The sequence below is a fragment of the Lentimonas sp. CC4 genome, from assembly GCF_902728235.1.
Taxonomy (GTDB): domain Bacteria; phylum Verrucomicrobiota; class Verrucomicrobiia; order Opitutales; family Coraliomargaritaceae; genus Lentimonas.
Window position 1 is genome coordinate 1,439,430 of record NZ_CACVBO010000001.1, and the last position, 57,671, is coordinate 1,497,100.

General features: G+C 52.8%; 47 protein-coding genes and 1 tRNA gene (2 of these 48 cut by a window edge). 19 read left to right on the plus strand and 29 right to left on the minus strand.

Annotation, left to right across the window (positions count from 1 at the left end):
- Positions 1–1,061: the 5' portion of an FIST N-terminal domain-containing protein gene (locus tag GZZ87_RS06325; protein ID WP_162025682.1), read on the minus strand. 133 nt of this gene lie to the left of the window's left edge; the window shows 1,061 of its 1,194 coding nt (coding positions 1–1,061); it begins with the start codon at positions 1,059–1,061; its stop codon lies beyond the left edge, outside the window.
- An 84-nt stretch (positions 1,062–1,145) separates the two neighbouring features.
- Between GZZ87_RS06325 and GZZ87_RS06330 the strand changes: the two genes are divergently transcribed.
- The 3 genes from GZZ87_RS06330 to GZZ87_RS06340 all read left to right on the plus strand — a co-directional run bounded on the left by GZZ87_RS06330 (position 1,146) and on the right by GZZ87_RS06340 (position 8,350).
- The gene (locus tag GZZ87_RS06330; RefSeq protein ID WP_162025683.1) at positions 1,146–2,708 is read left to right on the plus strand and encodes an ATP-binding protein; all 1,563 of its coding nucleotides are present in this window, start codon (positions 1,146–1,148) and stop codon (positions 2,706–2,708) included.
- Between the two features lie 45 nt (positions 2,709–2,753).
- Complete coding sequence (locus GZZ87_RS06335) at positions 2,754–5,021, plus strand: response regulator (RefSeq protein ID WP_162025684.1); 2,268 nt, start codon at positions 2,754–2,756, stop codon at positions 5,019–5,021.
- A 299-nt stretch (positions 5,022–5,320) separates the two neighbouring features.
- Complete coding sequence (locus GZZ87_RS06340; protein WP_162025685.1) at positions 5,321–8,350, plus strand: thiamine pyrophosphate-dependent enzyme; 3,030 nt, start codon at positions 5,321–5,323, stop codon at positions 8,348–8,350.
- A 7-nt stretch (positions 8,351–8,357) separates the two neighbouring features.
- On the opposite strand, the gene GZZ87_RS06345 is transcribed toward GZZ87_RS06340, so the two are convergent.
- The gene (locus GZZ87_RS06345; RefSeq protein ID WP_162025686.1) at positions 8,358–8,804 is read right to left on the minus strand and encodes a BLUF domain-containing protein; all 447 of its coding nucleotides are present in this window, start codon (positions 8,802–8,804) and stop codon (positions 8,358–8,360) included.
- Between the two features lie 192 nt (positions 8,805–8,996).
- Here GZZ87_RS06345 and GZZ87_RS06350 point away from each other — a divergent pair, with 192 nt between their 5' ends.
- Positions 8,997–9,614 carry a hypothetical protein gene (locus tag GZZ87_RS06350; protein ID WP_162025687.1) on the plus strand — a complete coding sequence of 206 codons (618 nt, stop codon included), beginning with the start codon at positions 8,997–8,999 and terminating at the stop codon, positions 9,612–9,614.
- 15 nt (positions 9,615–9,629) lie between these two features.
- Positions 9,630–12,080: a DUF4838 domain-containing protein gene (locus tag GZZ87_RS06355; RefSeq protein ID WP_162025688.1), complete on the plus strand. Its 2,451-nt coding sequence runs from the start codon at positions 9,630–9,632 to the stop codon at positions 12,078–12,080.
- A 16-nt stretch (positions 12,081–12,096) separates the two neighbouring features.
- On the opposite strand, the gene GZZ87_RS06360 is transcribed toward GZZ87_RS06355, so the two are convergent.
- Together GZZ87_RS06360 and GZZ87_RS06365 are read right to left on the minus strand one after the other, a co-directional pair.
- Positions 12,097–12,663 carry a class I SAM-dependent methyltransferase gene (locus GZZ87_RS06360; RefSeq protein WP_162025689.1) on the minus strand — a complete coding sequence of 189 codons (567 nt, stop codon included), beginning with the start codon at positions 12,661–12,663 and terminating at the stop codon, positions 12,097–12,099.
- Positions 12,650–13,741: an FAD-dependent oxidoreductase gene (locus GZZ87_RS06365; protein WP_162025690.1), complete on the minus strand. Its 1,092-nt coding sequence runs from the start codon at positions 13,739–13,741 to the stop codon at positions 12,650–12,652. The genes GZZ87_RS06360 and GZZ87_RS06365 overlap by 14 nt, the downstream gene beginning before the upstream one ends.
- Positions 13,742–13,806: 65 nt before the next feature.
- On the opposite strand from GZZ87_RS06365, the gene GZZ87_RS06370 reads away from it, so the two are divergent.
- Genes GZZ87_RS06370 through GZZ87_RS06380 form a run of 3 tightly spaced genes read left to right on the plus strand, consistent with a single transcriptional unit; the run spans position 13,807 to position 16,900 of the window.
- The gene (locus GZZ87_RS06370) at positions 13,807–14,316 is read left to right on the plus strand and encodes a YraN family protein (RefSeq protein WP_244648044.1); all 510 of its coding nucleotides are present in this window, start codon (positions 13,807–13,809) and stop codon (positions 14,314–14,316) included.
- Positions 14,313–15,866, plus strand: a complete 1,554-nt coding sequence (zwf, locus tag GZZ87_RS06375) for a glucose-6-phosphate dehydrogenase (RefSeq protein ID WP_162025691.1) — start codon at positions 14,313–14,315, stop codon at positions 15,864–15,866. The genes GZZ87_RS06370 and zwf overlap by 4 nt, the downstream gene beginning before the upstream one ends.
- A 47-nt stretch (positions 15,867–15,913) precedes the next feature.
- Positions 15,914–16,900 carry a glucose-6-phosphate dehydrogenase assembly protein OpcA gene (locus GZZ87_RS06380; RefSeq protein ID WP_162025692.1) on the plus strand — a complete coding sequence of 329 codons (987 nt, stop codon included), beginning with the start codon at positions 15,914–15,916 and terminating at the stop codon, positions 16,898–16,900.
- Here the strand turns inward: GZZ87_RS06380 and GZZ87_RS06385 are convergent.
- From GZZ87_RS06385 to GZZ87_RS06420, 8 genes are all read right to left on the minus strand, one after another.
- The gene (locus tag GZZ87_RS06385) at positions 16,897–17,406 is read right to left on the minus strand and encodes a peroxiredoxin (RefSeq protein ID WP_244648043.1); all 510 of its coding nucleotides are present in this window, start codon (positions 17,404–17,406) and stop codon (positions 16,897–16,899) included. The two genes, GZZ87_RS06380 and GZZ87_RS06385, sit on opposite strands and share 4 nt — an antisense overlap.
- A gap of 353 nt (positions 17,407–17,759) precedes the next feature.
- Complete coding sequence (locus GZZ87_RS06390) at positions 17,760–19,196, minus strand: efflux transporter outer membrane subunit (protein WP_162025694.1); 1,437 nt, start codon at positions 19,194–19,196, stop codon at positions 17,760–17,762.
- 29 nt (positions 19,197–19,225) lie between these two features.
- Positions 19,226–22,384, minus strand: a complete 3,159-nt coding sequence (locus GZZ87_RS06395) for a multidrug efflux RND transporter permease subunit (RefSeq protein ID WP_162025695.1) — start codon at positions 22,382–22,384, stop codon at positions 19,226–19,228.
- 31 nt (positions 22,385–22,415) lie between these two features.
- The gene (locus GZZ87_RS06400) at positions 22,416–23,612 is read right to left on the minus strand and encodes an efflux RND transporter periplasmic adaptor subunit (protein WP_162025696.1); all 1,197 of its coding nucleotides are present in this window, start codon (positions 23,610–23,612) and stop codon (positions 22,416–22,418) included.
- A gap of 212 nt (positions 23,613–23,824) precedes the next feature.
- Positions 23,825–24,208: a cyclic nucleotide-binding domain-containing protein gene (locus tag GZZ87_RS06405; RefSeq protein ID WP_162025697.1), complete on the minus strand. Its 384-nt coding sequence runs from the start codon at positions 24,206–24,208 to the stop codon at positions 23,825–23,827.
- A 64-nt stretch (positions 24,209–24,272) separates the two neighbouring features.
- Positions 24,273–24,773, minus strand: a complete 501-nt coding sequence (locus tag GZZ87_RS06410; protein WP_162025698.1) for a hypothetical protein — start codon at positions 24,771–24,773, stop codon at positions 24,273–24,275.
- Between the two features lie 27 nt (positions 24,774–24,800).
- A complete protein-coding gene (gene pyk, locus GZZ87_RS06415; protein WP_162025699.1) occupies positions 24,801–26,231 on the minus strand; it encodes a pyruvate kinase in 1,431 nt (476 codons plus the stop codon).
- A 51-nt stretch (positions 26,232–26,282) separates the two neighbouring features.
- Positions 26,283–27,065, minus strand: coding sequence for an MBL fold metallo-hydrolase (locus GZZ87_RS06420; RefSeq protein ID WP_162025700.1), 783 nt, complete (start codon positions 27,063–27,065; stop codon positions 26,283–26,285).
- A 184-nt stretch (positions 27,066–27,249) separates the two neighbouring features.
- Here GZZ87_RS06420 and folE2 point away from each other — a divergent pair, with 184 nt between their 5' ends.
- Both folE2 and GZZ87_RS06430 read left to right on the plus strand, forming a co-directional pair.
- Entirely contained in the window at positions 27,250–28,230 is a 981-nt protein-coding gene (folE2, locus tag GZZ87_RS06425) for a GTP cyclohydrolase FolE2 (protein ID WP_162025701.1), read from the plus strand.
- Between the two features lie 146 nt (positions 28,231–28,376).
- On the plus strand, positions 28,377–28,889 hold the full coding sequence (locus GZZ87_RS06430) for an NUDIX domain-containing protein (RefSeq protein WP_244648042.1): 513 nt from the start codon (positions 28,377–28,379) through the stop codon (positions 28,887–28,889).
- A 14-nt stretch (positions 28,890–28,903) separates the two neighbouring features.
- On the opposite strand, the gene GZZ87_RS06435 is transcribed toward GZZ87_RS06430, so the two are convergent.
- Together GZZ87_RS06435 and GZZ87_RS06440 are read right to left on the minus strand one after the other, a co-directional pair.
- On the minus strand, positions 28,904–29,611 hold the full coding sequence (locus tag GZZ87_RS06435) for a hypothetical protein (RefSeq protein WP_162051277.1): 708 nt from the start codon (positions 29,609–29,611) through the stop codon (positions 28,904–28,906).
- Positions 29,612–29,631: 20 nt separating this feature from the next.
- The gene (locus GZZ87_RS06440) at positions 29,632–32,721 is read right to left on the minus strand and encodes a hypothetical protein (RefSeq protein WP_162025703.1); all 3,090 of its coding nucleotides are present in this window, start codon (positions 32,719–32,721) and stop codon (positions 29,632–29,634) included.
- A 204-nt stretch (positions 32,722–32,925) separates the two neighbouring features.
- Here GZZ87_RS06440 and GZZ87_RS06445 point away from each other — a divergent pair, with 204 nt between their 5' ends.
- Positions 32,926–34,455 carry a sigma-54 dependent transcriptional regulator gene (locus tag GZZ87_RS06445; RefSeq protein WP_162025704.1) on the plus strand — a complete coding sequence of 510 codons (1,530 nt, stop codon included), beginning with the start codon at positions 32,926–32,928 and terminating at the stop codon, positions 34,453–34,455.
- A 98-nt stretch (positions 34,456–34,553) separates the two neighbouring features.
- Here the strand turns inward: GZZ87_RS06445 and GZZ87_RS06450 are convergent, their stop codons facing one another.
- The 6 genes from GZZ87_RS06450 to GZZ87_RS06475 all read right to left on the minus strand — a co-directional run bounded on the left by GZZ87_RS06450 (position 34,554) and on the right by GZZ87_RS06475 (position 38,493).
- The gene (locus GZZ87_RS06450; protein WP_162025705.1) at positions 34,554–35,231 is read right to left on the minus strand and encodes a DUF1573 domain-containing protein; all 678 of its coding nucleotides are present in this window, start codon (positions 35,229–35,231) and stop codon (positions 34,554–34,556) included.
- 101 nt (positions 35,232–35,332) lie between these two features.
- Entirely contained in the window at positions 35,333–36,010 is a 678-nt protein-coding gene (locus GZZ87_RS06455) for a DUF1573 domain-containing protein (protein WP_162051186.1), read from the minus strand.
- 132 nt (positions 36,011–36,142) lie between these two features.
- Positions 36,143–36,574, minus strand: coding sequence for a MauE/DoxX family redox-associated membrane protein (locus GZZ87_RS06460; RefSeq protein ID WP_162025707.1), 432 nt, complete (start codon positions 36,572–36,574; stop codon positions 36,143–36,145).
- Positions 36,562–36,975: a rhodanese-like domain-containing protein gene (locus tag GZZ87_RS06465; protein WP_162025708.1), complete on the minus strand. Its 414-nt coding sequence runs from the start codon at positions 36,973–36,975 to the stop codon at positions 36,562–36,564. The genes GZZ87_RS06460 and GZZ87_RS06465 overlap by 13 nt, the downstream gene beginning before the upstream one ends.
- Before the next feature lie 244 nt (positions 36,976–37,219).
- The gene (locus tag GZZ87_RS06470; protein ID WP_162025709.1) at positions 37,220–37,819 is read right to left on the minus strand and encodes a hypothetical protein; all 600 of its coding nucleotides are present in this window, start codon (positions 37,817–37,819) and stop codon (positions 37,220–37,222) included.
- Between the two features lie 89 nt (positions 37,820–37,908).
- The gene (locus tag GZZ87_RS06475) at positions 37,909–38,493 is read right to left on the minus strand and encodes a YdeI/OmpD-associated family protein (protein WP_162025710.1); all 585 of its coding nucleotides are present in this window, start codon (positions 38,491–38,493) and stop codon (positions 37,909–37,911) included.
- Between the two features lie 290 nt (positions 38,494–38,783).
- Here GZZ87_RS06475 and GZZ87_RS06480 point away from each other — a divergent pair, with 290 nt between their 5' ends.
- A complete protein-coding gene (locus GZZ87_RS06480) occupies positions 38,784–39,203 on the plus strand; it encodes a secondary thiamine-phosphate synthase enzyme YjbQ (RefSeq protein WP_162025711.1) in 420 nt (139 codons plus the stop codon).
- An 84-nt stretch (positions 39,204–39,287) separates the two neighbouring features.
- On the opposite strand, the gene GZZ87_RS06485 is transcribed toward GZZ87_RS06480, so the two are convergent.
- The 4 genes from GZZ87_RS06485 to GZZ87_RS06500 form a co-directional block, all read right to left on the minus strand.
- Positions 39,288–39,629 (minus strand): nuclear transport factor 2 family protein, encoded by a 342-nt coding sequence (locus tag GZZ87_RS06485; RefSeq protein WP_162025712.1) that lies wholly within the window; start codon positions 39,627–39,629, stop codon positions 39,288–39,290.
- Between the two features lie 152 nt (positions 39,630–39,781).
- The gene (locus GZZ87_RS06490) at positions 39,782–40,420 is read right to left on the minus strand and encodes an SGNH/GDSL hydrolase family protein (protein ID WP_162025713.1); all 639 of its coding nucleotides are present in this window, start codon (positions 40,418–40,420) and stop codon (positions 39,782–39,784) included.
- A gap of 18 nt (positions 40,421–40,438) precedes the next feature.
- The gene (locus tag GZZ87_RS06495) at positions 40,439–41,986 is read right to left on the minus strand and encodes an adenylosuccinate synthetase (protein ID WP_162025714.1); all 1,548 of its coding nucleotides are present in this window, start codon (positions 41,984–41,986) and stop codon (positions 40,439–40,441) included.
- Between the two features lie 51 nt (positions 41,987–42,037).
- The gene (locus tag GZZ87_RS06500) at positions 42,038–43,615 is read right to left on the minus strand and encodes an IMP dehydrogenase (RefSeq protein ID WP_162025715.1); all 1,578 of its coding nucleotides are present in this window, start codon (positions 43,613–43,615) and stop codon (positions 42,038–42,040) included.
- Positions 43,616–43,672: 57 nt separating this feature from the next.
- Between GZZ87_RS06500 and GZZ87_RS06505 the strand changes: the two genes are divergently transcribed.
- The 5 genes from GZZ87_RS06505 to GZZ87_RS06525 all read left to right on the plus strand — a co-directional run bounded on the left by GZZ87_RS06505 (position 43,673) and on the right by GZZ87_RS06525 (position 50,947).
- A complete protein-coding gene (locus GZZ87_RS06505) occupies positions 43,673–44,659 on the plus strand; it encodes an o-succinylbenzoate synthase (protein ID WP_162025716.1) in 987 nt (328 codons plus the stop codon).
- Complete coding sequence (locus tag GZZ87_RS06510) at positions 44,641–46,008, plus strand: AMP-binding protein (RefSeq protein ID WP_162025717.1); 1,368 nt, start codon at positions 44,641–44,643, stop codon at positions 46,006–46,008. The genes GZZ87_RS06505 and GZZ87_RS06510 overlap by 19 nt, the downstream gene beginning before the upstream one ends.
- An 87-nt stretch (positions 46,009–46,095) precedes the next feature.
- Positions 46,096–48,024, plus strand: coding sequence for a PHP domain-containing protein (locus GZZ87_RS06515; RefSeq protein ID WP_162025718.1), 1,929 nt, complete (start codon positions 46,096–46,098; stop codon positions 48,022–48,024).
- A gap of 165 nt (positions 48,025–48,189) precedes the next feature.
- A complete protein-coding gene (rny, locus tag GZZ87_RS06520; RefSeq protein WP_162025719.1) occupies positions 48,190–49,716 on the plus strand; it encodes a ribonuclease Y in 1,527 nt (508 codons plus the stop codon).
- Between the two features lie 61 nt (positions 49,717–49,777).
- The gene (locus GZZ87_RS06525) at positions 49,778–50,947 is read left to right on the plus strand and encodes a DUF481 domain-containing protein (RefSeq protein ID WP_162025720.1); all 1,170 of its coding nucleotides are present in this window, start codon (positions 49,778–49,780) and stop codon (positions 50,945–50,947) included.
- Here the strand turns inward: GZZ87_RS06525 and GZZ87_RS06530 are convergent.
- From GZZ87_RS06530 to GZZ87_RS06550, 5 genes are all read right to left on the minus strand, one after another.
- Positions 50,944–52,395 (minus strand): beta-N-acetylhexosaminidase, encoded by a 1,452-nt coding sequence (locus GZZ87_RS06530; RefSeq protein ID WP_162025721.1) that lies wholly within the window; start codon positions 52,393–52,395, stop codon positions 50,944–50,946. The genes GZZ87_RS06525 and GZZ87_RS06530 overlap by 4 nt on opposite strands.
- A 111-nt stretch (positions 52,396–52,506) precedes the next feature.
- Positions 52,507–53,148 carry a hypothetical protein gene (locus tag GZZ87_RS06535; protein ID WP_162025722.1) on the minus strand — a complete coding sequence of 214 codons (642 nt, stop codon included), beginning with the start codon at positions 53,146–53,148 and terminating at the stop codon, positions 52,507–52,509.
- A gap of 139 nt (positions 53,149–53,287) precedes the next feature.
- Positions 53,288–53,364: transfer RNA gene (locus GZZ87_RS06540), tRNA-Pro, on the minus strand.
- Between the two features lie 52 nt (positions 53,365–53,416).
- Positions 53,417–55,552: a hypothetical protein gene (locus GZZ87_RS06545; protein WP_162025723.1), complete on the minus strand. Its 2,136-nt coding sequence runs from the start codon at positions 55,550–55,552 to the stop codon at positions 53,417–53,419.
- A 316-nt stretch (positions 55,553–55,868) separates the two neighbouring features.
- A complete protein-coding gene (locus GZZ87_RS06550; protein ID WP_162025724.1) occupies positions 55,869–56,531 on the minus strand; it encodes a zinc metallopeptidase in 663 nt (220 codons plus the stop codon).
- Between the two features lie 154 nt (positions 56,532–56,685).
- Between GZZ87_RS06550 and GZZ87_RS06555 the strand changes: the two genes are divergently transcribed.
- Together GZZ87_RS06555 and GZZ87_RS06560 are read left to right on the plus strand one after the other, a co-directional pair.
- Positions 56,686–57,135 carry a thioredoxin family protein gene (locus GZZ87_RS06555; protein WP_162025725.1) on the plus strand — a complete coding sequence of 150 codons (450 nt, stop codon included), beginning with the start codon at positions 56,686–56,688 and terminating at the stop codon, positions 57,133–57,135.
- Positions 57,136–57,652: 517 nt separating this feature from the next.
- Positions 57,653–57,671, plus strand: the start of a protein-coding gene (locus GZZ87_RS06560) for a hypothetical protein (protein ID WP_162025726.1). 368 nt of this gene lie beyond the right edge of the window; the window shows 19 of its 387 coding nt (coding positions 1–19); the start codon lies at positions 57,653–57,655; the stop codon falls past the right edge of the window.

Here is a 57,671-nt window from a genome sequence, read left to right on the forward strand (position 1 = left end):
CTGACATCGTGATCAGGCACGCCGTAGAGTGAGGTGCCTCGGCCGATACAGTCGCACAGGCAACTCCCGTAGATGGTGCGATTTGCTAACTCTTTGGCTTTGGCTTGTAGGTGCTGTTCGAAGTCTGCAGATGCGGTGCTGGCATCGCGAATTTGAAATTGAAGGTTCTGGCCGATGCGCAGGGGAGTCGCGATGGCGACGGCTCCGGTTTTAGGGTCAATGGCCGCTAGGTTGCGGACGAGGAAGTCGCCGGTTCGAAAGTTGTTTTTGTATTCATCGAGGACGAGTCCAATGAAGATGTTGCCGCGGGCTTGTAGTTGCTCTTTTTGTGACAGGCCCTCTAGGGTGTCGCGTAAGACTTCCAGAATCGGGCGGTTGCCGATTTGGTGTATCACATTGTCATGCGCCTGTGTGACTGTCCACGGTGAGCCGACGGGGCGACAGCCTTGTGAAACGAGCGGTTCAATGGTTACGGCTCCTTCGAGTCCGAGTGCGACTGCGCCCTCTGTGAGCACGGATCCATTGAGGTATAGGGTGGATTCACGGTCATTGGGAGCCGCGCAGGCGAATCCGCCGATCGTGGTGTGGTGCTCAGTGGCTTGATCCCAGTCTGGTAGCCATGCTTCGTTGCCAATGCTTTCGGAGGAGGCAAATAGGGTCCATGCGTTAACAGCTTGTGGATTTGCCCCGAGGGCGGCGCGTAGTTTTTCGACGCGATTGGTAGTGCCGAAGGATTCGAGTGGTAGGTGTATCGCGCGCACCTGTGTCTCGGGCAGATGGTAGAGTGCGATGCAGAAGCCGGCTTCATTTTCGATTTCCTGCTGATCGGCGATTAAGCCGCTGGCTGAGCAACCGACGATCGTAGGGGCGTGTGCATAGATCTGCACGATTTCCATGATCTCTTTGGCGTGTCTACTACATTCGGGTGTGGTAAATAGCTGCGCGAAGGTGGGCTGGTCGACTAGGATGTCCCTTTGTGCGGTTGCCCAGTTCTCAACCTCCACTTCGTTAAAGGGTAGGTTGAAAAACTTTACGACGCTGTGACCAGTGAGAACGGACATAAGGGAATGCTCATTGCATAAGAAGTTGTCTTTACACATAGCGGGTATTAACCTGTGTGACGATTAAAATTTTTAAGTCTGTGAATGAGCCTGACCGATAACATTTCTGCTGAGTCTGATGCGTTAAGAGAGCAACTGACTGCTTTGCAGGCAGAGAACGCAGTGTTGCGCAATGCGCTCGATGTGACTGCCTTGGGTGTGTGGTCTTGGGATTTGGATGATACGATTACGTGCGATGCGCGGGCAAGTGGCTTGATTGGTGTGCCTTTTGGGCAAGCGCTGGCAGTGGCAGATTTCTTGGTGCGCTTTGAGGAAGACGCGCATCGTCGATTACTGGATGCTTTTGATCGTGCGCAGCGGCAGACCGGCGAGTTTGACGAGTTGTTTGAATTAGAAGTGCGATTTCATGGGAAGGGGCGGTGGTTGCGTATGCAGGGGCAATTGAGCGCTGATGCTCGGATGCTTTCTGGCACGTGCTGCCTCGTTGCGGAAGTGTCTGGCGGGAGTGACGCTGGGGATGCGTTTGGAATTGGTTCGCCCCAGTTATGTATGGCAAAGTTTTTGCCTCTGTCTTCGGAGATTCATTTGGAGCAGGATTACGATGGTTACGTTCAATGGGTGAACCCTGTGTGTCGTTCTGTGCTGGGGTTTGAGCCGTTGGAGCTACAGGGGCACCTGTATTGGGATTTCTTACACGCGGATGATTTGGCACGCACGCGGCAATTAGTGGAGCAGGTAATTGGATTGGCTGGAGCTGCGGGGGAGTTGTTTGAAAATAGGTTTCGCTGTAAAAATGGGAACTACATCTGGTTGTCGTGGCGTTATGTGGTGAATACTCATGAGCGGCGTATCTATGCCATTGCGCGTGATGTGACTGTGATGAAGGCTCAGCAGGAGCGTCTTACTGCGACTCTGGAGCAGGTGAAGGATTCGAATGCAGAGTTACAAAGCTTTGCTTCAGTGGCCTCACATGATTTGCGTGAGCCGTTACGTATGATCAGTAGTTACTTGAGGTTACTGCAGGAGCGCTCGCCAGACTTACTGGATGCACGTGCACAGCGTTATATCAATTATGCCTGCGAGGGCGCGGATCGAATGCGTGGGTTGATTGAAGACTTACTATCGTATTCACGCCTGGGGCGTTCTGAGCGTAGTTTCGAGCCAGTCGCATTGGATGATGTGCTTGAGGGCGCTATTAGTAATTTAGAAGTCGCGATTAAGAATGTCGGAGCGGAGGTGACCGTGGATATCAATAATTCGCCAGTGGTGTTGGGGGATCGCAATCGATTGATTCGCTTGTTTCAAAATCTGTTGGCCAACTCGATTAAGTTTCATCGGGAAGGCAGCATGCCGCGTGTGGCAGTCGGTTTTGCGGATGGTCATATTGCAGGGGAACCTGAGCGTTGGGTGGTGTCGATTCAAGATAATGGAATCGGTATACACGCAGATCATCAGGATTTACTCTTTAATGTGTTTCGTCGGCTCAATACACGCGACGAGTTTGATGGCTCAGGGATTGGTCTGGCTGTTTGTAAGAAGATCGTGGAGCAACATCACGGTCGGATCTGGGTGGCCTCTGAAGTAGATAAGGGGAGCACCTTTTATGTGACGCTTGCTAAGCTGGAGACGTCTTCGATAAGAGGTTGATTTGTGAGCCTGAATAGAGCTTTATAGGGATTATATTATATGACTATGGTGAAGGAATCGGAAGAGCATATTCGGATATTACTATTCGAGGATAATTCAGCTGATGCTGACCTGGTGAATGAGTATCTGGAACTATCAAATCTCAGTTTTGATATTAGCTTAGTGAAACGCCTTGCGGATGGAGTGCAGGCGTTGCAAGAAAAGACTTTTGACCTCGTGTTGTTGGACCTGTCTTTGCCTGACAGTTCTGGGATTGATACCTTGGAGGCGGTGTCCGCTGTCGCTCGCGATGAGGTGATTATCGTGCTGACTGGAGCGGATGATGAGCAGCTGTCGTTGGAGGCACTGAAGGCTGGAGCGCAAGACTATCTGTTTAAGGATCGTTTGAGCGGTGAAGTGCTACGCCGCTCGATTCGTTATGCGATCGAGCGGTCGAATCTTTTGAATCGTGCGGAGGCGCATGCCAGGGAGGTGCAGCATAATGCCGTGCTGTTGCGTCGGATCTTTGATGCGAATGTCGACGCCATGTTGATTTTGACTGAGGGCTATGAGATTAAGTTTCTCAACCCAGCAGCGGCTAAGCTCTTGGAGGCAGATGCAGAGTCACTGGTCGGAGAGGTCTTCCCGTTTGAGGTGGAGCGTGGGGCCTGTATTGAGCTAGAGATTCCAGCGGGGGATAATAGCACACGCATCGTCGAATTGCACGCAGTGGATTTGGTGTGGGAAGGTGAGAATGCCTTACTCGTGAGTCTACGCGATGTGACTTTGCGCCGTTGTGCAGAGCTTGGTTTACGCCGAGAGACAGAGCGCCTCGCTGTGACACTTGATTCGATCGCCGACGCAGTGATTGCCGTGAGCCCCGATGGTGTGATTGAGCGAATGAATCAAGCTGCATCGGCGATGACTAGTGTGAGTTTGGAAACGGCGTGCGGGCGTCGGCTCGGAGATGTGTTGAAGCTGCGGCACCCCCAAACTGGCAATTTAATCACAGACCCTATTGGAGTATTGTTATCGAGTGAGTGCGCCGAAATCGCACCTGAGCTAGGCATTCCATTATCGAAGGGAGATGGCTCAGAGGTCTTAGTGGCTGTTGAAGTTCGTAGCATCTTAGAGGACGATTCGATGGACCATGGTTGTGTGGTCGTGTTGCGTGATGTGACGACACAGAAACGTGCGGAGGAGGACCTGCTCCAGACTGAGAAGTTGCATTCGATTAGTTTATTGGCCGGTGGGATTGCGCACGATTTTAATAACATTCTGACTGCTGTTTTGGGGAATATCTCAATGGTGCGTATGAGTATGAGCGAGCGAGACCCAGGTTCGGGGAAACTGCTTGCTGCGGAGACAGCTGCGTTACAGGCGACCTCATTAACGCAGCAGTTACTTACTTTCTCGAAGGGGGGCACGCCGAATTTGGAAGCGACTACGATCGATCAATTGGTTGAAGATAGTGCCAAGTTCATACTTCGTGGTTCGAATGTGAAATGCGAAGTGCATAAGGATGCGAACCTTTGGGCAGTCGATGCGGATAAGGGGCAAATCAGCCAAGTGGTGAATAATCTCATTATCAATGCCGACCAAGCGATGCCAGATGGTGGGATTATTTGCCTGAGTTTGACTTGTGAGCACATTCGCCGCGGGATGCTTCCTCCGCTCGCGCCGGGTGATTATGTCTGTATCGCAGTGCAAGATCAGGGTGTTGGTATTACCCCAGAGAACTTGAAGCGTATCTTCGATCCATATTTCACCACAAAGAAAAATGGCAATGGCCTAGGCCTTGCATCCTCCTATTCGATTATTAAGAGCCACAATGGTCTGCTGACTGTCGATTCTGTAGTATCGGAAGGCACCACATTTAAGGTGTATTTACCAAAGGCGATCGAAGCCGTGGCATCGGCTCCTGTGGAGCAGGACGAGGACAACCGGATATATCAAGGCCATGGCCGCATTCTGGTCATGGACGATATGGAGGCCATGATGATGGTGGCCGGAGAGATCTTGCAGGTGCTAGGCTATGAGGTGGAATTTTCGACCAATGGTGATGAAGCGATTGAGGCTTATAAAAAAGCAAAAGAAGCGGGTAATCCATTCGATGCAGTGGTCTTTGATTTGACTGTGCCAGGCGGAATGGGTGGTGAAGAGGCTTGTCGTATCTTAAACGAGTATGATCCTGATATCATTGCGGTGGCTTCTAGTGGCTACTCAACTTCAAATGTGATGTCCGAGTTTGAGGCTGCTGGATTTAAGGCTGTCGTGCCTAAGCCATACCGCATCAAGGACATGAGTGCAGCCTTACATCGTATCTTAAAATAGTTATTGATGGTTGGTCCTTGAACTGTCTTCAGTAGGGTTACTGAAGGGGGCGATAAGTAAAAGTCATTAGGTGCGCTAAACTTGAAGTTTTCCTTGATTAGGCCAACTTATCTCATACTGTTTAAGAAAATTTGGTTAGTATAGAGGGTAGTAGTGAGGTCCGGGCGCTGGGTAGGCGTCCGGGCCTTTTTCGTTTGAAATAGCCTCTGATTCGTCCTTGCAGGGGCAATCCGGCTATTCTTTATTGGCTGAGTTAGGCGTGTTTTACGAATTTAGACTCGCTGTTTTTTATTATAGAAATGCCCAACGAAAATTTAGAAATGAGCTCGCAGTTAGATCCCGAAACACGGAAATCTTTATTACGTGTTCTATGGCGTAGTCGCCTTGGTGACCTGCGTGAGCAGAGCCTGATTCGCCAGGGGAAGGGCTGGTTTCATATTTCAGGTATGGGGCACGAGGCACTTGCAGGTATCGCGCTGCATCTCGAAGCCGATGACTATGCGTTCCCGTATTATCGTGATCGCGCATTTTGCACGCAGCGTGGCATGAGTGATTACGATTTGGCGCTCGCGTTTTATGCGAAGCGGGACTCGTCCAGCGGTGGTCGTCAATTGACGGGGCACTTTAGTGATCGTAAATTGAATATTTGGAGCCATCCATCGCCGGTGGGTGTGCATTTGTTACCCGCTTGTGGTGCGGCATGGGGGATCCAACTCGATGGTAAGCCCAATGTAGTGTATGCATCGTTGGGTGAAGCGTCTGCGCGACAAGGCGATTTTTACGAAGCGGTCTGCTTTGCTAAAGAGCGGAAGTTGCCGATGGTTTTTGTGGTGCAGGATAATCGCATCGCAATCAGCACATCGACGACGCAAACGAATCCGATCGCACTGGGAGTGCTGGATCGTAGCGAGTGGATACGAGTGGATGGCAGTGATGTCGAGGCAGTGGCAGAGGCTGGCCGAGTCGCGGTGGAGCAGGCTCGATCCGGGCAAGGACCTGCTTTTATATGGTGTGATGTGGAGCGATTCTCAAATCACTCCAGTGCCGATGATCAACGGATGTATCGCGCCGCAGATGAGCTCGAAGCGATGCATGAGCGCGATCCGATCAGTTTATTTCAAAGCCAACTCATTGCAGATGGTATACTCACAGAGGCTGAGGCGACTGCTCAGGAGGAGAAACTGCGCGAAGCGATCCGTGCCGAGTATCGCCGTGCTAACGGTCAAACGGATCCATTGGGCGAAGAGTGCGCCTTACATTTGACTGGTTCAGCCAATCCCGCCCCTGCGGCGGACATTCAATTGGATGCACCGTGCCGCATGCTCGATGCGGTGAATCGCACCTTTCACGCAGCGATGGATGCACTGCCGGACGTGGTCTTCTTTGGTGAAGATATCGCTGATCCAAAAGGCGGAGTGTTTAATTTAACGAAAGGCCTATCGACGAAGGATCCGGAGCGTGCGGTGAATTCGCCCTTGGCAGAGTCCACCATCATGGGGGTCGCCGTCGGCTTGGCTTCGTATGGAAAGCGTCCTTGTTTCGAGATTCAATTTGTTGATTTTATCTATCCGGGGTGGAACCAGTTGGTGTCTAATATGGCGACACTGCGTTGGCGCAGTTTTGGGCAATGGAAGTGCCCCTTGGTGATTTACGCACCCTGCGGTGGCTATCTCCCGGGCGGTGCTTTATGGCATAGTCAGGCGGGAGAGGCGTCTTTTGCGCGTGTGCCTGGCATTCGGGTGGTCGTGCCATCGACCCCTGGCGATGCTGCGGGACTTTTCTGGACTGCACTGCATGGCGAGGACCCTACGATTATTCTCCTGCCGAAGCATTTGATGTGGGCGGAGTTGCCTGCGCCGAAGTCGGTTGAAGCGATTCCACTTGGGCAAGCGCGACTGGTGCGTTCTGGGGAGTTGCTCACGCTGGTCACTTGGGGGAATTGTGTCGAGTTAGTCGAAGAGACTTTAGAGGCGATGAACTCCAACCTCGATGTTGAACTGATCGATCTGCGCTCGATAGCACCCTGGGATAAAAAGGCGGTGGCCGCGTCTGTGCGCAAGACGGGCCGCTTATTAATCGTCCAAGAAGACAACATTAGCGCGAGTGTAGGCCAAATGATCGTCGCAGAGATGTGCAGCGACCATACGGTGCTGCAATGCTTGAAAACGCCCCCAGTGATCGTGTCCAAAGACGATGTGCATGTGGGCTTTAATCCGATTTATGAATACGCCGCGCTTCCTGACCAAGCGCGAATCACTGCCGCCTTGGATCGCTTGCTTTCGACGACCTTGGAGTCTTCGCTCCAGTCGAAGGCGGGGGCAATGGAATCGATCCAAACACCTATTGAAGACTCTATGACTGCTGAATCGAACAATGCTCCGAGTGCGACCAAAATGATCACTGTCCCGATTCTCGGCGAGGGGATCCGCGTCGCACGCGTCGTTTCGATCTTGAAGGAAGCTGGTGAGGCGGTGAAAGCCGACGATCCGCTCTGTGAAGTGGAGACGGATAAGGCCGTATTCCCGATCGAATGTGATGAGGATGGCATTCTTGGCGAGTGGTTGATCGCCGAGGAGGACGAAGTTTCCGTTGGACAAGAATTGGTTCCGCTTCAGATGTCGGGGGCTGCGGCTGTCGCTGTGAAGGCTGCACCTGTTGTAGCTGCGGGAGGCGCTGTGCTGAAGAAAACAGCAGGTCTTTCCTTAGAGGCGGTCAAATCCTTGCAGGGCATCATTCCTGCTACGATTGAGATGACTTGCCGTTGGGAAGCGGTTCGCGACGCACGTTTACGTAGTAAGGAAACCTCCGGTGGCACGCTTTCGACTGCGACGATGGCTGCTTGGGCAGTGGTGCAGGCGATGCATAAACATGAGCGCTTCGCCTCAATTATTCGTGGCGAAGAGTTGATCTATGATCCGGATCGTTTTGATCTTGGTATGGCCGTGGCGTTACCTGGTGATGCGCTGGAGACTGCGGTCGTGAAGAGCGCAAACACCATGGAGTGGGATGTGTTCACAGACGTATTCAACAATTCACTACGTCGCACGCGCCATGGCGAGGTGGATTCGAAGAATCGTGTGTCGCTTTCGATCTCTAGCATGGGTGCTTACAATGTCCGCTCTGCGATTCCAATCGTGGTGCCACCTTCGGTTGCGACGATATTTATCGGTGCGCCTTATACGCTACCAGATCCTAAGTCTAAAGATGGTAGCATGATGGAGGTGGCCTCTTTGGTGCTCACCTTCGATCATCGTTGGATCAATGGCGTGGGTGCTGCTGCCTTCTTATCAGAGGTGCGCAAGGGCATCGAACGTTTCGATCTCGTCTAAGCGAAGCTTAGCGTTCGAGGCGTGTCGAGCGGGCAAATGTTTTTAGGAAGATTTCGACGTGTCGTGACAGACCGTCGAGCGTTGCCTGCGGTAGTTGTCGTTTTTCGACGATGTCGGAAAATCCAGGTAGTTCCTCTGCGAGTCGCTGTGAGGTTGCTCGCTTAAAGCCCATCTTGTATTCTGGGAAGTCGCGCTTGGTAACGAGTTTTCGAGAGAGCACAATGACTTGGTGGTGCCGTGTGTCTTTTTCGATCTTGGCGAATAGTCGTTCGACGACGGTTTGTTCGCCTTCAATGACCTGAATGATGTTGCCATCGGAGTGGAGGAGTAGCCCAGTAATGTCGATCGCAGCATTGCGCTGCTGAGATTCCGAAAGAATCTGGAGCAGTGACTCTTCTGTGAGTTCCGGTTTCGCGGAGCTCAAATAGAGTAATTGAAATACGGATGCGGACATTGTGGGTGTATTCTTAATGCTAATAAAGAGCATTAATTGGCGTAATTTGCAAGATGCAAGCTGTTGAGCTTGTGTTGCTATCCAGCAGGGGCAAGGAAAACTTTTTGGCGAATACGGTTGTGCTCCACTTTTTCGGATGCAATCGGACTGGCTTGCTCTTTCTTGGAAACACGGCATCAATGCTATTTAAGTATGCTAGAGGGAATTACAGCTGGATTTATCCTGTCACTCGTGCTGTTCCCTGGGACGGTTTGGTTGGCTAAAGTCGGTGCTATTGGAACGAAGCGGCAAGTGTGCGCGGTTGGTCTGGGGTTTGCATTGTCCCAATTGATTTGGCTGTTTGTGTCGGTGCCTGGCTTGATGATGATGTCGAGGCATCTTTCTTTTTTACGCCTAGGCATGCATGTGTTTGCTGTGTTTGTGTTGGGCTACATGGCGGTTAAGTTTTTTCGCACAAGGCGAGTCGAGATGCTGGATGATACGGGGGATTTACCCTCGGCAACGATGCTGTTTCGCATCGCATTTAATCGCGCATTGGCGATGCCGATGCGCTTACCGACTGCGATGGCAGTGCTTCTGGCGACTGGAGTGTATGTGACTCACCCGCCGAGTTGGCAGCTCGTGCCGTCTGTCATGCTGGGTGGATTGATCGGTGTCAGTTGGTGGTGGGGGCAGATGACGTTTCTTTCTATATTTTTTGCAAAGCGGGTGCCTGATCATTATACGCTGAAGTCGCTGAATAAAATTCGACCTTTCTGTGGCGTGCTCTTTTGTTTTCTCGGTCTGATTGCTCTCTTTCTGGCGGGCTGATTCTTTATTTTTTGTATGCGCTTGTATCACTTAGTCTTCTCGTTGTGCCTTTTCATTGGTGTATTGCCGCTTTCTGCGCAGTCGAGTCGGTCGGGTGAATGGCGAGTCGAGCGCTTGCTAGGGTCGAGTCAGCTGTCGTTGGAATCGATTCGCACGTTGGTCGTTCCTGCGCAACCAGGTGCCGCCCTGTTGGCGGCGGTAGAAGATTTTCGTGAGGTATTTGCACTTCGCTACGGAGTGGACTTGGAAATCGTGACTGCAACTGAAAGCCGCCCGAAGTCTGCGATTTATTTGGGGGATTCTGGACGTGTTCGGTGTCGGGCGGGAGATGGTTCATTTTCGATCCATCGTGAAGGGGCCCGCGTCTATGTTGCTGCAGATGGTGAGCGTGGCCTGCTAAATGGAGTGTATGCGCTCTGTTCGGAGCTGCTGGGCGCACGTTGGTATTGGGCGGGGGATCTGGGCTTTGAGCTGGTTGGCTCGGCGCGTGCGACATTCCCAGAGGGGTTTTGGCGCGAAGAGCCTGCATTTGTGCAGCGCACATTTTATCCGGTGGATGGCGACTTTGGTCGAAGAAATCGCCTTGTGGGGCTTTATAGTTTTAATCATGCGCTGGCGAAGGTGTTTTCTGCTGAGCTCTACGAGCGAGAACCTGAAGTATTCTCAGAGGTCTATGGCCGCCGACGTGAGCCGAAGGGCAGTGCGGGGATGGATGCTCAGCCTGACTTCTCAGAGCCACGCGCGGTCGAACTTGCGGCAGAGGCCGCACTGGCGGCCTTTGAGAAGAACCCTGAGGCGCGCAGCTTCTCGCTTTCGATCAATGACAATGTGTTGTTTGATGATTCCGAGGCGACGCAGCAATTGGTCGAACCTGTTAATTATTTTAGAACGCGCCCGAACTATACCGATCTAGTGTTCGGCTTTATGAATGCTGTCGCAGAGCGGGTGTTTGAAGAGGGCGGCGCATGGACGACGCCCTCGGGGCAACCGCGTTACTTGACTGCGCTGGCGTATTATTGGACAGAGCAGTCGCCATCGTTTCAGATTCATCCACGCGTGATGCCGGTCTTGACCTCGGATCGCGCGCAGTGGCACGATCCGGAATATCGTGCGGGCGATAAGGCACTGATCAAGCGCTGGGCGGATTCGGGTGCAGAGCGCATTGCGACATGGGATTACTACTTCGGCTCACCATACATTTATCCCCGCCAGTTCAATGAGTGGATTGCGGAGAGCCTCGCGTTTATGAGCCAGAATGGAGTCACTGTATTCTTCTCTCAATTACCATCCTCTTGGGGCTTGGACGGGGGCAAGGCATGGTTGGCATCCGAGTTGTTGTGGAACCCCGAGCAGGATGCTGACGTGCTCTTGGATGAGTATTATACGAATTTCTTTGGTGCAGCAGCGGCACCGATCCGCGGCTTTTATGAGCGGGCGGAGTCGCATCGCAATGCGAATGAGGGCACGGCAGACTGGATCAAATTCTACAAAGATGAGTCTGGGATCGAATTGTTTGATACAGAGATTTTACTGGAGTTACGTGGCTTAATTGAGTCGGCAAAGGCGCTTGTGGAAGACGATGCTCGACGCTTGGCACGCGTGGAGGTGGTTTCGGAGGCGTTCAGTTTGACGGAAGCATTTGCGCAGTCGCATGCGGCGAGTTCAGAATTGGTGGCGAACTCGCTGGCAGTGTTGTCTGAGTCTGAGGGAGGCGCCGCCGCGAGTTTACCGGCGCAGTTAATAGACTTTATGAGTGCACGCACCGCTTTTAATCAGTTGAGCGAGCTACTTTTGAAAAATCCGATGCATGCTCGTTTGAAGCATTTCACGAACTTTGCCAAATTGGATCCCGTCGCGTTGAGTCTCGCTGCAATGGCGCATGGTGGAGTTTCAATCCCAGAAGCGGATTTGCTTGATTATACGGGGGAGGTGCAGATAGCGCAGTGGTGGGCTGATTCGGATGACGTGTTTCATTCGAAGTCATCGAACGTCGAGCTTCGCCACGCTGCAGGGGAGTCGAAGCCGCGAAATTTTCTTGGGCCAAATTTGCCGAAGGTGAAGGACTGGGTGCTTGATTTTCGACCGAGTGAGTTCTTATCCGTAGGTGCGGTGGATGGGGATTCTGGGATTCGTGTGACAGGTGCGGATATGTTTTCGATCTTTCGAGATGTGCCTGTTATTTCTGAGCAGCGTTATTTGTTAGATGCGAGTTTGGCGTATCGTATCAGCCCTGATAATCGGACGCATGTGTCTCTGTCGTGGTCGGATCGTGATGGTCGTTCTTTAGGGAAGGAAATGTTGTTTCGTTGCCCGACAGGTGAATCATATGGAACGCAGCGTATCGTGTTGCCAATTCGTGCGCCCTCTCAGGCATATACGCTGCGTGTGCGCTTTGTCGTGTCGCGGCAATATGAGGGCGACTACTTGGACTTGGAGCGTGTGAATTTCGGCCTGATCGCAAAGTGATACAGACGCCGGAGTGCTAAGCTTTACGAGCGACCCACAGGATCGGCGGAATACGACCGCTGGTGACTACGGGTTCGTGGCTTTCCACGAACCAACCGCGTGATTCGATTGTTTGCATCCACTCGGCAACAGAGCCTGCTTCGGTCTGGCCGCCTTCGTGTCCACGGTAGGCGGTTACTAGCAATAGGCCGCCTGGTTTGAGCAGTTCGCAGGCCGATCGAAGGGCCGCGAGTGTGGACTCGGGAGTCGTTTGGATGCTTTTGTCGCTGCCGGGGAGGTAACCGAGGTTAAAGGTGATCGCGCTGATCGTTTGCGCATACTGCTCGCACAGTGAGCGAAGTGCCTGCCCATGGTCGGCAACGAGTAGCTCGGCTTGTGCTTGGCTGTTCGCGGTTTCCAAGCGCAAGCGTGTGGCAGTGATTGCGGCTTCCTGAATGTCGGTGGCGATGATGTGCCCCGTGGAGCCCACGAGTTTTGCCATGTATGCAGTGTCGTGGCCGTTGCCGGCAGTGGCGTCCAGTGCGCGATCTCCGGGCTGTAGTTGTGCGCTTAAGTAGTCGTGCGCTAGATCAGTGAGTCGCATTGGGAAGGGTGGTGTTGGGTTCAGAGTAGCGGATAATGTCGATCTCGGGATCGAGTGGCTCGCCTTGCAGTAAATATGCTAGGAATTGTCGGACTAGTTCTGGCGCGAGTGAGGCACCTTTGGAGCCGAGGCCATTAAAAATATGGAGGCTCGGTTCGGTAGGGTGGCTCCCCATAAAGGGGCGGAAGTCTTTGGTGGTCGGGCGTAGGCCGGAGTAGTGCTGCTTCACCTCCAGTGTGTGCTCTGGCGCGATAAAGGATTGGGCGGATTCGAGGAGTTCACGTGCGCCGGCTTCTGTGGGCTCGGGTGTGTCGTCGTCACTGTCAAAGGTCGCACCGAGGCGATAGGTGTGATCGCCGTAGGGGAGGATCCATTTGCGATGATGGTAAATCGCACGCGGTAGGTTGAGTGTTTCGCACTGCAGGACGAGTGTCTCGCCTTTGGCGGGTGCGAGCGGCAGCCAGTTAAACCATGGGTTGGTTAGCATGCCGACACCTTCACTGAAGATGATATGATCGGCCTGTAAGTCGTGGTAGCTCCAGTGCGCGCCGTTCTTCTGTAAATCTTCGTGGATAAACGTCTCGTCTCGGAAGGTGGCGTTGTCTGTGAAATGTTGACGCAATGTTTGCAGGAGTAGCGGCAGGTCAGTGTAGGCGGCTTGCTTGATGTGAAAGCTGCCGTGGGTGTCTTCGAGTGCAGCGGGGCCTTCGCCGACGGGGATGGCTTCGCCCAGCACGTCGGCATAGCGTTGGTTGCGCATCCGCTTGCCCATGCGTTTGACGTCGATGCCATGCTGGCAGTAACGAATGAGTGGGATCGGGTGGTAAAGTTCTACGCCAAATGTTTGCTCCAATTCGCGGTAAGTCGCCGCTGCATGAGGAATCAGTGCATCGAAGTTCCACGTCTTGATCATCCAGCGCCCCGTGACGGGATTGATCACACCCCCCGCGACTTCGGAGGCATTTGGGAGTTGAGTGCTTCCGATCAGAGTTACCTGTTTACCCGCTTGCTCTAATCGCCATGCGAGGAGGCAACCTGCGAGGCCTGCGCCGACGATTATATACTTTGGGGTGCTCATGAGTGTTTGATACAAAGCGTGTATACCGAATTTCTGGAAAGCAAAAAAGCGGGGTGGTGCAGTTTATGTCTGATTTCGTTGCTATGAAAGGCACTTTTGCTAATGATTCGGGTGTGAATATTTTTCATCGTATTCGTGAGCATTTTTGTGGCATGCAGGATCGTTGCTTGCCGGAGGGGAGCACGCGGGCGCAGCGGGGGGCGTTTGGCGAAGACCTTGCGGCAGATCATTGTCGGCGTGTGCTTGGCTATCGGCTGATCGTCCGGAACTGGCGCTACAAGCGGGATGAGCTCGATTTGATTTGTCAGGATGGCGACGTTTTAGTCTTTGTTGAGGTGCGAGCACGCGCTGAGGATGCGTTGGTTTCTGGTTTTTATTCAGTGGATCGGCATAAAAAAGAAATCCTGAGACGCGGCTGTGGAAACTATCTAAAACAGTTGCGAAATCCGCCAAAACACTTCCGCTTTGACATTATAGACGTCTCAATTTGCAAAGGGGGGCGTGGAGAGGTGCACCATTATCCGAATGTGCCTCTGTTCCATAAACATTTTTCAGTCCAACGCCATCAGACATGACGAACGAAACAGACGAATCCAGACATCCTTTCCTACAAGGCTTGAGCAAGCATCGCGGTGCGCCACCGACAGTTGTCGTGATTTTTGGCGCCTCCGGTGATCTTACTGCGCGTAAGCTCGTGCCAGCTATTTTTAATTTGGGAGTGGATAATCTGCTGCCCGGTGAATTTCACCTAATCGGCTTTGGTCGTAAGCCGATTGAAGATGATCAGTTCCGTGATATCATGGATGAAGCGATTGGTGAGTTTTCTCGCCGTCCGCTGAACAAGGAAATCTGGGAGCGTGTGCGTAACCACATGACGTATCACTCTGGTGGATACGATGATCCTGAGACATTCGTAGAGCTGGCAGCTAAGATCGACAAGATCGAAGCTGATTTGGGCCGCGATGTGCAACGCTTGTTTTATATTTCAACACCACCGAGTGTGTTTGAGCCGATCATTGAGAATTTGGGCAGTAGTGGGATGGCCGCCCAGCATGTTGGCACGAAGGTAGCGTCGAAGGTGATTATCGAAAAACCTTTCGGTCGCGATCTTGCCTCGGCTCGAGCGCTCAATACCACACTGAACAGCGTCTTTGAAGAGCCGCAGGTGTATCGTATCGATCACTACCTCGGTAAGGAAACGGTGCAGGATTTGTTGGTGCAGCGTTTTGCAAATTCGATTTTCGAGCCGCTCTGGAACCGTGAGCACGTGGACTGTGTGCAGATTACGGTCGCGGAGAGTCTGGGTGTCGGCACACGTGGCGGTTACTACGATACGAGTGGTGCGCTGCGTGATATGATTCAGAATCACACGATGCAATTGGTCGCTTTGACTGCGATGGAGCCGCCTGTTTCGCTCGATCCAGAATCGATTCGCGATGAGAAGGTGAAAGTGTTGAAAGCGATTCAACCCTTGGAGCTTAAAGCAGACGGAGGCGACGTGGTGCGTGGTCGCTACACCGGTGGACTTGTGAATGGGAAGCCTGTCGAGAGCTACATGGAAGCGGAGGGAATCCCTGAAGATTCTATCACTGAGACATATGCTGCGTTGCGCCTTTCGATCAATAATTGGCGTTGGCAAGGTGTGCCGTTCTACATCCGTTCCGGTAAACGTATGGCACGACGTGCCAGTGAGATTGCGATCCAGTTTAAGCGTCCTCCAGGCATCTTGTTCTCCGAGGGCAAGAAATTTGACGTGGCGCAAAACACGATGGTGATTCGTATTCAGCCTGACGAAGGTGTGACTTTGGTCATGAACTCGAAGATTCCTGGTTTGGAAACACGCACACAGCCAGTGAAAATGCACTTCCGCTATGCGACCACCTTTGGCTCCAATACACCGGAGGCCTATGAGCGTCTGATTTTGGATGCAATGATTGGTGATAGCACACTCTTCATTCGTGGTGATGAGACCGAGGCATCTTGGAAGTTGATTACGCCGATCTTAGAACATTGGAAAGAGTCAGGCACAAACGGTTTGGCCGATTATGCCTCGGGTTCGTGGGGACCCTTGGAGAGCGAACGTTTACTTTGGGAGAAGGGGCATCAATGGCGTCGTTCTGGTTGAGCGCTTTGTGACTCTGCCTACTGATTGCTAAATTGTTTTAATATATTATGTCCGAATTAATAAATGCGCTTCCAGGAATCGAAGTTCCCGTTGGGGAGGTGACTAATCGTCTCGCTACGATGTGGGACAACGATCCTTTGCTCTCGCAGAATGACTTCCGTGCATCGCAGATGAATGTGGTGCTGCACTTCGGCTTGGATGTGACAGCCGAGGAAGCGCGTGAGCGTTTTGATGCGTTGATCCGTTTTGCGCAGCGATATCCGAGCCGTATCATCGTGCTGTGCCCGACTCGGGTCGATCTCGATGGGGCGATGGAGAGCAAGCTATTCAGCCAGTGCTATATCGGTGAATCGCATCGTGAGATGTGCTGTTGTGAGGCCTTACTGCTACGCTACAAGTCGGAGGACTTCGGGTATTTGTCCAATCAAGTTTCGATCTGGTTGGAAGGCGATCTACCGACGTATCACTGGTTCAGTGGTGTTCCGATTTCTCGTATTGAGAAGTATTTTGATAACTTACTCAAGGGGGTGCGTCGTTGCGTGTATGACAGCAGCATCGAGTCTCAAGATATGAGCACGGTGGCGTGGCCGGATCCGAGTCGTGTGTTTGATCTTGCGAAGGCACGCTTATTGCCAGCTCGCCAAGCCATTGGTCAGTTCTTGAGCGGCTATTCGATCGACCAGATTTGTGAAGGCTTACAGGCGGTGCGCGTGAAGCACTGCTCTTCGATGTCAGGCGAGGGCCGTGGCCTATTGGAGTGGGTGCAGTCGTGTCTAGCTGAGTGCGATGAGTGCGACGCTTGCCCTGCTTTGAAAGCCGAGTTCTCGGTTTGTGAGTGCGATGAGTCGACGAAGGATTGTGCGTTGGTGCTGGAATTCGTTTACGATGACGAACGTTTCTTGCGTTGTCGCAAGTTTAAGGATGGTTCGATGGGTGAAATCGAAGCGTATCTCGGTCAGGGGCAGGAAAAAATAACTGCGCGTGTGAAGCCTTTGTCTGCTGAGCAGGCACTGGCTGAGGCGTTGTTTTTCTAGTGTTTGGCTGAAGCTTGAATGGCATCCAGTGCGGCGAGCACCTCGTCGCCTTGGTCGGCGGTGGCTGCTTTTAGGTCGCGCCATACGAGTGTTCCGTCGATGAAAATGTAGGCTTGGCGGCTGAAGCCACCGCGACCAAAGGCCTTGGAGACCACTTTATCCGTGTCGGCAATAAGCGTGTAAGGGAGTTCATACTTGTCGATGAACTGTTGTTGGCGCTCCGCGCTATCGGTTGAGACGCCGAATATAGCCACTCCGCGCTCTTTTAGGACTTCCCAGCTGTCGCGTAGACTACAGGCTTGTTTCGTGCAGCCAGGTGTCATGGCTCTTGGGTAGAAGAAGACGACGGTGGTGCCAGTGTTGAGTGCTGCGCCGAGATCGATGGTTGCGCCAGTTTGGTCGACCGCTTGTATTTGAGGCGCAGTGGCACCGACTTCGAGTGCATCGCCTGCGGAGAGAGTGGATACTAGGGAGATGAGCATGATTAGAATGAGTGAGTGTTTCATAGTCATCATATCGTATGTAGAGCGTTCGCCTTACAAACTATCGTCGTTTTGTGGATCTGGCGGGATGGCCGCCGAATGCGGCTTTCGTAGTCGAGCTCCTTTAGGTGCTCGACCGTTGGGTGGTTGGTGCTGGTTCGTTCAATCGGGTGGCCAGCTGAAGCCAGCCAGCGACTGATCTGCGAGACGGTTTTGCGCTTTTGGTGCTTAGGCTCGGTGGACAGACAGAAATGTCTGTGTCACGACTGCTTGGGCTCGGTGGACAGACAGGACGGAGGTCTGCCGTAGATGGCGTAGCAATGTCTGTGTCACGCTGCTTAGGTTCGGTGGACAGACAGGAATGTCTGTGTCACTTCTTACTGCGTCGGCGCTTCCCAGCCACCGCCGAGGGCGCGGTAGAGTTGCACCACAGAGAGGAGTTCCCCTAGTTCGGCCTGGGCGAGGCTCAGTTCGGCGCTAAAGAGCTCCTGCTCGTTGTAGAGGACTTCGAGGTAGCTCGTGACGCCACCTTCATAGCGGATGTTGGCGAGCTCGGCAGCATCGCGATTACTCTGAGTGAGTAAGGCTTGGCTGGCGGTGAACTCGTGGGTGCGTTCGTAGTTGATCAGTGCATCGGAGACTTCCTTGAAGGCATTTTGCACGGTTTGCTGATAGCCGGACAACGCTGCCTCGTATTGAGCCTCTGTAATCTTGAGGTTCGATTTTAAGCGGCCACCGGTAAAGATAGGTAATGAGACGGCTGGACCAAATTGCCAATCGCGGGAGGCGGATTTGAAGAGATCCGATGAACTGACGCTTTGGTAGCCATAGGCACCAGTCAATGTGACTTGCGGGTAGAAGGCAGCTTTGGCTTGGCCAATATTGGCGTTGGCTTCGATCAGGCTTTGCTCTGCAGAGCGGATGTCGGGACGGCGCTCTACCAAGGACGAGGGCAGGCCGGCCGGCACCTTACTGGCGAATCTCTGGCTGCTAAAATCGGCTCCGCGTGTGAGCTTTCCTGGGTTACGTCCTAGCAAAATGCAGAGTGCGTTTTCTTGTAGATCACGTTGGCGCTTAATATCGACGATGCTGCTTTCTGCAGTATACACCAGTATCTGCGCTTGGACGACGTCCTGCATGGCGGCGACGCCTCCTTCTTCGCGTGTGGTGGTGAGTGTGAGCGATTCTTGCCGAGTTTTGTAAGAGTTCTCCGCGATTTGTAGCTCATAATCCAGCTCCAAGAGGTTTAGGTAACTGGCGGCGACTTGTGCAATCAGTGTTTGGCGAACAGTATGTTGTGCTTCGGCTGATTGTAGGTAGCGTGCGCGGGCGGCATCATTGGCGTAGCGGATGTTGCCCCAGAGGTCGACTTCGTAGCTGGACATGCCTAGTTGGACGTCGCCATAGCTTTGCTCGGGGGTGGGCAGCTTGCCGGTTGGGCCGTTCTCGGAGGTGCGTGTGGTGTAAAGGTCACCGCCACCGAAAATGCTTGGGAAGAATCCTGAGCGTGCGACAGCTACTTCGGCCTCAGCTGCTAACAGGTTCGAGGCTGCAATTTTAACGTCCCAGTTGGCCTCTAGCGCTTCTTCGATATAGGCGCTGAGCTGCGGGTCGGTGAACACTTCCTGCCATTTTAAATCGGCAAATGATGTTTCGCCCAGTGCCGTATTCGTGGCTTCGTCGGTGCTATGGAACGCCGCGGGGGGCACGAGGTCTGGTTGCTGGAACTCGGGGCCGACGGCACAGCCGCCTAAGAGCAGGGCGACACTGCCAGTTGCTGCAGTCCACGCGCTGAAGTATTTTGTATGTTTCATTGCGAATACAGTTTTGGACGTTTGCTGACTCATGACTGTGCCTTTCCTTCTGCTGGGGCAGTCTCTGTGGTGGGCGGTTCAGGTTTGTTGCCACTGAGTTCGACAATTTTCTGCACGAAGACGTAACAGACCGGAATCAAGAAAACCCCGACACTGGTGGCAATGCTCATGCCGAAGACTACGCCAGTGCCCATGGTGCTACGTGAGGCGGCGCCGGATCCGGTGGCGAGCATCAATGGCACACAGCCGAGGATGAAGGCGAAGGAAGTCATCAAAATCGGGCGTAGGCGAAGTTTCGCGCCGTCGATGGCCGCCTGGATAATGTCTTCGCCCTCGTCGCGTTTCATCTTGGCGAACTCGACAATCAAAATCGCATTTTTCGCGGAGAGGCCGATCAACATGACCAGTCCGATTTGCGCATACACGTTGAGATCAAAACCGCGGAAAATCATGCCGATCAGTAGGCCGAGGATGACGGTCGGTGTGGCGAGCAGCACAGCGAAGGGCAGACCCCAGCTTTCGTATTGTGCGGCCAATAGTAGGAAGACGAAGAGGATCGCCATGCCGAAGATGACAGGCGCTTGCCCCTCGGACTTCTTTTCTTGGAGCGTGAGTCCTGCCCATTCGTAGCCGACTTCGCTAGGCATGGTTTCCATGACCTCTTCGATCGCCTTAATGGCTTGCGCTGAGCTGTAGCCAGGCGCGGGGGCGCCAATCATTTCGGCGGCATTGAATAGATTGAAGCGCGAGACGAAGTTGGGGCCGCTGATCCGGGTGATCGTTACGAGGGTGCTGAGTGGCACCATTTCGCCATTGTTATTACGCACGTAGAATTGCTTGATGTCGGAGGCTTCGTTGGTGAATTCCGGCTCGGCTTGGAGTAGCACCTGATAGACACGCCCGAAGAGGACGAAGTCGTTGACATACAGTCCGCTCAAGTAGGTTTGCAAGGTTTGGAAGATGCTGTCGACTGGCACGTCTAGGGTGCGTGCTTTTTCGCGATCGAGTGTGACTTCGATTTGAGGTGAGGCTGTGTTGAAGCTGGTGCTGATGCGGCCGATCTCTGGGCGAGCGCTGGCAGCTTTTTGAAGTTGCTGCACATAGCCTTCGAGTTGCTCGATACTGCCGCCGGACCGATCTTGTAGCTCCATGGTGAAGCCAGATACGTTGCCGTAACCAGGCAGGGCAGGTGGGCCAAAGGCAAAGATGCGGGCGCCTGGAATGACGGAGAGTTCACGGTTCCATTGAGCCACGAGTGACTCGGCGTGGAGTGCTGGGTCTGCGCGCTCTTCCCACGAGTCCAAGCCGATAAACATCATGGCAGTATTGGAGGCGTTGAGCGAATTCAGAATGTTGAAGCCACACAGCGCCAAGCTTGAGTCGACCCCTTCGGTTGCATTCACGATTGCTTCAGCCTGTTTGAGCACTTCGTCCGAGCGTTGCAAGGAGGCACCTTCGGGTAGTTCCATGGCGACGAATAGGTAACCCTTGTCCTCATCTGGGATGAATCCACCCGGGACATGCCTGCCGAGCAACAAAATGCCGACGATCACTGCGATGAGCAGTAGCATCGAGCGTGTCGCTTTCTTTACCAGTGCACCGACGACCGCCCCGTATTTCTGAATGATCCAGTCAAAGAAGCGGTTGAAGAGTTTGAAGAACTTGGCAATTGGGCCGTGGCTTTCTTTGGGCGCACGTAACAGCAAGGCACAGAGTGCGGGGCTGAGTGTGAGTGCATTGATCACGGAGAATACCACCGCGATGGCGATGGTGAGCGCGAATTGGCTATAGAGTTGGCCTGTGACACCGCCCATGAAGGCGACGGGCACGAACACCGCGCAGAGCACGAGGCCAATGGCGACCACGGGGCCGGCCACTTCTTTCATGGCTAGGCGCGTTGCTTCCTTCGGGTCTTTGCCTTTTTCAATATGGTGCTGCACTGCTTCGACCACCACGATGGCGTCGTCGACCACGATGCCGATCGCCAGCACTAGACCGAACATCGTCAACACGTTGACACTGAATCCCAAGACTGGGAATAAAATGAAGGCACCCAGTAGTGAAACAGGCACGGTGCACATCGGAATGATGGTGGCACGGAAGCTCTGCAGGAAGATGTAGACCACCAGTAGCACCAGAATGATCGCCTCTGCGAGTGTATGCACAATTTCTTCCATGGATGCCTTCACTGGCAGCGTGGCATCGAGCACCACTTTGTATTCCATGTCTGGTGGGAAACGTGTCTTCGCTTCTTCGAGGATCTTACGGACATTGTCAGCCGTTTCGATCGCATTGGCACCGGGGGCGAGATAGACGCCGAGTGCACCCGACGGGGTTCCGCTTAGGCGGGCGCGTAGGTCGTAGGTTTTGGCGCCGAGTTCGACGCGGGCGACATCTCCGATTTTAACTTGAGAGCCGTCCGAATTGGAGCGGATGATGATATCTTCGAATTCTGCGGGTGTTTTGAGCAGGCCTTGGGCGCGCACATTGAATTGCTTTTCTTGGCCTTGAGGGGCGGGTTCAGCGCCGATGCGCCCCGAGGGGGACTGCGCATTTTGTTCGTTGATCGCATTTTGAATGTCGGACGGTGTGATGCCGAGCGTTGCGAGTTTGTCGGGGCGCAGCCAGACGCGCATCGAGTAGTCTTGCGAGGTGAAGTTCTTCACGTCACCCACGCCGCGCACGCGTTTGATCTGATCCACTAGGTTGATGTCGCAGTAGTTGCCGAGGAAGATTGCGTCGTAACTACCTTTGGGTGAATTCAGGCCGATCGCCATCAAGATGTCGGGACTGGAACGGTTGGTAATGATCCCCTGGCTCTTTGCGGCTTCAGGCAACTGTGAGTCTGCTTGGCCCACGCGGTTCTGGGTGTTGACCTGCATGATGTCGACGTCGGTGCCGACATCGAAATAGGCATTCAGGGTCATCTTACCGTCATTGGAATTGTAAGACTGGATATAGAGCAGTTTGTCGACACCGTTGACCTTGGATTCGATCGGTGTGGCGACGGACTCCATCACCGCCTCGGCAGCTGCGCCAGGGTAAGTGGCGGTGACCTGAATCATGGTCGGGCTGATCGGCGGATATTCCGAGATCGGTAAACGTGAGAGCGAGATCGCCCCGACGATGACCGTCAGGATCGCAATGACCATCGCTACGATGGGGCGGCGTATGAAAAAGTCGGCCATGGAAATGTTCCTCTATTGGGTTGGGTTCGCCTTATTTGGCGGCTTCTTGCTTGGCTGCTGCTTGTTTGGCCGCTTCGAGCTTTACCGTTTCTGCTTTGGCTGCGGTGGCGATTTCTTTGCCGCTCTTTGGTTGCACGAGCATCCCATCACGCACTTTTTGGATGCCTTCGAGGATGATGCGATCGCCGGCTTTGATGCCTTCTAGGATTTGTATGTTGTCGCCGAGCACTTCGCCGACTGTCACGGCGCGTTGATTCGCCTTGTTTTCAGCGTCTACCACCCATACGAAATTTTTACCTTGGAGTTCAATGTTGGCACGCTGTGGAATGAGGATGCTGCCGGGAACTTTGCCCAGATCGGCACTGATGCGGCCAAACATACCAGGGCGAAGGATTTTATCCGGATTTGGAAAGGCGACGCGCATTTTTAAGGTGCCAGTGGTCACATCCACGGCGCGATCAATAAAGACGATTTCTCCTTTGTCGGGGTGCTCTTGTCCATTCGCGAGTAGTAAGGTGATGGGGATGTCTGCGACGTCCTTGCTCTTTCGATTGTTTTGGTCTTTGGCTTGTAGGTAATCGGTTTCGCTGACGTTGCAGTAGAACCAAATCGGATCGAGTTGCGAAATGGTGGCCATCAGGGTGGGCTCGCCTTTGCCGACGAGGCTGCCGACGGATACTTGCTTGGCGCCGATTAGGCCGGAGCTAGGTGCATTGACGTCGCAGTAACCGAGGTCGATTTCGGCTGACACTACGTTGGCTTCCGCCGAGTAGACGTTGGCTTTGCCGATGTCGACGGTCGCGAGTGCGTTGTCGAGATCTTGCTGTGGAATCGCACGCTTCTTTGCGAGTGGTTCGAGTCGAGCGACGTCTTTCTCATATTTCTTGAGCGCAGCTTTGGCTTCGGCTAGGCGGCCATTGGCGGCATCGAGTTGCTCTTGTAGTGGCTTTTTATCCAGTAGAAAGAGTGGATCGCCTTCTTTGACTTCGGTGCCTTCGATGAAGAGCATCTTTTCGACAAAGGCTTCGACGCGTGCGCGCACTTGGACGTTTTGTGGTGAGTCGAGATGGCCGATGAATTCAGCGGAGACTGGCATGTCAGTCATCTTGACAGTTTCAACCTGGACGATCGGAGGTGGAGGTGTGGGTGCCGTTTGTTTTTTGCAACCGATTGCGGTGAGTCCGATAGCCAGTGCTATTGCGAAGTTGAGGGAGTGAGTGTTTTTCATCTCTTTAATCCTGTTACTGTTATACGTTTTTACTTCCGATTAACTTATCGGGCTATTTACGTTAGGGGGCAATGTATTTATGCCGTCGCACTGCCTAAGCATGTGAGACGGCTATTGGGCGTATATTTTTTGCTGCGTCCATTGAGTCGATCGGGTCAGGGGCGCTTGGCTGGTTCGATTTCGCCGTCAGCGCTTGGTCGACGGCGATACGGCTATTTCTTCTTGTTCTCCACCGACCATACGGTTGAGACACGGGTGACGTCGGCCAGTTTCTGTGTGGTGCGTTCTAGGCGGCTGGCTAGAGTTTTGAAGATTTTGATCGCGATCTCGGGATGCTCTCGGATCACGTTCTCCATCTCGCCAGAGTCGTATCTCGTAACGATTGTGGCGGTGCGTGCTTTGACGGTGCAGCTGCGGGGCTTGTCGAGGATGTCGCCCATTTCGCCAAAGATGGTGCCTGGATACATCAGGACGTTGAGCATGATGCCGTCTTTATAGACTTCAACAGCACCTTTTTCTAAGACATAAAAGCCAGTGCTTTCAGTGTCTTGCTTGATTATACTAGCGCCCGGTCGATATTCTTCAGTTTGTTGCACGAATACAGTCAAATGTATTAAATATCATTAGGCAAGCTCTCCGTTATGTCCGAATATTGGAGTGTTAAGCGTCGCTTTTGACTTCGCCTGTTTCGGCCTGCTCGCTGCTCTCAGCCTCTGTGGTTTTTGGCGCATTATCGATGAGTTCGACCTTTGCGCTGTCAATGGCGTTGCGGATTTCGCTGAGTCTGGAATCATCGATACCTTTGGGCTGATCGCTGTTTGCGATGGTTTCGAAGCGTTTCGCCGCGCCATCACCCCGCACGGTGAGTGCGAAGGTGAGGACTTTATCGAGCTGAGCTTTGGCTGCTTTATTAAGATACCAGATCTGGCGATGAACTGAGCCTGCTGCGATGCCGTTGTCGATGATCGTCGCCCACTGGGCGACGTTCTTCTCGTCCATTGAGGACTGCCCCGTGATGTAGATTCCGAGCGGTAGTTGCAGTTCGCTGGCGATCGCATGCGCGCGCATGTTGGTCGCGCCATAGCGAGCGCCAGTTTCAAAGACAGCAATTGCGCCAAAGATCAGCGCTAACGGCAGTAGCAGGTTTTTAAATTTGTCCATAGAAGTTGAATTAGGGGGAACTCCCTATTATTCAACCTCACGAAGCTGGATGGTGTCGACAATCTTTTCGCCTGCGATGACATTGGTAATGACGACCATTGGTGCGCCAGACTTTGCCCATTTTCGCTCTTTCAGTGCCTTGAATGCGTTTTGAATCGTGCGTTCAGGGTTTTCGTCATCGAATTCGAGGAAAAATGGCTCGATGCCGCGCATGATCAGAAGCTGACCGAAAGTGTCTTTGTTATCGGTAAATGCGTAAACGGGCACTTTCGCTCGGAGCGATGAGAGCTTTTGTGGGAGTAAGCCACGGCGTGTGAAGACCACGATCGCGGCATCGTCGAGCTCAGAGGCCAGATACGCGGCAGAACGCAGCATTTTCGACTTTGGCTGCTTCAGCACGAGATCTTCGCGTAGCACGGGGCCATCTTCGGCTTCCATGCGGTTGGCGATGCGATTGATGGTTTCAACGCACTCGACCGGGTATTTGCCGACTGTGGTTTCACCAGAGAGCATCACGCAGTCGGCTTCTTCGCGGATCGCGTTGGCGATGTCAGTGACTTCGGCGCGCGTCGGGATCGGTGAGTCGATCATCGACTCGAGCATATGTGTCGCCACGATGACCGGAGTGGTGTGTTGAATGCAGGTATTGATCGCGCGGGACTGAATCAGCGGCAGGTCTTCAAAGGGGCACTCAATGCCGAGGTCGCCACGAGCCACCATCAAGCCATCGGATGCCTTGATGATATCCTCTAGATTGCGAATCGCTTGCTGGTCTTCGATCTTGGCGATCACCTTCGCAGTCGAACCCTTGTCGGAGAGATAGCGGTGGAAAATGTCGAGGTCGTCGGGTTCGCGAACAAAGGAGAGTGCGAAAAACTCGATGTCTTCTTCGATGCCAACATCGACATCGCCCTGGTCCTTTTTAGTGAGCGCAGGTAGGTTGACGCGCACGCCTGGTAAATTGATGTGGCGACGGTTGCCCATTGGTCCAGGGATGAGCACTTCACAGCGCACGTGCTTGTCATGGACGATTTCGAGCACGAGTAGTCGTATCAAGCCGCTATCCACGAGCACGGTGTCGCCCTCGTTGATGTCCTTGGAAAAGCCGGGATAGTTGATGTCGACGCGGCGAATGCCATCTTCGCCCACACCACCAATGCCTTCGCCGTAGGTGAAGTCGATGATTTCGCCTTTTTGTAGTTCAAAGGTCTCAGGCACGTCCCCCGTGCGGATTTCCGGGCCCTTGACGTCCATCATGATCGCGATTTTGCGACCGACGTTCTTACATACCTTGCGCACACGCTGTATGATTTCGCGGGTCCATGCGTGATCCGCATGCGCCATGTTGATGCGGCAGATGTCGACGCCTGCGTGGATCAGCTTTTCAAGCATCTCCTCGCTTTGTGTGGCTGGGCCGACAGTGAAAATGATTTTTGTTTTGCGATATGGATTTTTCATAGGGAGAAAAAATGTATTCGTGATGATTAACTGATCGCAGCGGGGGTAGTATCAACCATAGGGATCGATCACTTTGATAGTGAAGGTGCTAGCGTTCCCAGATAGCTCCGCAAACTTATTTTTTACCAGCTCTACGGTATTGCAGTCTTTACTTAAGTGCGCCAGATAGACTTCGCGCACCGCGGAATCCCCGTTTAGGCCGCTCAGAGCCTCGTGGCAGGCGTCATTCGAGAGGTGGCCGTGTCGCCCGCGAATGCGTTGTTTGAGGGACCACGGGCGACGTTCGTCACTATCCAGTAACTTTTCGTCGTAATTGGCTTCGAGCACTAAAGTGTGCACTGATTTGATGTGTTCCTTAATGTGTTCAGGCACATACCCCAAGTCGGTGACCCAGGCTAAACTCTGGCGCGGTGAGATCAGGTCGCCTTCTTCGCCCCAATGAAATGTGTAGCCGACAGGATCGTAGGCATCGTGCGGCACTGAGAAGGAGCGCACGTCGATATCGCGAAATTTAAAGGCCGATCCGGTCTGAAAGACCTGCCAGTTGACTTTCTTGACGAGTTTTCCCTGAATTGCGTCTGCGGTATCGCGATTGGCAAAGACGGGCAGGTCGGCGCGTTTGGCGAGTCCGCGAATGCCTTGTGCGTGGTCGCTGTGCTCGTGTGTGAGGAAGACTGCGTCGATGGTATCGATGGATTCGCCGATTGCGTTGAGCATCAGTCCGATACGCTTGCCTGAGAACCCCGCATCAATCAGGATTTTGCTATTGCCCGTGCGGAGTAGGGAGCAATTGCCATTGCTACTGGAACCTAAGATCTGAAAGTCGGTCGACATGTGGGCTGAGACTTAGCACGCCTTCCTAGTTCGGCAAAGCCTTTTTACGAACTTGCCAAGTTCGGGAATACTGCTTTACCTCCTCCGCTCTTATAAAGACAGACGCGGGCTTGCGCCTCTAGTCATTCTCAGACAGGTTGTTATGTGAATGTTGGTAGCACGCCCGCAGACGATCCATCGAAGCATGAAAAATAAAAATAGCATTCCAGCACAGGTTGAACTGACTTCCGCACCCGCAAAGCCAGTGAAATTCTATGATCAGGATTTCGTCCTTACAGACGAATATCGCTCCGACCTGCCGGATATGCAGAACGCCGACGCACAGCAGATCTTCGGCGCGAATGTGCCGATCCTTAAAGTCGGTATTTCCAATTTTAAGCTCCCGCTTCGCTACATTACACCGACGTCGGATACGCAAACCCTTGAAACCTCGGTCACTGGCACCGTCTCTTTAGAGGCCAACCAGAAAGGGATCAACATGTCGCGTATCATGCGCGTGTTCTACACTTTTCAAGATCGCATCTTCACGCCTGACCTGTTGCACGAGATATTGCTCGAGTATAAGACTGAGGTCATTGCGCACCGTGCACAGCTGAAGCTTGATTTCGAATATCCGATCTTGAAGCCCAGCTTACGTAGCGGGCTCGAAGGTTGGCAGTATTATAAGTGTGCGTTTGAGGGTAAGATCGATGAGCTCGACCGCTTCCGTAAATACATCCACTTCGATTTCATCTACTCTTCGGCTTGCCCATGCTCTTCCGAGCTTTCTGAGCATGCGCGTGGCAGCCGTAATATCTATGGTATCCCGCACTCGCAGCGTAGCACCGCTCGGGTGAGTGTTGAAGTGGCTGAAGGCGCACATCTCGCGATCGAAGATATCCAGCAGATCTGCCTCGAAGCACTCAAGACCGAGACGCAAGTCATGGTCAAGCGTGAGGACGAGCAGGCATTTGCTGAGATGAATGGTGCCTTTACTAAATTTGTCGAAGACGCAGCGCGCCTGCTCTACGAGCAGCTTGATGAAGAGCCGCGTATCGTAGATTTTCAAGTCGCTTGCGCTCACCTCGAGTCACTGCACTCACACGATGCGGTTGCGGTGATTAACAAAGGTGTGCCCGGCGGCTTCACTGGTCACTTTGAAGATTTCAAGGGGTTGATTCGCTAAGTCTTTGATACGTCGTGACTACGGGCTGACGAGCGGGTATTTTTCTAATTGTTCATATTATTTATACCCGAAATTGGAACTTTGGTCGTTGATGGGCTATCATAGTTGCGATTCGTATCATTTCCCTAACTTTATAATACCGAGCCGTGCAAGATCCTGAAGAATTATTTGATATCGTAGATGCCGAGGACACTGTCCTTGGCACTGAGATCCGTTCCGTCGTCCACCGCGAAAAGCTAATGCACCGTGCGGTGCACATCTTTGTATTTAACGCAGCAGGTCAACTTTACCTGCAACGCCGCTCGCTGACGAAAGACTCGGCTCCCGGTAAATGGGTGAGCTCATGCTCTGGGCACGTCGATAGCGGTGAGGATTACGATGTTGCTGCGACACGCGAACTGGGTGAAGAGATCGGCTTACTTGATCCGCTGAATTTGACCCGTATTTTCAAGGAGTCGCCTTGTAAGCAAACCGGACAGGAGTTCGTTTGGGTCTATCGTTGCGAATCGGAGGGGCCGTTTAAGCTCGATCCTGACGAAGTCAGCGATGGCAAGTGGGTTGATATCGATGAGCTCAATGCATGGATCGAACGAGCGCCGCGCGACTTCGCGTGGTCGTTTACCCACCTGTGGGAGAAATACAGCGCGTTGGCTGTGTAGCCAGCCTAGGCGATTTATTCTTTAATCTCGTTGGGCGATTCGAGCAGTAGATGCCCGCCGATTCGCAAAGAGCCTTTTCGTGCAGGTGGTCTTAATATCAAGATGCCTCGACTCCCAGAAGTGATACGAAGCCGATTTTTGTAGAGTAGGTGGAATCGTTCACCGCCTTTTGCAGCAATTGATATTTCGGCAGATCCATTGGACCCAAGCTGAATGGGTTTGCTGGCATCACCATTCTTGATGGTGATTTGAGAGTCATTGATTTTTCCAATCACATTGACCTCTGTGATGTTGGCGACTCGGAGGCTTCCGAGCGGGAAGTTTCTGGAAGAGTCGTCAATCGAGTGGATTTTTAAGTCATCTGCAGAGTCGCCTTGTTGGAAAATCAGAAGAGCCCTCGTATCTGTTGGTGTTAATGAAACGTGGCCTATCGGGGTGATGCTCGGGGAGTCTGATGCTGTGTGTTTTCGGTAGAAATGCAGTATTCCACTTTCTACTGGGAGTGTTGCAGTGTAACTACTGGAGCGGCTTTTCGGGTTGAATTGGATTAGCGTCAGGCTTCCGTTGGCACTTTTGAAATAGATGTTCGATGTATTGATCGGCCTGAGTGCATAGGTGGTGAAAATAATGGTGAATGTTTGTGAGGCTTCTGCGCTATGGGATTGAGATAGGATCGTGCAGAATGAGACAAGGGAGATCAGGATATGCCAGGCGTATTTCATGAATAGAGCAATCGATGCGTTTATCTTACGGGAGGTATCCATTTGAGATCAATGATTTCAAACTCTCGGCCGAACTGGGCGTTTGAGTGAGCGTCGGGTGTGCGTTGTAGGGTGGCCTCTAGATAGGTCTCGGATTCGATTTTATTTGTGATGGGGTTCACTGCGGACCCATAGGCTCGAACCTTGAATGTGTCTGATCGAACAAAGCTTAACGGCCCCAGTGCATTCATTAATGTTGCTTGCGAGATGTAGGCCGGAGAGTGGGGCGGAATAGCGTCGGTGTTGCTGCTGCGATTGTTGATTGCGGGCACGCTATCAATTGCATCTTGCAAAATGCCTTCATTGAGAAACTCAGCCATGCTGAACGCGGGATGGCTGTTGGTAGAGTATGATTCTACTATGCGGTCAACAATGGCAGTGCTGAGTGCATCGAGGTCTGCGTCCGTGAGCTCGCGCAGTGATTGGTAGAAGGCGGGGTATTGAAGTATATTTAACCAAGTTGTGTTGTTGATGCTAAACGCATTCAGGTAGTCGCTCGTGGTCTCGCGTGCAATGAATTGATAGCTTGGGGCGCTCGCTTGTTCGGCGTTGTTGTGAACAATACTGTGAGGGTTGTTGATAAATAGGTTGTCTAGCGATTCTGTGAGTTGGGTTCGCGCGGGGGCATCCGAACTGATTGATTGTTCGTATTGAAATTCCAATGCTTGCGCGGGGAACTGCTTACCCGACAAAACACTTTTCCATGCAGCTGCGGATGTAGAGTTCAAGTTGAACCCATTTTCCAGTGTCACCTCAGATGCTGTTTCGGCGTCGGTTAATTGTGGTTCCCCTTTGAAGCGTTTGATTCGGTTGTTGGCTAAGGGTGTAGTCGAGTCCCATTCCAAAGTGTCTGGGGCCGGTAATGTGGAGAAAAAGTATTGGTCGTAGAATTGGTTGAGCTCATTGCCCCACGGATTGCCGAGGCTATTTGCATGGTGGTCTCTGAACTTGAGCGCACGGAAGATCCCGACATCGAGCACTTCGCTCGTGGGTAGATCAATGACACGCGCAATTCGGTCGCGTCGCCCTGTGAGTGTGGTGCCTGTTTCGTAGTGAAAGAAATCGTCACTTTTGAAGCTCTGTGATGGGTCGAATTCACCAAGGTCTGTGTCGATGTCGTTGAGCCTAAAGTCGTATGGAACCGCTGGGGCAGTGTCCCACGCGTTGTTCAGGCTCCATGTGTTTAGGTCGGCACTAATCGAGTGAGTGCGAATGTCGTATTGGCTCAGCCAGTTTGAGATGTCTGTGATCGGCCCGGGGACTTCTTGTTCGTCCAGCATGCGGTAGCGAAAGGCAAATGCGTAACCCTGCACTTCGAGTGATTGTGTATTCATGCCCCACGCGCCAGTGCTGGAGGTGGGCACCCGTTTCAGCCATGTTGCCCGGTTGTTGTAGGAGTTGTAATTGTAGTGAATCGTGAAATCAGAATATCCGCTTATTTCTGTTTTCTCTATTTCGCGTTCAGTGCCGCTTGCGTTTAAGCCGATCAGGCTGATCTCGATGGGTGCCCCTCCGAAGTGGAAGGTGCCGGTGTAATCATCGGATCGGCTGCCTCGTATGATTTCTGGTAGAATGGTTTGTATCGTGCCGCTATTATTAGTGCCGTGTGGATCACCTGAGCTGCTGGGGTCGAGCGGCAGACTGGTGCGATAGACCATGCCTGGGCGCAGGATTTTTGGTCCCGTGTGGTGATCGCTCCAGAGGATATCAATGTCAGGGATGCTCCCTGTGCCAGTATCACCGGTGCCATTGTTTGTGATTAAAAACGATGGAAGGTTTTTGATCTCAACTCGAAGGTTCGAGAATCCGCGCGAGTCGGCCATCGTCTCGTCGCCAATGAGAATCGGGATGGTATAGGGGTTCCAGAGTTCTATGTAGACTTTTTGGATGATGTGAATCGGGCTGTCGGTAATCGTCGAATTAGAGACATTGCCTCCGTCGGTTGCGATGCCGAGGCTTAGCTGGAATTCGGTGATGACTGGTGTTAGATTGAAGTGACTGACACGTGCGTTGGCCGCTGCGATCGTATCGTCTTCGATTTGCATCCCCATGATTTCATCTGTGGGATAGGCGGTTGGGTTGCCTCTGAACTGTATGAGCTTGATGGCATCAGGGGTGAGTAGCCCGTTGGGCTCTTCGAATGTTGAATCGATCTCGGCTTGTGTGCTCGTTGTGGCATCGAGTGTTTTGAGCAACGAGAGGTCCTTTTTTAGGCCACCATGAAGAGGGTTCGAGAATACAAATTCGTTGCGTAGGGTAAAGTCATGCAAGAATGACGCTTTGATCTGGTTTTGATCGTTGCTTGTTTTGTCGCCAATAAGGAGCTCCACTTGTTTGGATGAGAGGGCGATCTCTAAGGATTCATCTACGGTGGAATTATCGTCGTCGATGTCGAAAAACAGATCGTAATCAAATACGGGGTCATGGCGGGCAGAAAGCACTTCCTTTGACCGAAGGTTATAGTCGAGCAAGGCGCTGTCGTCTTCGAGTGCTTCAATGCGGCTGGTGAGTTCGGTCGTTACGCTGACGGGGGCTTTGGCGCCTTCGTCGCTGATCCACCATGCGTAACGAGTCGCTTGTGCGTCGGTAGTGATGAACTCGATCTGTGTGTTTGAGAAATCGCCGTCCTCTGTGATGTCCTTGTTGCTATTGGCATCGAACGCTTCTTCTAGGGAGATGACTGATGTTGGTAAATTCGCGGGGTCTGCATTTGCTCCAGAAACCAACCATGTCGGTTCGGCGCTTGGATCGGTGGTGTCCCATACCCCCGTCCAGAATTTTGCGGCGGGAGCGTAGTTGCCATCGCCTAGAATCTCGGCGCGGGCGGTGACGCGTTGGTCGGGGCCGGCGTGTTTTTGCAGTTCGCCGATCGCTAACATGAGCGCGAGGCGGGCACTTTCGCGGGCGCGTAGCTGCTCCAGACTGTTAGTGGCCGCGCGTGATTCGACCTGCACGAGCGTCGTCATCGACAGTAGGAGCAGTAGGATGAACGCCATCAACATCAGTGCCAATACCAGCGCAAAACCACTTTGGTGGCCTTGCAGACGCGGTTGGCTGTGACGAGGTGTCATAATTTTTCCTAGTAGAAGGTTTTATGCCGAAAGTGCGAGGATGGACAAAAGGTTGCTGAGATCGAGTTGTTTGACTGTTAAGTTTTGGAAAACTGGTGTTTGAGATTTAAACGTTGTTGGCGTTTGATGGGGAAATAATCAAGAATGCATCATTCTTGCTATTCTTTGCGATTCTTTGCTAATTATCGGCAACTCGTAGTTATTATGTCTTCCACATCCAACACTCCCACTATTCTCGTTATCGATGATGATGACGATCTTCGTTATTCTCTGAAACGCGTCCTTTCGGCGCGTAAATACAATGTAATTGAGGCAAATAGTGGTGAAACTGGCCTACAGATGGCGGAGCAGCATGCGCCGAATGTGATCTTGTTGGATAACCGCATGGGCGGGATGAGCGGTATCGAGGCGCTGCAGCATTTACGTGGCGCGAACCCGAATGCGATGATCATCCTGATGACTGCCTATGGCACGACTCAGACGACGATCGAGGCGATGAAGTTTGGCGCCTTTGACTACATCATGAAGCCCTTTGATCCGAAGAAGATCCTTACATTGACCGAGTCGGCCTTGGCGTCGTCTGAGGATTTGGATCGCGCCAGCCAAGAGAAAAAATCGGAGGGAGTGAGTGCGGAGGAAATCGAGGGAGGCATCATCGGTAGTTCATCTGCGATGCAGGCTGTGTTTAAAATGATCGGTCAGGTCGCTGCGAGCGATGTCACGGTCATGGTAACGGGCGAGAGTGGCACGGGTAAGGAGTTGATTGCGCGGGCGATCTTTCAAAATAGCCTGCGCTCAAAAAAGCCGTATATCGCGGTGAATTGCGCGGCGATTCCTGATAATTTGATCGAGAGTGAGTTGTTTGGTCACGAGAAGGGCTCGTTCACTGGAGCCACGACGCAGCGTATTGGTAAGTTTGAGCTCTGTGATGGTGGCACCATTTTTCTGGATGAAATCGGCGATATGGCGCTGTCGACGCAGACTAAGATCTTACGCGCACTCCAAGAGGGTGAGATTCAGCGCGTCGGGGGCAGTGGCACGATCAAGGTCGATGTGCGCTTGCTGGCTGCGACGAATAAGCCACTCGAAGAGATGGTGAAGGAGAAGACTTTCCGTGAAGATCTCTACTATCGTCTCAATGTGGTGCGCTTGCAGTTGCCGCCGCTCCGTGAGCGTATGGAAGATGTGCCGCTACTGGTCGATTTCGTGCTCAAGCGTTTGGCGCGTGATAGTAAGGCGGATACCAAGGCGATCTCGCCTGAAGCGATGGCTGTGTTGGCCAAATACACCTGGCCGGGCAACGTTCGCGAGTTGGAGAATTTGATCTACCGCAGTGCGGTGATGGCGCAGAGCGATACGATTTTAATCAAGGATCTGCCGCAGGAGCTGATTTCAGCCGTTGGTGATGAGGCCTTGCTGACACGCTCGCCGTTTCAAGAGGAGGTGGTTACAAACATCGACGACCGTGCTCAAATCGTTGGGTCGGTTGAAGTGCCGCCTGCGCCAGCGCCCGCTGAGCCGCAGTTGGGTTGCATGCCAGGAGAGCCGTTTAGTGAGGTGTATCAGCAGTTACGCAAGGATCATGGCACCAACATTCTCGAACACGCTGAGCGCGAGTTAATCAAGCGAGCGCTCGAAGAGATGGAGGGTAAGCAGGTTCGTGCCGCTGAGGTGCTCGGTATCACACGTGCAACGCTCCGTAAGCGTGTTGTCCAGTATGATCTTGGTAAATGACCTTAGGTCATTTACTAAGAATGGCGAATAGCTGATGCGTGATGGCTAATTGGGCTTCTGTGGTTAGCCATTATTCATTCGCCATCGCAGCTTCGCTGCTACGGCTGCACGAACACGAGCAGGCGGGCTTTGGCTGTCATGCCGTCTTCGCCTGTGGCTTTGATCACAATGGGTTCTTGGATCTTTTGCTCAAAGGATTTTGGCAAGACGCGTAGAATCAAGTCCACTTTGCCGTCTGGGTCGGTTTCTTCAGTTAGTGTGACGTATGCAGCATCATACTCGATATCACTGATTTTGTTTACGTATCGTTTGTCGAGTGTGATTCGGACCTGGCGATTTGTTTGTGAGCTCGTTGGATCCCAGTAGACGAGCGATGGCTGCACATCCACTAATTTTGGGATTTCCACGATCATGTGTAGCGTGGCGACAGGGTCGGGCTGGTTGTCGAGAAAGACCTCTAGTTTATTGCGGTTCAGTCCTTCGCGGTTTCCTTTATTGAAGGTGCCAGTGATGGTGGTCGATTCTCCTGGTGCCAGGTTTTTTTTGTCAAGTAATGAGCCCGTGCAGCCGCAACTCGTCTTAACGCGGGCGATACGCACAGTCTCGTCGCTTTTGTTCGTCACCACATATTCCGCACGTGCTTCTTCTTGTCCTGGCTCTAACTCAATGTGTGCCTCGGTCTGGTTCCATTCGAGGAGGGAGGCCTGTGCAATGCGTGGGAGTGCTAGTGTTGCGAGTGTGATCGCTAAGAAGAAAGGCGTCAGACGTTGTAACATGAGACAGATAGCAGAGAAGTGTTTTTAGAGGGGCGTATGGCAAGGGGGAAGCCATTTTACGCAAGCTCATCGATCAATACGATCTGAAGTCGCCAACTGGCCTAAGGCTGCACGAAAATGTGCAGCCGTGCGTCGGCTTTCATGCCGTCTTTGCCTCGGCCTGTGATGATCACGGTTTCGCGGATTAGTTTGTCGAAGGATTGCGGTAGAATACGTAAGATGCGGTCTGCTTTACCAGTGGGGTCAGTTTCTTCGAGAATGATGAGCTTCGACTGGTCATATTCGATTTCGCTGATTTCGGAGACGTAGCGTTTGTCCAGTGTGATACGGACCTGACGGTCGGTCTTCGAGGTGTCGGCGTTCCAATAGACGATCTGCGGTTGCGCATCGACCAGTTTGGGCACTTGCACGATCATGTGTAGTGTCGCGACGGCCTCGGGTTGATTGTCGAGGAACACCTCGAGCTTGTTGTGGTTGAGCCCTTGGCGTTTCCCTTTGTTGAACGTGCCAGTGATAGTGGCCGATTCGCCCGGTTTGATGATTTTGTTGTCGAGTAGTGAACCTGTGCAACCGCAGCTGGTTTTAACTCGTGCGATACGCACGGTCTCGTCGCCCTTATTGGTCACGATGTATTCGGCACGGGCTTGTTCTTGGCCTGGTTTCATTTCGATCCGGGCTTCGGTTTGATCCCACTCCAGCCGAGAGGCGTCTGCTACTAGGGGCAGAAGGAGAACTAGGAGGGGAATCGCGAAGAAAACTGAAGGCAGACGTTTAAACATGATGGGTAATAGAAGAATGCGTGTTTGAGGTCGTCGCAAGCGGATTTGAATACGAATGGCACTCACAGAAGCCAAAGTAGAAGCGGCTTCCAGCCGCTAGCTGTCGTGTGAAAAGCGGCTGGAAGCACGCTTCTACTCTTTGGAATCTTGCCTAAACACGAGGAGCGCTGCCCCGAGCAGCAATGCATTCCGAAGTATCAACCAGCGATAGTCTGTGGCGATTTCGCCGGTTTCAGCGCCGAAGCAGCCACAGCTGATGTCGAGCCCTCGCACCCACGCACTGCTATGCAGCACGATGAATACGAACAGCAATACCCCGATGAGTGCCGAACTGGTGCGTCGAATCGCTGGCATGAGGATACCGAGGCCGAGCACGAGCTCCAGCCAGGGGAGAAAGAGCGCAACCCACAAGGAGAGGTCTGAATCGATCACCCGAAAGGCCGCGACCGAAACTGCAAATGCGACAGGATCTTGAATCTTCGGCAAGGCAGCCATCACAAACACGCCCGCGAGTATGAGACGCGCGATCAATACGAAGAGCGATTTTTTGTCTATTGCACCCATGCGTCCCATCCTCCTTTCAAGCTGTAGATTTCGGCGTCTGGCAATGCCTCACGCAGGCGATCTGCGATGCGCTGACTCGTGCCGCAACTTTCGCTGCCGCAATACACGATGATCGTGCGTGGATTTATCAGCCATGCGCCCATGAGCTCGACGATTCCTGTCTCCCAATTGTCCTCCTGGAGCAAAACGGCCTCGGGGATGTGGTCTGCGATAAATTCGGCTTCGCTGCGTGCATCGACCCACAGCACGTCGAGTGCACGGGCATCGGCGAGTTGAATCTCCCCAGGCGCTAACTCTGGTTCTGCCCAGGGGAGTGGTGCGATGCCATTGAATAACGAGAATGCCGCACCGATACAGGTGAGGCAGGCAATGATTGTAAATTCTCGAAGGTATCGGGACATGAAGCAGCAACGCTAGCGAACCTGACGGCGCGCGCAAGGAGACAGTCTCCACGTTCGCACAAAACGTTTGGTGCTCCTGTTGTTTCCTTGTCTATTAAATAAAAAGTAGGGGCTTTGCTTTGCGAAGACCGCGAAGGCAGTAATGCTTACGCAGGTTCAATCGCTTCCGTCCTAGAAGGTGGTTCGACTGCTAGTCTTTGTATTTTGCGTTTGCCCGCCTTTTTTGTCTCCCCGATTGGTTCGCTCATTTACTTAGAGTTTCAGTTTTTTGGAAGATGTCGCCCTTGAAATAGGCTTCATTGATTGTGGGGAGGAAAAGCTCAGGGTCTCCTGGGATGTGTATTAGGTCTTCTTCGATTTGAATTCTTTTTAGTAAGTCTATAGATTTTAATTTCCAGATGTAGTTATCTTTAAAATTTTGTAAGGCCAAGTGATCGTTTCCTCTGAATGTGAGTGACTCATCATTAACTTCGAGGCCGAATATGACATGTCGTTTTGGTATGAAAATTCTTTTTAGAATGTCAGTTCCACTGGGAACAGGACTGAGATGTTGCTCTGCAAAATCTTCGCTCTCGATGATTAGATCTATGTATGAATGGTCGTCCATTTTAAAGAGAGTCCCGTTTAGTATGATGACTCCATCGTTAGTTTTTAGCTCAATTTTATAGTCTTCTCCTCCGTTTTGGTTCTCGGTTATTGTGACTGACGTCGAGCTAGATTTGTCCGAATAGTTGCCGATCAATCGCTCATCTTTGATTTTTGAGTCCTCCGTGTAGAAGGGCTCGTCAGAGGAAATACAGCCTGTAATGAAAAGGACGACAAGAAGTGGGAACAATGCTTTCATTTGTATTAGCGAACGTTCAAAGTGACTCACGCGCTTTAGCGCGTTGAGTCCACTGCCTTGTTCGCCTTAGTTGATTTTGTGTTCACGGATTAAAAGAAGCTCGGTTTCACGCCTCGTTCGACAAGATCCAAATACTTTTTGAATCTGCGCGCTCTCGTTTCAGGCCTCTTGGCGGTGGTCAATGCGTAGGCGATTACATAACGATTAGACTTGGTGAGTTGTTCAAAAAACTCCTTCGCTTTCGGTCGTGACTCAATAGCTGCGAGGAAGTCATCTGGGATCTCCATTTCGCTTGCTGGAGCATACGCATCATCCCATCTCCCATCCTTCTTCGCCGCACGAACTTGAACCATTCCCGGTTCCTTCATGCGACGATCTTTCGTGAGACGTTCGACATGCTCAGTGTTTCGCTTCGACCATGAGCTACCATTCTTCCTTGGCGTAATTCTCTGAAGGTAAGCTTCGTCGCCGAGAGACTTCTTTACCCCGTCGATCCAGCCCCAGCATAGCGTCTCAATGACAATATTATTCCACGTAACGCTGGGCTTCCCCGACCCCTTCTTATACACCTTGATCCAAAGCTCGTCCTCGCTCGCGTGATTTGATTCCAGCCATTGGCCGAGTTGCTCTGAGGAAGCGAAAGATCGAGTTTTTGCTTTGTTGGGTTCTGGCATATTTTCTTTGGCGAACAAGTTATTATGCCATTCCACATATTATTCCCGTTAGAGACTGTCAATGCCACGTCGTGTGCGGGTATTCGCTGTTACCTGATTACATATCATTCTATTTGGGGTGATATGTAATTTTGACATATGATTCTTAGTCGCTTGGTCAGTCGGTTCGCTCGGGGCGCTTCTTGAGGATTCTCGGAGTTGAAGGCGTTAGCAAGCACGCATGCCACGTTTTGTTCGCACGTTGTGAAAAGACTTCCTACTTCCTAATTCTTCATTCCTAATTCTCCTCCATGCCTACCTTTACCAAACAGCTACAAGTCTCTGCTCCTGGGAAATCGACCGAAGAATTTACGTCCGCCATTGAGGGCGGCTTACGCGAGTCGGGCTTACGCGATGGCACGGTCACGGTGTTTTGCTGCCACACTAGCTGTAGTCTGGTGATTATGGAAAATGCCGATCCCTCGGCGCGACGTGATCTTGAGCGATTCATCGACCGCCTCGTGCCTGAGGATGATCCCGATTTTACCCATACGTATGAAGGGCCGGACGACATGCCGAGCCACATCAAAATGGCGCTGACTCGCACCGCAGAGGTGATTCCGTTCGTGGACGGTCGCCTTTGCCTCGGCACGTGGCAGGGTGTATTCCTCTGGGAGCATCGCGCACGGCCGCACTCACGCAAAATTGTGCTGAGTTATCAGGGGGAGTGAGCGTGAAGTGATACAGGCATTTTTGCCTGTTGCGCTGGAGAGGTGTGCGGACTCTGACGGGACAGGCAGGAATGCCTGTATCACTTACTCTTCGCCTTCTTCCTCGTCGAAGCGCGCGAGGCAGTAGGACGAGATCTCGTAGATCAAATTCTCTTCGATGGTGTAGATGTCGCAGTAGTGGACATCAGAATCGAGGTCGTTGCCTTCGACGACGACGTGGTTTCTGCCTTCAATCGTGCGGATATTTTTGAAGTTCGGGTTGCCCTCGGCTTCGGCCTCGGCGCAGGTCGCTTCGATGCCTGCTTTGCCTGCGATGATGTGATCGCCCACGATGTGCCACTCCGCTTCGTCGGCGATGAAGTCGAGTGCTTTGGCGGATTGTCCGAGTGAGAAGGCCTGGCAGGCTGCTACGATTTTTGCGTTCATGTCTGCTTTTTTAGCTGCCAGGATCGTTTTGTCGATAGTATCTCTACGCGTTTATCGAACCTCGACTCGGCAGCGTAGAAAGCTGTTCGCGGTGCCGTCGGGTGGGAGTGCGAGGCAAAGTAGCGCTCTAGAAGGGCTAAGCTAATGGCACTCTACCACTGGGCGCCGATGGCGTTAAAGAACGCTTTGGCGATGATGAGGTGGCCGGTTTGATTCGGGTGCACGCGATCTGAGCAGAGTGTCTGTGTCGGGCGCATTTCTAGGTAGGCGTCGAAGGCGGCTTGCACGTCGACAAACACGGCGTCGAATTCCTCAGCGAGGCGTTTGACGACTGCGCCGTAGGCGTCCATCTGCGCGCGCATCGGATCGGCCGGATTGGTTTCTAGGTAGAAGGGCGTCATGAGCACCAAGCCTTTTAAGTTGGGGCGTGTTGCGCTAAGGAGCTGGCGATAGACGTTTTCGAAGCGCTCTAAGTTGACGACGTCGGTATCGGTGACGTTGTCGAATTGGCGCCAGACGTCGTTGATTCCGATCATGATTGAGAGCCAGTCGGGCTGGTGAGCGAGCACGTCGTCGCGCCAGCGGGCTTCGAGATCGGTAATGCGATTGCCGCTAATGCCAGTATTTAAGACACGAACCCGTATTTCGGGATGGCAGGTTGCTAGTAGGCTGTTGGCTAGGTTAACGTAGCCATCGCCGAGTTCGCCACGTTCGCCGACTGGGCGCGGACGCCCACAGTCGGTGATTGAGTCGCCGATGAAAAGTAGAGTGTCTTGATCGCTAATTTTCATCGGGCATCTATGTGTGAATTACTTTGCGAGCTTCAAGAGCTCTTCAACTGCTGGCACGTCTTTGATGATCTGGCTTGGCTCGGGGCCGACGCCGATGTAGCGCAGGTTGGGAATCTTGTCCTTGTTTTGGTCGCCGTGGTTGGCGACGTCGACAAGGGCTTTGAGCATCCATGCGACGTAGTGCTTCGCTGCCTCGGGGAGGTCGGCAAAGTTACGCACGCCTGAGATGTCTTCGCTCCAGCCGGGCACCATTTTGTAAACAGGCTTGAGTGTGCGGCGATAGACGTCGTCGCGAGGCACGTGGTAAACCACCTTGCCTGCTTCGTCTTCGTAACCGATGCAGATCTGCAGCTCGCCTTGCCAGTCGCCGGAGTGGCTGAGGGCGTCGAGCTTGTTGAGCACGAGGTCTTGATAGCCGCCGTAGCGGAGGGCATCGCCTTTTTCCACTGCGTCATACCAACCAACCATGCGTTGACGGCCGGTGGTGGCACCAAACTCGATCATGCGCAGCTGCTTGCTGAGCGGGTGGTCGAGGTCGATTTCGGAAATGAATACGTGCGTGCCGACTTTGGTGTCGTAAGCCTTGCAGCAACCGACGTTATGGATGGCTTGCGCGGGGATGCCTGCGGATTGGAAGAACTCAGGTGTAAAGGTGTGCGAGGCGGTGACGTTGGGCGCGAAGCCGTGGCGTTTGTCGAGCCAGTAGGCTTGGCCGAATTCGCCGATGATGTAGTTGCCCTTGTCTTGCTCGCGTAGCACGAGTTCGCGCACGTCGGCGACTTGTGGTGCGAGGATTTGGCCCGCTGCCCAGTAGGCTTCGATCAAGGCGTCGAGGTTGAGCGTGAAGGGGGCGTCGCCTGCGAATTGGCTGAAGTCGAATTCGGCTTCGGTGAAGGCGCCGCTATCGATGATCTCTTTGTTGGCGCGAGTTTCGGCACCAGTGAGGGTGTCGAAGAGGCTGACCCAACGCTCGGGAGCGACTTGGCAGACGTGCTCGATGATGCGCAGCGCGCGGTCGGCGCGGTTGCGGAGCTTCGCGGCAAAGACTTCTTTCGGTCCACGGAAGTCAGCGTAGAAAATTTGGAATTGGCCGACCTCGTCGAGGTAGGCGGGTGTGATGCCACGACCCGTGGAGCCACGTGGATCGTCTTTGAGCACATGCACACGGTAGTCTTCGAACGCGAGGTCGAGCAAGCGATGGCAGACGTCTGAGACGAGGCAGCGCTCGTCGATGGCGAGGCGTTTGAGGGCGACGCAATCGTTTTGCTCAGCGTAGGCGACTTCCCAAAGAAACTTGCGAGGATCAGCGACGACACCGCAACCGATTGGCAGGTGTGGCACGTGTGGATCGGCGACGCCTCCAGGAAGGAGGTTGAGCTTTAGTCCTGCCACGGTGTGGCCGGAGTTGGAGCCACCGTTGACTTTCATGACGGCAGCGACGGCGTCCTGACGGCCGGTAATGTCGCGCAGTTCATTGACGATTTCTAGAATGACGCGGCCCTTGCCTTCGTCACCAGTGGAGATACCGGTGTCGGCAATGAGTTGAGAGGAAAATGGAGTGAGCATGTTTTTTTTGAAACGCTGAAAGTCTGAAATTTTGAAAAGCTGAAACTTGGACTACTTAGAACTGTCCGAACCGTTGTCGCTTGTTTTGACGGTGATGACGTCGTGCGGGGAGGACTCCTTTTGGCCAGCCGGGCTGACGCGGATGTAGCGGGCGTTGGCACGGAGCTCTTCGAGCTTGGCTGCGCCGAGGTAACCCATGCCGGACTGGATGCCGCCTACGAGTTCGCGGAGCACGCCGGAGAGTGAGCCTGCGGATTCTTTGAGGGCTTCGATGCCTTCGGCTGCGGCTTTGGTTGCAATGTCTTTGCGGTCGTGGCCGTAGCGAGAGGCGGAGCCGTCTTTCATTGCCGCGCTGCTGCCCATGCCTCGGTATTGCTTATAGAGCTTACCGTTGATCTCGATGATTTGGCCCGGTGACTCGTGGCAACCTGCGAGGAGGCTACCGCACATGACGCCGTCGGCGAGTGTGAGTGCTTTGACCATGTCGCCTGACTTGGTGATGCCACCGTCGGCTAGGATCGAGACGCCTTTGTTGCGAGCTGCGAGGGATGCGACGTAGAGTGCGGTCATCTGTGGGATGCCAACGCCTGCGACGATACGGGTGGTGCAAATTGAGCCGGGGCCTTGGCCGATTTTAATCGAGTTGGCACCTGCGTCTGCGAGGAAGTCCACGCCTTCGGCGCTGGTGACGTTACCTGCGATGAGTGTAATGTCCTTAAATTGTTCGCGTAGCATGCGGATCGAATCGCCGACGCCTTTGGAGAAGCCGTGTGCAGTGGAGACGGCGATGGCATCGACGCCTTCGTCGATTAGTTGGCCGACGTGTGTGATGATGCGGTCGCTATCGAGCGAGCCGTCGGTCTTGCGGTGTGCAGAGATCGCGGCGCCACACATGAGGCGGAAGTTTTCGTCGCGAGCAGGTTTGACGGACTGTTGAGACTCGCCGCTGATGCGCTCGATGTCGCTCAGAGTGAAGAGGCCACGCAGGCAATCGTTGTCGTCAACGATCAACAGTTTGTGAATACCAAGGTGTTTGGTGAAAAAGTCGTCTGCTGTTTTGATTGGGTCTGCGCCGATTTCTTTTTCGGTCAAGGTGTAAACTTGATCGCGCGGGGTCATCGCTTCGGAGACGAGGCGGTCGGCGTAGCGTGGTTTGACGACACGTCCAGGGAGCAGGCCGAGGAGTTTGTTGCCAGCGTCGACGACTGGGAAAGTGCTGAATCCGTATCCGCGAGCGTCGATGTATTCGATGATTTCGCCGATTTTTTGATCGGGGGCGACTTTAATTGGCTCTTGGATGAAGCCGTGAATGTGGTTTTTCACACGGGCGACTTCTTTGATCTGCTTCTCATCGCTCATGTTGTAGTGGATGAGTCCGAGGCCGCCGTTGAGTGCCATTTGAATGGCCATCTTCGATTCGGTCACCGTATCCATGTCCGAAGAGATGATCGGGATCTGTAGCTCTAGCGCGTCGGAGATGCGAGTGGCTAGATTGGTCTGGCGCGGCAGCACATCTGAATAGAGCGTGGCGAGCGAGATGTCGTCGTAGGTGAGGCCGGTCGGTAAGCTGTTGTAAAAGAACTTATCGGCGGGCTGATAGAAATCTGCGAGGCTGGCGTGTGCTGTCATGGAGTGAATCCAGCAAAAGATTGTCTTTTCTCAAGTAGAAACGACAGTTTAGAGCAAATGGGTCGCCGCTTTTCTTTCAAATCGTATCAGAGAACCTTCGCGAAGCCGCTACGCACCGCGCGTGGCGAGTGGTCGTTGCGGGATGGGTTTATTGTGCGGGTGGAGGATGATTCGGGCGTGGGTTACGGCGAGGTGGCGCCGATTCCGGAGTTTGGCACGGAGACGGTCGCGCAGGCAGAGGACTTTTTATGGGGCCTAGTGGCAGATCCAGACTTGCTCGATGATGCCGCAGCGCTGGCGAAGTTGCCGTGCTGTGCGTTTGGGCTGAGTGCGGCACAGGTGAGTGCGGAGCCGGTCGCTCGTCGGAGTTATGAGGTGGCGGCGTTGTTGCCTGCGGGGAGTGCTGGGTTGCGGGAATTGCCGATTAAATTGGCAGCGGGGTATGAGACGTTTAAGTGGAAGGTGGGCGTCGATCACGCAGAAGTGGAGCAAGCGGTGTTTCAGCAGATGGTGGCGCAGTTGCCGTCTGGGAGTCGTTTGCGTTTAGATGCGAATGGCGGGTTATCGGTGGCGGAGTTGGAGACTTGGCTGTGGTTGCTGCAGCGCACTCCCGATCAGGTGGAGTATTTGGAGCAGCCTTTGCCAGTTGGGCAAGAGCGCTTAATGGCGGGGCATTCGGAGTCGTTTGGCGTGCCGATCGCGTTAGATGAGTCGTTGAATGGCGTGGCGGGTTCTGGGTGGTTGAACAAATGGCTGGGACCTCTGGTCGTGAAGCCAGCGTTGATGGGCAATACGTGCGAGCTGGTGGAGCGTTTGCGCCCAGTGGCAGCACGGGTGGTGCTGTCGTCGGTCTTTGAGACGGCGATCGGCCTAGAGAATGCCTTGCATCTTGCAGATCAATTGCCCGAGCTGAATCGAGTGATTGGATTTGATACTTTGGATGCGTTCACAGATGGTTTGAGCTTTGGCGCGTCTGCGCCGAGTATGAACGCGTCGGTTCGTGGCATTCAGAACCCGACTTTGCTATGGAAACAGCTGGTTTAATTAATTTCGACGCGTTGCAGCGTGATTGGATCGTGGGAACCACGGGCCAGGCATTTTATCCGATGGTGCAGCGGTGTGTTGAGCAAATTGAGGCGGGTGGGGACGATGCGTCTGTGCGTGGCGTGATGATTCTCGAATCTGACCCCGTGCGGTTTGCCGCAGCGTTTTTTGCTGCGGTGCATGCGGGCGTGCCGGTTATTTTGGCGAATCCGAAATGGCAACGTGTGGAATGGGAGCGGGTGGTGACTTTAGTGAATCCTGCTGTGGTTTTTGGCAATTCTCCGATCTCAGATGCGGCGCGCTCGGGTATTACGCACCCCAAGGCAGGCACGATCTTGATCCCGACTGGGGGGAGTTCGGGCGGAGTGAAATTTGCGATGCATCGATGGGCAACGTTGGTGGCTGCGTGCGAAGGGGTGAGCTCGTTCATTGGCCCGGGGGCGATCAACTCTTGCTGTGTTTTGCCTCTGTATCATGTCAGCGGGTTGATGCAGTTAGTGCGCTCGTTTGCGACTGAAGGGCGCATTGTCTTTCCTGATTTTAAAGAACTGCTGGCTGGGCACTTTCCTGACTTCCCCGCGAGCTCGTTGTGCCTGTCTCTAGTGCCGACACAGTTGCAACGATTAATGGCGCAGCAGCGTTTGACGCATCGGTTGATGGCGATGCGGGCGATTTTTGTGGGCGGTGCATCGATACCTGGTTCGGTCGAGCAGCGCGCGCGTGAGCTAAAGCTGCCGGTTGTGCTGAGCTATGGGATGACCGAGACGGCTGCGATGGTGACCGCGTTGCCACCGGATGAGTTTCTTGCGGGGCATACCAATGTTGGACGTCCGCTAAGTCATGCACTGGTAAAGGTGATTCGTGATGATGGTAGTGTATGTCCTGTCGGAGAAATTGGGCATGTCCGGATCAATGCAAAGTCGCTGTTTCTAGGTTACCACCAGCGTCCTGCGAGCATAAGCCGTATTGGTTATTTGACGGATGATGAGGGCACTTTTGATTCGCTCGGACGCTTGCATATCGTCGGGCGCAGTGATCGGTTGATCATTAGCGGTGGGGAGAAGATTGATCCACACGAAGTGGAGCAGGCCATCATGGATACGGGCGCGGTCGAGCAAGTGCTAGTCATTGGCTGGCCGGACGCCGAGTGGGGGCAGAAGCTCGTGGCGTTTTATATTCCGGACATCGTGGTGAGTCATGAAGGGAAGTGGGAAGAAGAACTGCGTGCCGATTTAGCGAATTACAAGATCCCGAAGCAAATGATCCAGGTGCCGATCTTGCCGCTGAATGAGCGCGGGAAAGTGGATCGTAAATTGATGGAGCAGTTGATTGCGAGTAGCGAGCGGTAGCAGGTATTGTGGCGTCCACGCTTGCGAGTTGTTGGTAGATTGCTTCGTGAGTTGCATCTGTAGGCATATCTACCAATTTAGCGCGCTATGAATAAAGCCGATATCGTTGACGTGTTGGAGGACATTGCGGTTCTTCTCGAATTAAAAGGGGAGAACCCGTTTAAAATTCGTGCCTACTCGACAGGTGCGCGGGCGCTTGAGACGATGGAGGACGACCTTGGCGAATTGATCGAGTCGGGCAAGCTGGCTGGGATGCGCGGCATTGGTTCGGCACTCGTCGAGAAGATTGAGACGCTGCATGCGAGTGGGGAGTTGGCTTACTATACCGAGCTGCGGGCGTCGGTGGCACCGGGGTTGATTGAGATGTTGGATATCCCCGGGCTTGGTGGGAAGAAAGTTAAAAAGCTGCACGATGCGTTGGGAGTCGAATCGATCGATGCGCTAAAGGCGGCTTGTGAGTCGGGTGCTGTTGAGGCGCTCAAGGGGTTTGGCAAAAAGTCCGCAGAGAAGATTCTGAAGGGTATCGCGAATCGAGCCGCTTATGCGAAGCGTCATCACTGGTGGACGGCACGCGCGGTGGCGGAGCCAATCTTGGCCGGGCTGCAGGCCTTGCCACAGGTTGAGCGAGCGGAGGTCGCTGGTAGTTTGCGGCGTTTGCGTGAGACAGTGGGGGATTTGGACTTTATTGTGGCGTCGTCTGAGCCGCAGCCGATCATGGATTGGTTTGTGACGCAGCCGATGGTCGTTGAAGTGACGGCGCATGGCACAACGAAATCCAGTGTGCGTTATGAAGGTGGTTTACAGGCAGATTTACGTGTGGTTCCTGCGGCGCAGTTCGCCTTTGCACTGCACCACTTTACTGGATCAAAAGAGCATAATGTGGCGATGCGCCAGAGAGCGTTATCGAGGGGGTATAGCTTGAGTGAATGGGGGCTTAAGCGTATTGGTGATTTAAGTAGTGATAAAGCAAGTGATACTGAAGGCGATGAATTACGTGCTTTAAATAGTGATAAAAGTAGCTCGTTATTAAGTGATTTTAATGATGATGAAAATAGTGATTTTAAAACTGAGATTAAAGGTGATTTAAAAGCTGATAAATTAGGTGATTTTTCAAGTGATTCTAAAGATGATAAAGAAAGTGATAGAATAAGTGATGCATTGAATCGGGGGATTGATTCGGAGGGGGCTCTATTTGAATTTTTGGGCTTGAGCGAAATTGCACCCGAATTACGCGAAGGGCTTGGTGAGATCGAGGCGGCGGAGTCGGGTGGTTTACCGACACTAGTGACCAGTTCGGATATTCGTGGCGTGTTTCATAATCATACCACGGCTTCGGATGGTCGTGGCACGATCGAAGAAATGGCAGCGGCTGCGGAAGCACTTGGCTGGGACTATTTGGGCTTGGCGGATCATTCCAAGGCCAGTTACCAAGCCAATGGCTTAGATGATGAGCGTGTGTTGCGGATGGTTGAGAGTATTCGTGCGTTTAACGAATCGGGTGCATCGCTGGTGCATGTGTTCTCTGGCATCGAATGTGATATTTTACCCGACGGTTCGTTGGACTTAGAAGACAGCACTTTGGATGCTTTGGATTATGCGGTGATGTCGGTGCATTCCTCGTTTAGCCAATCCGAAGAAGAGATGACTGCGCGTGTGATTCGTGCGATTGAGCATCCCGCTACGACGATGATCGGGCATCCGACAGGACGTATTTTACTGCGCCGCGAGCCATATAAAGTTGACCTGCAGAAGGTGATCGATGCGGCGATTGCGAATCGTGTGATCATTGAGATTAACGCGAATCCGCGTCGTCTGGACATGGATTGGCGGCTTTGGCGGCGCGCGGCGGAGCGCGGTTTGATGTGCTCGATCAATCCGGATGCGCACAGCACGGACGGGCTTAGTTATTTTGATGCCGGTGTGAATATCGCGCGTAAGGGGTGGCTGAAAAAGGAGCAGGTGCTCAATAGTCGCGATTGTGCAGGTGTGGTAAAATGGTTGACTGAGCGGCAGTAGGACGCGGAACACATTGGTGGGACAGTAACTTTACCTTGAAATTACAGAATTAGCCTACTATCAACGCTCTACTAGTTAAATGGTCCTTCGCCCTAGGGACCCGGGTTACAGTCGCTCGTAGCATTTGGTCACCCCGCCAAACGTAGATTTGTATCAGTTATTGTAATGGAAATTGAACATATTTTGGGGTCTCTGGTCGGCGCTCTCGTGGGAGCGACTGTTTATCATTTGTTGATGGCACGACGCTTTGAGCGACGCGAGGAAGCGCAGCGCTTACAACTCGATGTGGAAGCACGAGAAGCTCAATTGAAGTGGCGCGAAGAGAAGTCGACTCTGGAACTAGAGTATAAGAACAAGGAAGCCGAACTAGAGCGCAGCTTCACGCTTCGTAAAGACGAGCAGGATTTACGTGCGAGAGAATTAGCCCGAGCAAATGAACGGCATACAGAGAGAGTCGCCAAGTTGGAGGAGAAGGAGAAGGATCTCGTCCGTGCATCACGTAATTTGGAGGATTCGGAGCATGAGGCTGAGAAAACCCGCCGCTTGTATCGACTGAAGCTGCACCAGATTTCGCAAATGGATCAAGTCGAAGCGCGTAAGTTGTTGATCGCTGCGACCGAGCGCGAATGTGAGAAAGAGATTCGTGATTTACGCCAGAGTTTGCTGAAGCGATCTGACGCCGAAATGGCTGAAGAAAGTCGCCGTATCGTATTGGCCGCCATGCAGCGTATTACGAGTCAGCCGATGAACGATGCTACTGCTACGGTGGTGACTTTACCGAGTGAGGAAATGAAGGGCCGTATCATTGGCCGTGAAGGTCGTAATATCCGCACGTTCGAACATGCCACTGGCACCACTTTAATGATTGATGAAACGCCGGATTCGGTGCTCATTTCATGCTTCGATCCAGTGCGCCGCGAGATTGCTCGGATTGCGTTGGATGCATTGCTGCGTGATGGTCGCATCCACCCTGCGAGCATTGAAGAGGAAGTTGAGAAGGCGGAGGAGACGATGAATGCCAATGTCATCGAGCTTGGTGAAGGGGCGTTGCGTAAATTGCGTCTGACTGATGTGCATCCCGATGTGGTGGCACTACTGGGTAAGCTGCACTATCGTCTTTCAAATAATCAGAATACGTTGGCGCATTCCGTCGAGGTTGCTAATTTATGTGCATTGATCGCTGCGGAGATCGGCCTAGATCCAGTGCTCGCGAAGCGTGCGGGGCTGTTTCACGATTTGGGTAAAGCAGTGGATGAAGACTACGAGGGCAGCCATGCGGCAGTTGGCGCGGATATTATTAAGCAGCACGGCGAAGACCCACGCGTCGTGAATGCTGCGGCTGCCCACCACAAAGAAGTGCCAGCTGAGAGTGCGTATGCGGGGCTGGTCATGGTTGCGGATTCATTGTCTGCGGTGCGTCCTGGGGCACGTGCTTCGTCGATTGATGGATTTATCCAACGCGTTCGCAGCATTGAGGATATTGCCAAGCAGCAAAGCGGCGTCTCAGATGCCTATGCCATTCAGGCCGGCCGTGAAGTGCGTGTCATTGTTGAGCCCATGAAGGTGGACGAAGATGAAGCGCGTAAAATTGCACTACGCATTCGTGAGCAAATCGAGGATGAGTTGAACTATCCGGGCGCGATTGAAATCACAGTGATTCGCGAGCAACGCTTTACTGAAACTGCGGTCTGATGGACTGGCTTCCGTGCTTTTAATTTTACATCTATTCTTAATCTGATCAGATCCCCAGTTTATGACCCGTCGCGCACCACTTCACTCATTCCTGTCATCTCGAGCAGCTTTCTTCTCGGTGGTGTTGGCTTGGAGCGTGGTATTTCTGAGTGGATCGTTGTCGGCGACTCCACAGGTCGTGTTGCTTAACAGCGGCGAGCGACTCGTCGGCGAGGTCTTACCGCGATCTAATGCGGAGTTTCTGATTTTGAAGTCGACACTCCTCGGGGAGCTATCGTTGCCACGTGCACAGATCGTGAAAATTGAACCGAAGATGATGCCTCCTGTGGCGGTCGCTTCGGCTAAAGCTCAGACAGTGTCACCGGGCGTGCAATCTAAATCAGCGGAGAAGCAGGAGAAGCAGGAGGCGAAGAAGGCGAAGAAAGTGGTCGATCAGGCGCAGCAGAAAGTGGACACTCAAGTTGCGATCGCAGAGAAAATGGCGGAGGTGCAGGGGATTTTGGAAGAAGAGCAACCGTTGGTTCAAAAGTTGATGGGCCTACGGGCGCCTGAATCGTGGAAAGGTAATGTGCGAATGGGAATGAACATTAGCTCTGGTGACAGTCAATGGACAGAGACTGCATTGCGCGGAAATTTAGAAATCAAGCCAAAGGGGCGTCCCGATTTTTATCGAATAACGGGTTCATATACCTACCGAGAAACTGAGAGGAATAATGGCGACCGATATAAGTCTACTGACCGTTATGACGCCGCGTTTATCTATCGTCGCTCTTTCTCTGATGATAATTGGTTTTTGCAAAATTCAGTTTCAGGTCGTGTTGATCAAATCAAGGGGATCGATCATGAGGTGCAGGAGTTAGTGGGGGGCGGCTATAAATATACAACACCATCGAAGCAATTCGAACTTGTGCTTGGGGGCAGCGGTGGACTCGAAGATTATAAGACCGATAGTGACGACTCACGTAATGGAGTGAATCAAGTGTTGAATGTCTTCCAAGAGTTCACCTGGAAGCCTTTTACCCGCACCTCTTTTGTTCAGAAGTTCAATTACTACTGGGAGCCAGATTATGTAGCGCGCTATAATTATGTAGTAACCGCTGCCGTTCGTATCCGATTGACTGATTTGTTAGGCTTTGAGTTCTCATATAATCAGAATTACGATAACGACATCGGTAACGGCAATCAGAAGAATGATGCAGTGTGGCGAAATGCGTTGATCGTGTATTTTTAGGATTCCATTGCTCGCATCAGTTGGAGGCTCTCGTTTCGCCCACCCGTGCGACTGCGCATGGTCCAGAGTTGTTCGAACTGCTTAAGTAGTGCTTCATACGATGCGGCGGAATCACTCGAGTTGATTGGTTGCCCCTGCTTCGCGCGTAGGCAGCGCTGAATGGCTCTTCGGTTGAGTTCGAGGCTCAGTCCAATTTCAGGGTCGCTGCCTGTGAATTGTATTGCTTGTAGCGCGGCGTTAACCGCCTGCAACTCGTCTAGCGTGACCAGTTTGGAGAGTGTGTTTTCGAATTTTTCTGCGTCTGTAAAAAATGCCGAGTGCAGGAAGCTGCTGGGTGGAGCTGGTTGAGATAGCATCGTATCGATCCGACCGAGTTCACAAATGACTGCGCCCTGACCAGTCGGGCTATCAGGGTAGAAGAGTTGGTCAATTTGATCGGGTAGTGCGTTCGTATCGATCGGGCAGCTCCATGTCGCTTGTGCGGCCATGATGAGTGCCGGGAAGAGCGTCGGCCATGGTTGGTGATGACCGTTGTCGCCCCATGCGGTGAGTAGTAGTCCGAGGGCGCCGTGGGCGTTGCCTTCCTTTGCTGCGAGTTCGATGTTGCGTCGTGCCACGTCAAGGCGTCCGCTGAAGCTGTTCCAGTTGCCAGCACCCGGTGCCACGTAGAAGTTATTCTTAAAGCCTGCCTCCGCGGCGATGCGACACTGCTCCGCATAAGGTGAATTCGTCTCGTAGCCCCAGATGACTGGCGTCACATTTTTAGGCAACTGCGGCACCAGATCTGGGCGCTCCATCACGATGTCGGCCCAGAATTGTGCCCGATGTTCATGTTTTTCCACCAGTGCAAACAGACGGTTTAAAAACTCCAAATACAACAGGTGCTTTCCTTCGCGGTCGACGCGTTCTTTACTGTGTCCTTGACCTAGCTCCCATGGTTCATCGCAACCGATGTGCAGCACCTTGGAGGTGAAGTTCGGCAGTAGTTCCGCATAAAGCGTATCGATAAAGGCGGCGCTTTGCTCGGTCGGAGCAAGCGTGCCGCCAAATGTGCGCCAGCCCGCAATCGGGTGCTCGAACCCATTGGGGCATTCCGCTAAATGCTTGTAAGGCGGGTGGCGGAGCCAGCGCTCCAGATGCGCGAAGGAGTTTTGATTCGGCACTAGCTCGATTCCGTGGTCACTGCAGTAGGCGTCGATCTCACGGATTTCCTGCGGTGTCATCGGCGAGCCATGTTCCCATACTGCTGAGTGATCCGCATATGCGAAGGTATGCTCTGTGTAGAGCTGCAGCTCATTGTAGCGCAAGAGAGCGAGCGCATCGATCAGCTGCTTCAACCACTCCATCGTCGGCACACGATTGCGGCTAATATCGAGCATGAAGCCGCGGCGTTCAAAGAGGGGAGTCGCGGCCGCGCCGTCGAAGATGTTGCTGATTGAGGGAGCCATGTTTTTTACTACAAAGTAGAAAGGCCACTATTGTCGACCTCAAGCACTTCATCTATGTGGCTCGGATACAATAAAGACCCAATTACGCCTGAGCCTTTCAGTTTTTTCATTTTATTTGCCAAGTAGATTGGTGATTTTGCGACCAGCAGATTCGTTGAGGCTGCTGCCTGATCGGCTGAGAGCATCGATGGCATCTGCAGCTTTGTTGAGATCATAGGCGAGTTTTGAGGCCGCCGGTTGATAATCAATGGGCTTGAGTGATTTGGCCGCAGCCCTCCACCGGGCCTGTAGCTGCTTGGCTGAGCTGCTGCTGGCTACGCGATGGTAGCTACGAAATTTTCCCGAATCTGTAAAAATTGTTTTATAAGAGATTCGAGTTTTATTTACTGTCAGAAACGGGATATTACTAGTGGCTTCAGTCCGAATAGCATCGAGGTCAGTGAACTCCGGGCCGAGGTTGAGGGTAATGTTCTGCCCAGCTTGTGCTTTTTCGGCGGCTCTTTGGATCTCGGGATACTTTGCCAAGCTTACTGGGTCGATATTACTCCATGTGGTCTTGAGTCTTCGAAGCTTATTGTTGCCGATGAGTGGGGCTCTTGGGTGGGGGGAGAAACTGAGTCCCTCGGGGTCGGCGCTGTAGATCGCTACGATTTCGACAGACTGGCCAGCGACGCTGCGCAGTGTGAATGCTTCTTGCATCTCTGCGGCATGTGAGAAAAGCGGAATAAGTATGAGCCAGTGGATGAGTTTCATAACGTGGCTAAGTGTTAGAGTTTTATATTGCTCTGCAAGACGTTATTTTACCGCTTCACATTCCAAGTCTGTCCAGCCCTGAGGCATTCGGACACAATAAAAGCTCAACAGTGAAGTTGAGCCTTCAATTAGTTTTTCATGGTCGGGCCGACAGGATTTGAACCTGCGACCCCTTCACCCCCAGCGAAGTGCGCTACCAGACTGCGCTACGGCCCGACTCAGAAAAAAGGAAAAATGTCCGAGCGCATGCGCGGGTCAAGTCTTTATGCTAATTAGAATCGGAAATGGGAGCAGACATCGAAATGCGTAGGAATGCTTTTTCGGCGCTTTCTATAGGCAAGGTGCGGCGGTAAGTTTCCATCTGCGTGCCATCGCCATGGACTGTGACTGTAGGACTGTCGATGCCTGTCGATTCGAGCGGCCAATCGCTTAGGTCAGTCGTCGTTTGGGCGATGTATGTCAGGTCTGTTTCAGTGGGGCGTGTGTAGCTGATTTCTAGATAGGTGCTGCCGCTATCCTCGACGGTCGTGATCGTTGGTAGGATGCCGGATTCGCTGTTGCTTGGATCGCCACCAAATGCGAATTCTTCGATTTGGACAGCTCCGTCGTTATCTATGTCGGCGGTATCCAATGCATTATCTCCTGTTAGGTCGTGGTAGATTTTCCAGCCTGCATATTGTGTAATGTCCGGCTCGACCAGTAACTGCAATATGCGCCCTGAGACGGTTCCTGATCCGAAGTCTGCGTCTTGCGCTTTGGTAGACGGTGTGAATCTATAAGAGCCTTGGTAAAGTGAGTATGTATTACCTTCGAATTCAATGCCGCCACTATCATCGGCAATATAGAATTCAAATTGTGCGTTGCTGATGGCACTTAGAAAGTCGGCGCTTTGATCAGTGAAAAAGCCTCCTATAAATGTCAGATCCGACTGTAAGGCGTCGGCGTTGAGGTAAATTGAGATCGTATTGGTGCTATCGAGGTCGGAAATAAATGGGGTGGTTGCTGTTAGGCGTAGTAGATCGTTATCGCTGGCGGTGGTATTACTAAACAGTGGAGGCGCGTCCGCTTCGGTGAATTCGAATGCGAAGTCCAGTCCTTCCGTCGAGGTTACGGAGGGGGATGTCAGTATCCCCGGGCTATTGCCTGGGGATACGGTTCCATCACCAGTGATACTTGGCACTTGACCGGACCCGCTGACGGTTCCATTGGAGGCGAGTTTGAGTGTGTTGGACGTGCTGATGTCTCCTGTTACCTGTAGTTCCCCTTCGTGCACCCATGTGGAGCCCGTGTAACTTGAGGTGCCGCTAAGGGTGAGCACGCCTCCGCTCAGTGCGAGTCCTCCGCTTCCTGACAGTGTGCCCGAGATGGTGGAGCTGCCTTCTGTTGTGAACTCTAGTAAATGGCCGCCATTATCTAGGTGACTAATGCTCAGGCCGCCAGGGCCGGCATCCCAATACTGCGGGGCGTCGAGGGCTATATTTGCTGCGAAGCTTTGTTGGTCGGCATCGTAGTTGGTGATTCCCCCTCGACCAATTGTGAGTGTAGCGCTTCCGGTAAAGGTAAAGGCATCGCTAGTCGTTGAACTTTTGAAATAGAAGCCCCGCAGATTATGTGCTGATGAAATATCGACACTTCGACTGCTTGCGCTCGTGGGATTAAACAGGACAAATGTATCACTCGTGTTGATCGAAGTGAACCTTCCCCAGTTACGTCCGCTGGTTATGTCGCTGCTACTGTCGCCTTCCCATGTGTAAGAGGAATTGCCGACGACACGTAAAGCATAGCCATCGTCATTCATCAGTTCATTTAGCTTAGAAATGACCTCATATGTGCCTATAAAGTTGTGAAAGTTGTAGCTTTCGCTGATGGCGACATTATTGCCAATAATGGCAAGTTCCTGATCGCCATTCGGATTCGTCCAGTTTGCAAAACATGGGCTGCCGGAATCGTATGCTTCTAATTGGACATCATCACGGCTGGTCAGAAAACGGTGCTGTAGCCCTGAGGCTGTGGCTACTTCAACCTGTGCACTACTGACTCGAGTGCTACTGGTTTCGCTGCCTCCGTGACCATAAACCAGTAGTTGTAGATTCAGGTAATTATTGGGGGTATTAGTGCTTGATGTGCTGTTTAGATCGATAACTCCATAGCGGGGGATTTCGTTTATCGGTGCTGTGAGTGTTCCAAGAGCCAAGTCGCCTATGGTTTGTCCTGAAGTGATTTCCCCATAAGTGGTGTTTTCAACTGAACTTTGTGTTTGGGTTTGTAGGCTTCCAGTTTGATCAAGCACTGTGACGGATGAGGATCCGCCAAAGTGCTTAGTCGCAAGATAGTGCTCGGGGCTGATAAAGCCAAATCCTTTGCGGACAAAGCCTGGGGTCCAACTGACCCCAGCCCAGTCCATTTCGATGCCAATAAAATTTGGACTGTCGTTGACTATCGGGGCGCTAGGGAAACCTGAGCTGAACCGGTCATTTGTAGTGTTTGAGTATCCCGTGGCTTGCAGGCCGTGTAAAGTCGTTGGTATTTGAAAAAGCACATAACACGCGAGGCTAGTGCTAATTATGAGGGGGCTTGTCTGCATCCGAGAATGAGGGGGTATACTTATATAATGCATGCAGAGGGGGATTATTCAATTCAATTGATACTCAAGTAATTGTAAAAAAAAAACGGCCCGTCAGTGAAGACGAGCCGTTGTGTGAAAATCTGTTGCTTAGTGCTTAATCGCGGTTGTTGAGTAACATATAGAGCAGCCAGCCGAGACTGGAGACGAACGCGGCCACATAGGTGTAGCCGGCGGCGTCGAGCGTCTTGTTGACGCCGACCATCTCGTCTTGCTCGACGATACCGAGACCGACGAGCTGCGCTTTGGCACGCTTGCTGGCGTCGAATTCGACGGGCAGCGTGATGAGCTGGAAGACAGTGAGGACTAAATAGACCACAATGCCTAATTTCAGTAGAAGAGGGCCCATCCCAAAGAAGAAGCCTCCAAACATGATGAACGGCAAAAACTGTGTCGCGATACTGGTGATGGGCACGAGCGCCATACGCAGGTTGAGTGGCGCATAGGCCTGCTTGTGCTGAATTGCGTGGCCAGCCTCGTGGGCTGCGACGCCGAGCGCGGCGAGACTGCTGCCGCGGTAGTTGTCCCGGCTCAGCGCGAGGCGCTTGTGCGTGGGATCGTAGTGATCAGTCAATGTGCCGTGGCATTCGACGATTTCGACGTCGTAGATGCCGGCACTTTCCATGACGGCTTGTGCGGCTTCGCGCCCTGTGATACGGCCGCGTGAGGGCACTTGCACATATTTGCCATAGGCGCTTTTAACTTTCATCTGAGCCCATAGGCCGACGACGATGGGAATGAGTATGAGTGATATTAGCATAGTATAATTTCGGACTAATGCGGTATGATCCCTAAATGGCAAATTCTGTTCCAAAAAATCGCTCAAATATGAATTCAGTAAAATATTGAACTCGTGTTGGAATAAAGGATCTTCTGCCTGTATCATATCCCCCGAACCACGAAATATTATTACTATGAAATCTAAAAAACTACTTTCTTTACTCTGTGTGACTTTTCTCGGCCTAGCAGCGACGGCATTCGCTAGTGATGGTTGGATGACTGACTTTGATGCGGCAAAGGCAAAGGCGAAGGCTGAGGATAAGCCGATGCTGTTGGACTTTACTGGCTCTGATTGGTGCGGTTGGTGCATCAAACTCGATAAAGAGGTGTTTGGTGAAGCTGCGTTTAAGGAGTATGCCTCGAGTGAGCTGGTATTGGTTGAACTCGACTTTCCTCGTGGCAAGGAGCAGTCCGCCGAGCTGAAGGCTCAAAATGAGAAGTTGGCCAAGCAGTATGGCATCCGTGGCTTCCCTACCATTTTGGTGCTATCGCCAGACGGTGAGCTCATTGAGCAAACTGGTTATCAGCGCGGAGGTGCTGAAGCCTATGTCGAGCACATCAAGGGCATCGTTGCGAAGCAGTAAGTTGCTTGCTGAGCTCGATTGATTTTACCAACCGCACGTTCCTCTGGAGCGTGCGGTTTTTTGTGTGAATTATAGTAGAAGCGCACGCATAAATATTTGTGAAAAGTGTCGAGACTTATGAGGAGCTGTCGAAAGTCTTGGGTGCTTGGGGAGGGATGGCCTCCCCTTCGACAGGCTCAGGGGCTTGAGCTTGTCGAAAGACGCTCCGTCCCCGCCGAGCCTCAGCACTCAACCACAGCACTAGCACACCGCAAAGACGAGGCAGAGCTCGTCCCTCCCGAATGTGTCGTTCACAAAAATAGTGAGTTGGCTGCATTGGTTGTAGCGATGGCACGCGAGTGCCGTCGATTGATGTTCGGATACCACGTTCGACCTTGCTCGTGCAAGGTCGCTACACAATGAAATCTAGTTTTAGAAAATAGTGCGTCTTCTTAAACACGGAATGAGTGTTCTATTGAAAGCGGCTGGAAGCCGCTTCTACGATTGCGTGGCAGTCGCTCCATTCCATTGTTAGCGTATGCAGAAACAACAGGCTT

Bases quoted from the DNA above. Each gene is read 5' to 3' on its own strand.
- GZZ87_RS06330 (WP_162025683.1), top strand. From the start codon at position 1,146: ATGAGCCTGACCGATAACATTTCTGCTGAGTCTGATGCGTTAAGAGAG.
- GZZ87_RS06335 (WP_162025684.1), top strand. From the start codon at position 2,754: ATGGTGAAGGAATCGGAAGAGCATATTCGGATATTACTATTCGAGGAT.
- GZZ87_RS06340 (WP_162025685.1), top strand. From the start codon at position 5,321: ATGCCCAACGAAAATTTAGAAATGAGCTCGCAGTTAGATCCCGAAACA.
- GZZ87_RS06345 (WP_162025686.1), bottom strand. From the start codon at position 8,804: ATGTCCGCATCCGTATTTCAATTACTCTATTTGAGCTCCGCGAAACCG.
- GZZ87_RS06350 (WP_162025687.1), top strand. From the start codon at position 8,997: ATGCTAGAGGGAATTACAGCTGGATTTATCCTGTCACTCGTGCTGTTC.
- GZZ87_RS06355 (WP_162025688.1), top strand. From the start codon at position 9,630: ATGCGCTTGTATCACTTAGTCTTCTCGTTGTGCCTTTTCATTGGTGTA.
- GZZ87_RS06360 (WP_162025689.1), bottom strand. From the start codon at position 12,663: ATGCGACTCACTGATCTAGCGCACGACTACTTAAGCGCACAACTACAG.
- GZZ87_RS06365 (WP_162025690.1), bottom strand. From the start codon at position 13,741: ATGAGCACCCCAAAGTATATAATCGTCGGCGCAGGCCTCGCAGGTTGC.
- GZZ87_RS06370 (WP_244648044.1), top strand. From the start codon at position 13,807: ATGTCTGATTTCGTTGCTATGAAAGGCACTTTTGCTAATGATTCGGGT.
- zwf (WP_162025691.1), top strand. From the start codon at position 14,313: ATGACGAACGAAACAGACGAATCCAGACATCCTTTCCTACAAGGCTTG.
- GZZ87_RS06380 (WP_162025692.1), top strand. From the start codon at position 15,914: ATGTCCGAATTAATAAATGCGCTTCCAGGAATCGAAGTTCCCGTTGGG.
- GZZ87_RS06385 (WP_244648043.1), bottom strand. From the start codon at position 17,406: ATGAAACACTCACTCATTCTAATCATGCTCATCTCCCTAGTATCCACT.
- GZZ87_RS06390 (WP_162025694.1), bottom strand. From the start codon at position 19,196: ATGAAACATACAAAATACTTCAGCGCGTGGACTGCAGCAACTGGCAGT.
- GZZ87_RS06395 (WP_162025695.1), bottom strand. From the start codon at position 22,384: ATGGCCGACTTTTTCATACGCCGCCCCATCGTAGCGATGGTCATTGCG.
- GZZ87_RS06400 (WP_162025696.1), bottom strand. From the start codon at position 23,612: ATGAAAAACACTCACTCCCTCAACTTCGCAATAGCACTGGCTATCGGA.
- GZZ87_RS06410 (WP_162025698.1), bottom strand. From the start codon at position 24,773: ATGGACAAATTTAAAAACCTGCTACTGCCGTTAGCGCTGATCTTTGGC.
- pyk (WP_162025699.1), bottom strand. From the start codon at position 26,231: ATGAAAAATCCATATCGCAAAACAAAAATCATTTTCACTGTCGGCCCA.
- GZZ87_RS06420 (WP_162025700.1), bottom strand. From the start codon at position 27,065: ATGTCGACCGACTTTCAGATCTTAGGTTCCAGTAGCAATGGCAATTGC.
- folE2 (WP_162025701.1), top strand. From the start codon at position 27,250: ATGAAAAATAAAAATAGCATTCCAGCACAGGTTGAACTGACTTCCGCA.
- GZZ87_RS06435 (WP_162051277.1), bottom strand. From the start codon at position 29,611: ATGAAATACGCCTGGCATATCCTGATCTCCCTTGTCTCATTCTGCACG.
- GZZ87_RS06440 (WP_162025703.1), bottom strand. From the start codon at position 32,721: ATGACACCTCGTCACAGCCAACCGCGTCTGCAAGGCCACCAAAGTGGT.
- GZZ87_RS06445 (WP_162025704.1), top strand. From the start codon at position 32,926: ATGTCTTCCACATCCAACACTCCCACTATTCTCGTTATCGATGATGAT.
- GZZ87_RS06450 (WP_162025705.1), bottom strand. From the start codon at position 35,231: ATGTTACAACGTCTGACGCCTTTCTTCTTAGCGATCACACTCGCAACA.
- GZZ87_RS06455 (WP_162051186.1), bottom strand. From the start codon at position 36,010: ATGTTTAAACGTCTGCCTTCAGTTTTCTTCGCGATTCCCCTCCTAGTT.
- GZZ87_RS06460 (WP_162025707.1), bottom strand. From the start codon at position 36,574: ATGGGTGCAATAGACAAAAAATCGCTCTTCGTATTGATCGCGCGTCTC.
- GZZ87_RS06465 (WP_162025708.1), bottom strand. From the start codon at position 36,975: ATGTCCCGATACCTTCGAGAATTTACAATCATTGCCTGCCTCACCTGT.
- GZZ87_RS06470 (WP_162025709.1), bottom strand. From the start codon at position 37,819: ATGAAAGCATTGTTCCCACTTCTTGTCGTCCTTTTCATTACAGGCTGT.
- GZZ87_RS06475 (WP_162025710.1), bottom strand. From the start codon at position 38,493: ATGCCAGAACCCAACAAAGCAAAAACTCGATCTTTCGCTTCCTCAGAG.
- GZZ87_RS06480 (WP_162025711.1), top strand. From the start codon at position 38,784: ATGCCTACCTTTACCAAACAGCTACAAGTCTCTGCTCCTGGGAAATCG.
- GZZ87_RS06485 (WP_162025712.1), bottom strand. From the start codon at position 39,629: ATGAACGCAAAAATCGTAGCAGCCTGCCAGGCCTTCTCACTCGGACAA.
- GZZ87_RS06490 (WP_162025713.1), bottom strand. From the start codon at position 40,420: ATGAAAATTAGCGATCAAGACACTCTACTTTTCATCGGCGACTCAATC.
- GZZ87_RS06495 (WP_162025714.1), bottom strand. From the start codon at position 41,986: ATGCTCACTCCATTTTCCTCTCAACTCATTGCCGACACCGGTATCTCC.
- GZZ87_RS06500 (WP_162025715.1), bottom strand. From the start codon at position 43,615: ATGACAGCACACGCCAGCCTCGCAGATTTCTATCAGCCCGCCGATAAG.
- GZZ87_RS06505 (WP_162025716.1), top strand. From the start codon at position 43,673: ATGGGTCGCCGCTTTTCTTTCAAATCGTATCAGAGAACCTTCGCGAAG.
- GZZ87_RS06510 (WP_162025717.1), top strand. From the start codon at position 44,641: ATGGAAACAGCTGGTTTAATTAATTTCGACGCGTTGCAGCGTGATTGG.
- GZZ87_RS06515 (WP_162025718.1), top strand. From the start codon at position 46,096: ATGAATAAAGCCGATATCGTTGACGTGTTGGAGGACATTGCGGTTCTT.
- rny (WP_162025719.1), top strand. From the start codon at position 48,190: ATGGAAATTGAACATATTTTGGGGTCTCTGGTCGGCGCTCTCGTGGGA.
- GZZ87_RS06525 (WP_162025720.1), top strand. From the start codon at position 49,778: ATGACCCGTCGCGCACCACTTCACTCATTCCTGTCATCTCGAGCAGCT.
- GZZ87_RS06530 (WP_162025721.1), bottom strand. From the start codon at position 52,395: ATGGCTCCCTCAATCAGCAACATCTTCGACGGCGCGGCCGCGACTCCC.
- GZZ87_RS06535 (WP_162025722.1), bottom strand. From the start codon at position 53,148: ATGAAACTCATCCACTGGCTCATACTTATTCCGCTTTTCTCACATGCC.
- GZZ87_RS06545 (WP_162025723.1), bottom strand. From the start codon at position 55,552: ATGGACTGGGCTGGGGTCAGTTGGACCCCAGGCTTTGTCCGCAAAGGA.
- GZZ87_RS06550 (WP_162025724.1), bottom strand. From the start codon at position 56,531: ATGCTAATATCACTCATACTCATTCCCATCGTCGTCGGCCTATGGGCT.
- GZZ87_RS06555 (WP_162025725.1), top strand. From the start codon at position 56,686: ATGAAATCTAAAAAACTACTTTCTTTACTCTGTGTGACTTTTCTCGGC.